General features: G+C 69.3%; 51 protein-coding genes (2 of these 51 running past the window's edge). 18 read left to right on the top strand and 33 right to left on the bottom strand.

The genetic code is table 11. From position 1 onward, the window contains the following. From VAPA_RS16430 to VAPA_RS16415, 4 genes are all read right to left on the bottom strand, one after another. Positions 1–1,272 carry the 5' portion of a UDP-N-acetylglucosamine 1-carboxyvinyltransferase gene (locus tag VAPA_RS16430; RefSeq protein WP_021007889.1) on the bottom strand. 30 nt of this gene lie to the left of the window's left edge, so the window shows 1,272 of its 1,302 coding nt (coding positions 1–1,272); it begins with the start codon at positions 1,270–1,272; its stop codon lies off the left edge, out of view. Between the two features lie 28 nt (positions 1,273–1,300). Then, the gene (locus VAPA_RS16425; RefSeq protein ID WP_021007888.1) at positions 1,301–1,738 is read right to left on the bottom strand and encodes a helix-turn-helix domain-containing protein; all 438 of its coding nucleotides are present in this window, start codon (positions 1,736–1,738) and stop codon (positions 1,301–1,303) included. A gap of 91 nt (positions 1,739–1,829) precedes the next feature. After that, positions 1,830–2,450, bottom strand: a complete 621-nt coding sequence (gene trhA, locus VAPA_RS16420) for a PAQR family membrane homeostasis protein TrhA (protein WP_021007887.1) — start codon at positions 2,448–2,450, stop codon at positions 1,830–1,832. 93 nt (positions 2,451–2,543) lie between these two features. Next, the gene (locus VAPA_RS16415) at positions 2,544–3,455 is read right to left on the bottom strand and encodes a LysR family transcriptional regulator (RefSeq protein WP_021007886.1); all 912 of its coding nucleotides are present in this window, start codon (positions 3,453–3,455) and stop codon (positions 2,544–2,546) included. 143 nt (positions 3,456–3,598) lie between these two features. On the opposite strand from VAPA_RS16415, the gene VAPA_RS16410 reads away from it, so the two are divergent. The 4 genes from VAPA_RS16410 to VAPA_RS16395 are packed head-to-tail and all read left to right on the top strand — an operon-like array spanning position 3,599 to position 7,973. Then, on the top strand, positions 3,599–4,054 hold the full coding sequence (locus VAPA_RS16410) for a DoxX family protein (RefSeq protein WP_021007885.1): 456 nt from the start codon (positions 3,599–3,601) through the stop codon (positions 4,052–4,054). Positions 4,055–4,079: 25 nt separating this feature from the next. After that, complete coding sequence (locus VAPA_RS16405) at positions 4,080–4,742, top strand: (2Fe-2S)-binding protein (protein WP_021007884.1); 663 nt, start codon at positions 4,080–4,082, stop codon at positions 4,740–4,742. Next, positions 4,735–5,730 carry an FAD binding domain-containing protein gene (locus tag VAPA_RS16400; RefSeq protein WP_021007883.1) on the top strand — a complete coding sequence of 332 codons (996 nt, stop codon included), beginning with the start codon at positions 4,735–4,737 and terminating at the stop codon, positions 5,728–5,730. Before VAPA_RS16405 ends, VAPA_RS16400 begins: the two co-directional genes overlap by 8 nt. Before the next feature lie 2 nt (positions 5,731–5,732). Further along, positions 5,733–7,973 carry a xanthine dehydrogenase family protein molybdopterin-binding subunit gene (locus VAPA_RS16395; protein ID WP_021007882.1) on the top strand — a complete coding sequence of 747 codons (2,241 nt, stop codon included), beginning with the start codon at positions 5,733–5,735 and terminating at the stop codon, positions 7,971–7,973. Positions 7,974–7,982: 9 nt separating this feature from the next. Here VAPA_RS16395 and VAPA_RS16390 read toward each other — a convergent pair whose 3' ends face one another. The 5 genes from VAPA_RS16390 to VAPA_RS16370 form a co-directional block, all read right to left on the bottom strand. Continuing rightward, positions 7,983–8,342: a hypothetical protein gene (locus tag VAPA_RS16390; protein ID WP_021007881.1), complete on the bottom strand. Its 360-nt coding sequence runs from the start codon at positions 8,340–8,342 to the stop codon at positions 7,983–7,985. A gap of 144 nt (positions 8,343–8,486) precedes the next feature. Then, entirely contained in the window at positions 8,487–9,908 is a 1,422-nt protein-coding gene (locus tag VAPA_RS16385; RefSeq protein ID WP_021007880.1) for a GTPase/DUF3482 domain-containing protein, read from the bottom strand. Continuing rightward, positions 9,905–11,317, bottom strand: coding sequence for a DUF2868 domain-containing protein (locus tag VAPA_RS16380; RefSeq protein WP_021007879.1), 1,413 nt, complete (start codon positions 11,315–11,317; stop codon positions 9,905–9,907). Before VAPA_RS16380 ends, VAPA_RS16385 begins: the two co-directional genes overlap by 4 nt. Before the next feature lie 143 nt (positions 11,318–11,460). After that, positions 11,461–11,670 carry a hypothetical protein gene (locus tag VAPA_RS16375; RefSeq protein ID WP_041946138.1) on the bottom strand — a complete coding sequence of 70 codons (210 nt, stop codon included), beginning with the start codon at positions 11,668–11,670 and terminating at the stop codon, positions 11,461–11,463. Further along, a complete protein-coding gene (locus VAPA_RS16370) occupies positions 11,667–12,287 on the bottom strand; it encodes a TetR/AcrR family transcriptional regulator (RefSeq protein ID WP_021007878.1) in 621 nt (206 codons plus the stop codon). Before VAPA_RS16370 ends, VAPA_RS16375 begins: the two co-directional genes overlap by 4 nt. Before the next feature lie 74 nt (positions 12,288–12,361). Here VAPA_RS16370 and VAPA_RS16365 point away from each other — a divergent pair, with 74 nt between their 5' ends. Further along, positions 12,362–12,790, top strand: a complete 429-nt coding sequence (locus tag VAPA_RS16365) for a VOC family protein (protein WP_021007877.1) — start codon at positions 12,362–12,364, stop codon at positions 12,788–12,790. A gap of 12 nt (positions 12,791–12,802) precedes the next feature. Here the strand turns inward: VAPA_RS16365 and VAPA_RS16360 are convergent, their stop codons facing one another. Together VAPA_RS16360 and VAPA_RS16355 are read right to left on the bottom strand one after the other, a co-directional pair. Continuing rightward, positions 12,803–14,665 (bottom strand): ABC transporter ATP-binding protein, encoded by a 1,863-nt coding sequence (locus tag VAPA_RS16360; protein ID WP_021007876.1) that lies wholly within the window; start codon positions 14,663–14,665, stop codon positions 12,803–12,805. A 30-nt stretch (positions 14,666–14,695) separates the two neighbouring features. Continuing rightward, positions 14,696–15,640: a LysR family transcriptional regulator gene (locus tag VAPA_RS16355; RefSeq protein ID WP_021007875.1), complete on the bottom strand. Its 945-nt coding sequence runs from the start codon at positions 15,638–15,640 to the stop codon at positions 14,696–14,698. 172 nt (positions 15,641–15,812) lie between these two features. Here VAPA_RS16355 and VAPA_RS16350 point away from each other — a divergent pair, with 172 nt between their 5' ends. Further along, positions 15,813–16,571 (top strand): DODA-type extradiol aromatic ring-opening family dioxygenase, encoded by a 759-nt coding sequence (locus VAPA_RS16350; protein WP_413470483.1) that lies wholly within the window; start codon positions 15,813–15,815, stop codon positions 16,569–16,571. A gap of 28 nt (positions 16,572–16,599) precedes the next feature. Continuing rightward, the gene (locus VAPA_RS16345; protein WP_021007873.1) at positions 16,600–17,484 is read left to right on the top strand and encodes an alpha/beta fold hydrolase; all 885 of its coding nucleotides are present in this window, start codon (positions 16,600–16,602) and stop codon (positions 17,482–17,484) included. Between the two features lie 14 nt (positions 17,485–17,498). Here VAPA_RS16345 and VAPA_RS16340 read toward each other — a convergent pair whose 3' ends face one another. Both VAPA_RS16340 and VAPA_RS16335 read right to left on the bottom strand, forming a co-directional pair. Further along, positions 17,499–18,515 (bottom strand): Bug family tripartite tricarboxylate transporter substrate binding protein, encoded by a 1,017-nt coding sequence (locus VAPA_RS16340; RefSeq protein ID WP_021007872.1) that lies wholly within the window; start codon positions 18,513–18,515, stop codon positions 17,499–17,501. Continuing rightward, a complete protein-coding gene (locus VAPA_RS16335) occupies positions 18,512–19,510 on the bottom strand; it encodes a Bug family tripartite tricarboxylate transporter substrate binding protein (RefSeq protein WP_021007871.1) in 999 nt (332 codons plus the stop codon). The genes VAPA_RS16340 and VAPA_RS16335 overlap by 4 nt, the downstream gene beginning before the upstream one ends. A gap of 165 nt (positions 19,511–19,675) precedes the next feature. Here VAPA_RS16335 and VAPA_RS16330 point away from each other — a divergent pair, with 165 nt between their 5' ends. From VAPA_RS16330 to VAPA_RS16300, 7 genes are all read left to right on the top strand, one after another. Further along, positions 19,676–21,127, top strand: a complete 1,452-nt coding sequence (locus VAPA_RS16330; protein WP_021007870.1) for an FAD-dependent oxidoreductase — start codon at positions 19,676–19,678, stop codon at positions 21,125–21,127. Positions 21,128–21,195: 68 nt separating this feature from the next. Then, the gene (locus VAPA_RS16325; RefSeq protein ID WP_021007869.1) at positions 21,196–22,038 is read left to right on the top strand and encodes an IclR family transcriptional regulator; all 843 of its coding nucleotides are present in this window, start codon (positions 21,196–21,198) and stop codon (positions 22,036–22,038) included. Positions 22,039–22,080: 42 nt separating this feature from the next. Then, positions 22,081–23,376 carry an aconitase X gene (locus VAPA_RS16320; RefSeq protein WP_021007868.1) on the top strand — a complete coding sequence of 432 codons (1,296 nt, stop codon included), beginning with the start codon at positions 22,081–22,083 and terminating at the stop codon, positions 23,374–23,376. Beyond that, positions 23,373–23,828, top strand: coding sequence for an aconitase X swivel domain-containing protein (locus VAPA_RS16315; protein ID WP_021007867.1), 456 nt, complete (start codon positions 23,373–23,375; stop codon positions 23,826–23,828). The genes VAPA_RS16320 and VAPA_RS16315 overlap by 4 nt, the downstream gene beginning before the upstream one ends. Further along, on the top strand, positions 23,825–25,528 hold the full coding sequence (gene ilvD / locus VAPA_RS16310) for a dihydroxy-acid dehydratase (RefSeq protein ID WP_021007866.1): 1,704 nt from the start codon (positions 23,825–23,827) through the stop codon (positions 25,526–25,528). Before VAPA_RS16315 ends, ilvD begins: the two co-directional genes overlap by 4 nt. 117 nt (positions 25,529–25,645) lie before the next feature. Next, the gene (locus tag VAPA_RS16305) at positions 25,646–26,773 is read left to right on the top strand and encodes a porin (RefSeq protein WP_021007865.1); all 1,128 of its coding nucleotides are present in this window, start codon (positions 25,646–25,648) and stop codon (positions 26,771–26,773) included. Between the two features lie 19 nt (positions 26,774–26,792). Next, the gene (locus tag VAPA_RS16300; RefSeq protein WP_021007864.1) at positions 26,793–27,770 is read left to right on the top strand and encodes a Bug family tripartite tricarboxylate transporter substrate binding protein; all 978 of its coding nucleotides are present in this window, start codon (positions 26,793–26,795) and stop codon (positions 27,768–27,770) included. A gap of 13 nt (positions 27,771–27,783) precedes the next feature. Here VAPA_RS16300 and VAPA_RS16295 read toward each other — a convergent pair whose 3' ends face one another. After that, positions 27,784–28,671, bottom strand: coding sequence for an aldo/keto reductase (locus VAPA_RS16295; protein ID WP_329604100.1), 888 nt, complete (start codon positions 28,669–28,671; stop codon positions 27,784–27,786). A 213-nt stretch (positions 28,672–28,884) separates the two neighbouring features. Between VAPA_RS16295 and imuA the strand changes: the two genes are divergently transcribed. From imuA to VAPA_RS16275, 4 genes are all read left to right on the top strand, one after another. Beyond that, on the top strand, positions 28,885–29,691 hold the full coding sequence (imuA, locus tag VAPA_RS16290; protein ID WP_021007862.1) for a translesion DNA synthesis-associated protein ImuA: 807 nt from the start codon (positions 28,885–28,887) through the stop codon (positions 29,689–29,691). Next, the gene (locus tag VAPA_RS16285; protein WP_021007861.1) at positions 29,660–31,009 is read left to right on the top strand and encodes a Y-family DNA polymerase; all 1,350 of its coding nucleotides are present in this window, start codon (positions 29,660–29,662) and stop codon (positions 31,007–31,009) included. Before imuA ends, VAPA_RS16285 begins: the two co-directional genes overlap by 32 nt. Continuing rightward, positions 31,002–34,397: an error-prone DNA polymerase gene (locus VAPA_RS16280; protein WP_021007860.1), complete on the top strand. Its 3,396-nt coding sequence runs from the start codon at positions 31,002–31,004 to the stop codon at positions 34,395–34,397. Before VAPA_RS16285 ends, VAPA_RS16280 begins: the two co-directional genes overlap by 8 nt. 69 nt (positions 34,398–34,466) lie before the next feature. After that, a complete protein-coding gene (locus VAPA_RS16275; RefSeq protein ID WP_021007859.1) occupies positions 34,467–35,405 on the top strand; it encodes a hypothetical protein in 939 nt (312 codons plus the stop codon). A gap of 42 nt (positions 35,406–35,447) precedes the next feature. Here VAPA_RS16275 and VAPA_RS16270 read toward each other — a convergent pair whose 3' ends face one another. The 19 genes from VAPA_RS16270 to VAPA_RS16180 form a co-directional block, all read right to left on the bottom strand. Further along, complete coding sequence (locus VAPA_RS16270) at positions 35,448–35,678, bottom strand: hypothetical protein (protein WP_021007858.1); 231 nt, start codon at positions 35,676–35,678, stop codon at positions 35,448–35,450. A 96-nt stretch (positions 35,679–35,774) separates the two neighbouring features. Then, the gene (locus tag VAPA_RS16265; protein WP_021007857.1) at positions 35,775–36,383 is read right to left on the bottom strand and encodes a hypothetical protein; all 609 of its coding nucleotides are present in this window, start codon (positions 36,381–36,383) and stop codon (positions 35,775–35,777) included. A gap of 20 nt (positions 36,384–36,403) precedes the next feature. Then, entirely contained in the window at positions 36,404–36,688 is a 285-nt protein-coding gene (locus VAPA_RS16260; protein WP_021007856.1) for a hypothetical protein, read from the bottom strand. A gap of 32 nt (positions 36,689–36,720) precedes the next feature. Beyond that, positions 36,721–38,226 (bottom strand): mannose-1-phosphate guanylyltransferase/mannose-6-phosphate isomerase, encoded by a 1,506-nt coding sequence (locus VAPA_RS16255; protein ID WP_021007855.1) that lies wholly within the window; start codon positions 38,224–38,226, stop codon positions 36,721–36,723. A 33-nt stretch (positions 38,227–38,259) separates the two neighbouring features. Further along, on the bottom strand, positions 38,260–39,048 hold the full coding sequence (locus VAPA_RS16250; RefSeq protein WP_021007854.1) for a LuxR C-terminal-related transcriptional regulator: 789 nt from the start codon (positions 39,046–39,048) through the stop codon (positions 38,260–38,262). 60 nt (positions 39,049–39,108) lie between these two features. Further along, a complete protein-coding gene (locus VAPA_RS16245; RefSeq protein WP_021007853.1) occupies positions 39,109–40,344 on the bottom strand; it encodes a glycosyltransferase WbuB in 1,236 nt (411 codons plus the stop codon). Further along, entirely contained in the window at positions 40,341–41,606 is a 1,266-nt protein-coding gene (locus VAPA_RS16240) for a lipopolysaccharide biosynthesis protein (protein WP_021007852.1), read from the bottom strand. Before VAPA_RS16240 ends, VAPA_RS16245 begins: the two co-directional genes overlap by 4 nt. A gap of 31 nt (positions 41,607–41,637) precedes the next feature. Further along, positions 41,638–42,570: a hypothetical protein gene (locus tag VAPA_RS16235; RefSeq protein WP_230558881.1), complete on the bottom strand. Its 933-nt coding sequence runs from the start codon at positions 42,568–42,570 to the stop codon at positions 41,638–41,640. A 10-nt stretch (positions 42,571–42,580) separates the two neighbouring features. Then, positions 42,581–43,510, bottom strand: a complete 930-nt coding sequence (locus tag VAPA_RS16230) for a hypothetical protein (protein ID WP_021007850.1) — start codon at positions 43,508–43,510, stop codon at positions 42,581–42,583. Further along, positions 43,507–44,604 carry a glycosyltransferase gene (locus VAPA_RS16225; RefSeq protein ID WP_021007849.1) on the bottom strand — a complete coding sequence of 366 codons (1,098 nt, stop codon included), beginning with the start codon at positions 44,602–44,604 and terminating at the stop codon, positions 43,507–43,509. The genes VAPA_RS16230 and VAPA_RS16225 overlap by 4 nt, the downstream gene beginning before the upstream one ends. 8 nt (positions 44,605–44,612) lie before the next feature. Next, the gene (locus tag VAPA_RS16220) at positions 44,613–45,935 is read right to left on the bottom strand and encodes a hypothetical protein (protein ID WP_021007848.1); all 1,323 of its coding nucleotides are present in this window, start codon (positions 45,933–45,935) and stop codon (positions 44,613–44,615) included. A gap of 42 nt (positions 45,936–45,977) precedes the next feature. Beyond that, positions 45,978–46,955: a GDP-L-fucose synthase family protein gene (locus tag VAPA_RS16215; protein ID WP_021007847.1), complete on the bottom strand. Its 978-nt coding sequence runs from the start codon at positions 46,953–46,955 to the stop codon at positions 45,978–45,980. Positions 46,956–47,023: 68 nt separating this feature from the next. After that, positions 47,024–47,686 (bottom strand): sugar transferase, encoded by a 663-nt coding sequence (locus VAPA_RS16210; protein WP_021007846.1) that lies wholly within the window; start codon positions 47,684–47,686, stop codon positions 47,024–47,026. Then, a complete protein-coding gene (locus VAPA_RS16205) occupies positions 47,683–49,977 on the bottom strand; it encodes a polysaccharide biosynthesis tyrosine autokinase (RefSeq protein WP_021007845.1) in 2,295 nt (764 codons plus the stop codon). Before VAPA_RS16205 ends, VAPA_RS16210 begins: the two co-directional genes overlap by 4 nt. Positions 49,978–50,019: 42 nt before the next feature. After that, the gene (locus VAPA_RS16200; protein ID WP_021007844.1) at positions 50,020–51,198 is read right to left on the bottom strand and encodes a polysaccharide biosynthesis/export family protein; all 1,179 of its coding nucleotides are present in this window, start codon (positions 51,196–51,198) and stop codon (positions 50,020–50,022) included. A 32-nt stretch (positions 51,199–51,230) separates the two neighbouring features. Further along, on the bottom strand, positions 51,231–52,169 hold the full coding sequence (locus VAPA_RS16195; protein WP_230558880.1) for an alpha/beta hydrolase family protein: 939 nt from the start codon (positions 52,167–52,169) through the stop codon (positions 51,231–51,233). After that, positions 52,162–52,980, bottom strand: a complete 819-nt coding sequence (locus VAPA_RS16190) for a serine aminopeptidase domain-containing protein (protein WP_021007842.1) — start codon at positions 52,978–52,980, stop codon at positions 52,162–52,164. Before VAPA_RS16190 ends, VAPA_RS16195 begins: the two co-directional genes overlap by 8 nt. Next, positions 52,977–53,738: a 4'-phosphopantetheinyl transferase family protein gene (locus VAPA_RS16185; RefSeq protein WP_021007841.1), complete on the bottom strand. Its 762-nt coding sequence runs from the start codon at positions 53,736–53,738 to the stop codon at positions 52,977–52,979. Before VAPA_RS16185 ends, VAPA_RS16190 begins: the two co-directional genes overlap by 4 nt. Before the next feature lie 6 nt (positions 53,739–53,744). Next, positions 53,745–54,882: the 3' portion of a non-ribosomal peptide synthetase gene (locus tag VAPA_RS16180; protein ID WP_021007840.1), read on the bottom strand. Its footprint extends 3,866 nt past the window's final position; the window shows 1,138 of its 5,004 coding nt (coding positions 3,867–5,004); its start codon lies off the right edge, out of view; its stop codon occupies positions 53,745–53,747.

Here is a 54,882-nt window from a genome sequence, read left to right as displayed (position 1 = left end):
GCCCAGGCTGCGCAGGTTCTCGGCGAAGCGCGGGTGGGCCCGGCGGATCGGCGCGGCGTTGCGGATTTCGGAGCGGCCTTCGATGCTTGCCGCCACCATGAAGAGCGCGATCGCCACGCGGATGATGTAGGGGCTCTCGACCACGGCCGGCGTCAGCGGGCTGCCGCCGAAGCTGATGAGCCGGTGCGGGTCCGAGGAGAAGACGTGGGCGCCGAACTTCGACAGCTCGCCGGTCCATCCCAGCGCGCCGTCGTACACCTTGTTCCAGAACATCGCATTGCCCTGGGCGCGCACGCCAAGCGCAATGAAGATCGGAAGCAGGTCGACCGGAAAGTACGGCCACGGCGCCGCTTCCACCTTTGTGAGCACGTTGCTGGTGAAAGGGGTCTGCACCTTGAGCGGGCCGGTGCTGCTGGCGCGCGACCAGCCGTCTGCGTGCGTGACCGTCACCCCGAACTTGTCGAAGGTGCGGTCGATCAGCGGAAAGTTCTCGGGCGCGCTGTTGCGCACGACCACGTCGCCGCCCGTGATGGCGCCCAGCGCAAGGAAGGTGGTGATCTCGTGGAAGTCCTCGTCGAAGCGGAACTCCCCGCCACCCAGCGCGCTGCCGCCGTGCACCGTGAGCCGCGAGGTGCCGATGCCCTCGATGCGCACGCCGAGCATCGCCATGAAGCGGCAGAACTCCTGCACGTGCGGCTCGGAGGCGGCATTGGTGAGCGTGGAGCTGCCATTGGCCGCCGCCGCGCACAGCACGAAGTTCTCGGTGGTCGTGACGGAGGCGTAGTCGAGCCAATGCTGCGCGGGCGTCAGCGGCCCGGCGCAGCGCACGAGCAGCGAGCCGCTGGCACGCTCCACCTTGCCGCCGAAGCGCCGGAACACATCGACGTGCGGATCGATCTCGCGCACGCCCAGCGTGCAGCCCTTGACGTTGTCTTCGAGCCGCGCAATGCCGAAGCGCGCGAGCAGCGGCGGCACCAGCATGATCGACGAGCGCATCTCCTCGGGCAGCCGGTCGCGCGCGGCATCGAACACCGTGTCGCGGTGATGCAGCTCCAGCGTGCCGGTGGCGTGGTCCATGCGCGCCTCGCTGCCCAGGCTGCGGAAGATGTCGAGGATCTTGCGCACGTCGGTGATGTCGGGCACGCCATGCAGGCGCAGCGGCTCCCGCGTGAGCAGCGTGGCGCACAGCACGGGCAGCACGGCATTCTTGTTGGCGGAAGGAGTGATGCGGCCACGAAGCGGCGTACCGCCGTGCACGATGAGACTGGACATGAAGCGATGCGGGGCAGGAGGCTCTGATTTATCCGTTCAACTGCTCGGCCACTTCGCGCCGGCCCAGGCCTCGCACGGCGGCCAGGCCTTCGAGCTGGGCCTTGCGCGGCCTTGCCTTGCCTTGCTCCCATTTGTAGATGGTCTGGCCGGTAACGCCCACCAGCTTGCCGTAGGCGGCCGCCGAGAGGCCGAGCTTGCCGCGGTGCGCGGCCAGCCGGGTTGCGCTGAACCGCCGGTGCGGGCCCGACTCGGCGGCTTCGTCGGCATCGCCCGCGGGAGCGGCGCGCGCCACGGTCTTGGTGGCGCGGCGCAATTCCTTCTCCAGCTTTTCGACCTGCCGGCGCAATGCGGCGATCGAGGCGCGGTGGAGCGCGGAGGCTTTTCTGAGTGTTTCGATCTCCGTGCGAACTTCCTTGCGGGCGACACGGGAAATCTCGGATTTCAGGATGGAAGCGATATTTGGCATGGGGCGCATTGTGCACATCTCACGACGCGAAACCCCGCGAGAGGTGGTAACAGGCGCTTTACAGCGGGGGCTGCTCGACCGCGGCCGCGCATCACAGCACGAACCAGCCCACGGACACGAAGTGGCTCGCGGTCCCTGCAAGCACGAACAGGTGCCAGGTGCCGTGTGCATGCCGGAAGCCCCGCCGGTTGCGATAGAACACCGTGCCCACGGTATAGAGCACGCCGCCGGCCAGCAGCCACGCAAGCCCGCCGCTGTCGAGCCGCGCGGCCAGCGGCACCGCGGCCAGCACGCCGAGCCAGCCCATGGCGATGTAGAGCGCCAGCGGCGGCTTCGAGGCCTCGCTGCTCGCCTGCAGCAGCTCGCGCCCGATGCCGAAGAAGGCCGCGCCCCACACTGCGGCCATCAGCAGCCAGCCCCAGAGCCCGTGCAGCGTGACCAGCGCGAACGGCGTGTAGGTGCCTGCGATCAGCAGGTAGATGGCGCAGTGGTCCACGCGCTCCCAGAAACGCTTCCGCCGCCCACGCGTACTGTGGAACAGCGTGGACGCCGCATACAGCACCACCGCCGAGAGAGAGAACACCAGCGCGCCGGCAATCCGCGCGGCGTCGCCGGTGGGCAGGGTCTTGGCAAGCAGCAGCGCGGTGGCCGCGAGTGCGAGCACCAGGCCCAGCAGATGGCTGTATCCGTTGAGCCGTTCGCCGGGGTACATCGCGTGGGGTGGGGGGCGGTCTGGGGGAGGGCGGCAAGGGCCTGCGGATGCTAGGTGCGCCACGTGACTGCGCGGTGACCACCTCGCCGGTGCCTACGCGGCCGCACTGCCGAAGCGCTCCGCATAGAGCTGCGCGATCCAGTCGATGAACACCCGCACGCGCGGCGAGAGCTGGCGGTGGTGCGGGTACAGCACCGAATAGACCATCGGCGGGCAGGGCGTGTGCGGCAGGATCTCGACCAGCGAGCCCTCGCGCAACTGGCTCTCCACGCTGAAGCGCGGCACCTGGATGATGCCGCAGCCCTGTTCGGCGCAGCTCTTGTAGATATCGGCGTTGTTGACGCTGATCCAGTCCTTCAGCATGCAGGTCTCGAGCTTGCCGTCCACCATGAACTCGTACGGGAACACCTCGGGCCGCGAGGCCGAGAAGAAATTGACCGCCAGGTGCCGGGCCAGGTCCGACGGCTGCGTGGGCGTGCCGTACGCGGCCAGGTAGCCCGGGCTCGCGCAGGTCACTTGCGGCAGCAGCGCCAGGCGGCGCGTGACCAGCGATGAATCCTTGGGCTCGCCCGCGCGCACCACACAGTCGACGCCTTCGCGCACCAGGTCCACCAGCCGGTCGCCGCTGCCCACGGCCAGCTCGATGTGCGGATAGCGCTCATGGAACTCCTGGATGCGCGGCAGCACGATCGCCTGGGCGGGCGCGCCGTGGATGTCGATGCGCAGGCGCCCGCGCGGGTTGACCGCCAGCTCCGCCAGCGAAGACTCGGCGTCCTCGAGCTCGCGCAGCAGATGGCGGCAGCGCTCGTAGAAGGCCTGGCCGTCGACGGTTGTGCGCACCTGGCGCGTCGTGCGCTCCAGCAGCCGCACATGCAGCCTGGCCTCCAGCTCCTTGATGGCGTGCGTGGCCGTGGCACGCGGAATGTCGAGCGCGGCCGCGGCCTGGGTGAAGCTGCCCAGATCGACGATGCGGGTGAACAGCTGCATGGCGTCGAAGCGGTCCATGGGTTCTTCTCGATTGTTGAGTCTCCTTGAATTGTATTGGCGAGATTTGCGCATTTATTCGCACGGGGAGAACAGAGAGACTTTCCCTTGCGCCTTCTTTTCGGCGCTTCCCCGCAACCCTTTCGCGACCCAGGAGCCTCCCCATGCAACTGATCTTTCCACGGCTGCGCAGCCTCTATGACCGGCTGGAGCCGCTGAGCCATGCGCTGCTGCGCATCGCGTTCGGCCTGATGCTCATGACCCACGGCATCCCCAAGCTGCTGGGCCGCAGCCACGGCAGCATGGCCGATCCCATGGCCGGTTCTGTCAACCTGATTGCCAACGTGCTGCAGCTGCCCGCCGCACCGCTGATCGGCTGGTTCATCGCGCTGCTCGAAGGCGTTGGCGGGCTGATGCTGGCACTGGGTTTCCTGACACGCATCGTCGCGCCGATGGTGGTGGTACAGATGCTGGTCATCAGCTACCTGCTGGCACCCACCTTCCCCTGGATCGACCGCGGCTACGAATACCCGCTGATGCTGGTCTTCGTCGCGCTGTGCATCGCGGCGCGCGGCAGCGGCCCTGTGTCGGTCGATGCGCGCCTCGGCCGCGAATTCTGAAGAAGCAAGAAAAAAGGAAAGCCCCATGAGCCACCCACCCCTGCAGAACGCAGCAGGCCCATTGCCTGCCCTCAACCGCCGCATGTTCATGATGACCACGGCGGCCGGTGCCGGCGCCGCGGCTTCGGCCTGCGCCAGTGCGGCCGCGGAAGCCGGCAGCGCGGCACCCAACCCCGGCACGGGCTCCCGGGAAACCCGCGTCACCATCAACGGCAGGCTCCACGAACTGAAGCTGGAGCCGCGCGCCTCGCTGCTCGATGTGCTGCGCGAGCAACTCGGCCTGACCGGCGCCAAGAAGGGCTGCGACCACGGCCAGTGCGGTGCCTGCACGGTGCACGTGGACGGCCGCCGCGTGGCCTCGTGCCTCACGCTGGCCGTGAAGACCGACGGCTGCGTCGTGACCACCATCGAGGGCATCGAGTCGGCCGACGGCACGCTGCATCCGATGCAGCAGGCCTTCGTCGACCATGACGCGCTGCAGTGCGGCTATTGCACGCCCGGCCAGATCATGGCGGCCATTGCCTGCGTGCGCGAAGGCCATGCCAGCAGCGACGCGCAGATCCGCGAATACATGAGCGGCAACATCTGCCGATGCGGCGCGTACACGGGCATCCTCGAAGCGATCCGCGAGGCCGCGCCGCATGTGCACCGCATGGACAGTCGCATGGAGGGCAGCCGCCATGCATGACTTCGCCTACCTGCGTCCGCGCAGCACCGGCGAAGCCGTGCAGCTGCTCGCACAGAACCAGCCCGGCGCGCGCTACTTCGCGGGCGGCACCACGCTGTTCGACCTGATGAAGCTCGGCGTGGAAGCACCGGCCACCGTGATCGACATCACCCGCATCGAAGGCCTGCGCGACGTCGACACCGCGAGCCGCGGCGAGCTGCGCATCGGCGCGCTTGCGGCCATGAGCGACGTGGCGGACAACGCCGTGGTGCAGCGCGAATTCCCGGCCCTGTCGGAATCGCTCTGGAAGGCCGCCTCGCAGCAGCTGCGCAACATGGCAACGGTGGGCGGCAACCTGCTGCAGCGCACGCGCTGCGCCTACTTTCGCGGCGGACCCGAATTCGCCTGCAACAAGCGCGTGCCCGGCAGCGGCTGCTCGGCGGTGGGCGGCCAGAACCGCGGCCATGCGGTGCTGGGCGGCAGCGAAGCCTGCGTGGCCGTCTATCCCGGCGACTGGGCCGTTGCATTGGTGGCCTTCGATGCGCTGGTCGACACCGTCAGCCCGCGCGGCGAGCGCACGCTGCCCGTGCGCGAACTGCACCGCGCACCGGGCGCCACGCCGCACCTGGAAACGGTGCTCGCGGCCGACGAGCTGATCGTGCGCATCCGCGTGCCGCGCGGGGCGATCGGGCGAGGCTCCACGTACCACAAGATCCGCGACCGCGAGTCCTACGCCTTCGCGCTCGCCTCGGCGGCTGTGGCCCTGGAGCTCAGGAGCAACCGCGTGGCCGATGCGCGCATTGCGCTCGGCGGCGTGGCAACGCATCCGTGGCGTGCGGCCGAGGCGGAGCGCAGCCTGGTCGGCCAGCCGTTCACGCGCGCGGCCGCGCGGCGCGCCGCCGAGCTTGCCTTCGAGGGCGCGAAGCCGCTCGGGCACAACGCATTCAAGGTGGCGCTCGGCATCGAGACGGTGACCGATGCGCTGATGCTGGCCAGGGAAAGGAGCTGAAGATGGCAACGAGCCTCAAGACAGTGATGACGAAGCGCACGCCTCGCGCGGGTGCCGAGCGCGTCGACGCGCGCGACAAGGTGCGTGGCGCCACGCGCTATGCGGCGGACGATGTGCGCGCCGGGCTGCTGCATGCCGCGCTGGTGCCGTCGCGTATTGCGCGCGGCACCGTCACCGGCATCGACACCGCGGCGGCGCAGCGCGTGCGCGGCGTTCGCACGGTGTTCACGCACGAGAACATCGGCAGCTTCGACACCGGCGGCTTCCTGATGGGCGGCGGCTTCGGCTTCCAGAGCTTCTATCCGCTGCGCTCGCCGCAGGTCGCCTACCGCGGCCAGACCGTGGCCATGGTGGTGGCCGACACGCCCGAGGCGGCGCGCGAGGCCGCGGCGCTGGTGGCCGTGACCTACGCCGCCATTCCTTTCGTGGCGACCATCGATGCACCCGACGCCCAGCCGCAGGCGCAATCGGCCCTGCTGCCGCAGCCCATGTTCGCCGACCGGCGCGCGGGCGATGCCGAAGCCGCGCTCCAGGGCGCGGCCTTCACGGTGGACGCGGCGTACGAGCTGCCGGTCCAGCACCAGAACCCGATGGAGATCATCGCGACCGTGGCCGAATGGAGCGCCGACGGCGTGCTCACCATCCACGAGCCAACCCAGAATGCCGAAAGCGTGCGCCACGGCCTGGCGAAGCAGCTCGGCATCGAGCCCGCCAAGGTGCGCGTGCTGTCACCCACGGTGGGCGGCGGTTTCGGCCAGAAGAATTCGCTGCAGTCGCACACGGCGCTGGTGGCGATTGCGGCGCGCACGCTGGGCCGGCCGGTCAAGCTCGTGCTGTCGCGCAGCCAGCTGTTCCACAACGCAAGCTTCAGGCCCGCAAGCCGCCATCGCGTGCGGCTGGGCGCCGACCGCGGCGGCAAGCTGGTTGCCGCCATCCACGAGATCGATCAGCAGACCTCGCGCCACGACCTGTTTCCATCGAGCGGCACCGAGATCACTTCGCGGCTCTACGGCATCGGCAATTTCCTCGGCCGCGAGCGGCTCGTGCGCACCGACGTGCAGACGCCCGGCTACATGCGCGCGCCGTTCGAGCATCCGGCCGCCTTCGCATTCGAAAGCGCGGTGGACGAGATGGCCTACGCGCTCGGCCGCGATCCGGTCGCGTTCCGGCTCGCGAACGACGCGGCCGTCGATCCGCTCAGCGGCAAGCCCTTTTCGTCGCGCCACCTGGCCGAGTGCCTTGCCAAGGGCAGCAGCGCCTTCGGCTGGGCGCGCCGCACGATGGCGCCGCGCTCGATGCGCGCGCCCGACGGCAGCTTCATCGGATGGGGCGTGGCGGCCGGTGCCTACAAGGCGGCCATTGCCCCGGCCATTGCCAAGGTGCGGCTCGATGCCAGCGGCACGGTGCGGGTGGCGGTCGGCGGCCACGAGATGGGGCAGGGCATCCGCACCGCCATTGCATTGACGGTGGCACGCGTGCTCGGCGCGCCGGTGGCCGCGGTGGAGATCCTGGTCGGCGACACCACCGCCGCGCCCCAGCACCTGACCGCCGGCTCCTGGGGCACGGCCACCGCGTTGCCGCCGGTGCAGGAAGCCGCGCAGCGGCTCATGGACGACCTGCGGCAGAACGCCGGTGCGCAAGCTGGTGCGAACGGCGCCACGGCCGTGGCGCTGCTGCGGGCTTCCGGCCGTCCCTTTGCCGAGGCCGAGAGCCGGATGCGCGCGCCGGGCCAGCCCGAGCAGGTCTTCGGCCGGCTCACCGGCGGCCTGCCCGCCGCGGCGGGGCCGGTGTATCCGGACTTCGTCGCCTTCAGCTTCATCGCGCACTTCGTCGAGGTGCGCATCGAACCCACCACGCGGCGCATCCGCGTGCCGCGCGTGCTCAGCGTGGCCGACTGCGGCACGGTGGCCAGCCTGCGCACCGCGCGCAGCCAGGTCGAAGGCGGCGTGGTGTGGGGCATTGGCGCCGCCTTGCGCGAGGCGAGCGAGGTGGATGCGCGCTACGGCGGCTTCCTCAATGCGGACCTGGCGGAGTACGTGCTGCCCGTGGCGGCGGACATCGGCCGCATCGATGTCGACTTTGTCGGCAAGCCCGACACGCGGCTCAATGCCATGGGCGTGAAAGGCCTGGGCGAAGTGGCCATGGTGGGCGTGGCGCCCGCCATCGTGAATGCGGTGTTCCATGCCACCGGCAAGCGCTTGCGCAGGCTGCCGCTGCGGCTGGAGGACCTGCTCGAAAGCTAGGCCCCGGGGCTACCTGCCGGTGCCGAACGAATTGACGTGCACCTCGACGATGTCCACGAACTCCGGCAACTCGAGCAGGAACTCGGGGTCGCGTGCCGGCGGCGCCACGCGCAGCGGATCGCCGCGCTGCGCGTGCATCGCATGCATGTGCTCGATCGATTGCCAGTAGGAGACGGTCCTGAATTCGGCGGTGCCGCCGTTCAGCTTGCGAAAGTACTGCACGCCCAGGCATTCCGGTTTCTTCGCGATCTCCTGGATGCCATGCTCGAAGCTGTAGCGCAGGTATTCGTCGGCCCGCGCAATGGGCGTGCGGCCTTGCCACACGCGTCCGATCAAGGGGGTGGCGAGCAGTTTGCATTCGACGGCCATGGATGCTCCTTTTTCGATGAAGACAAAAGGACGAACGGCACCCCGCGTGCCGTCGATGTCTTCGAAAAAAAGAGTGGTGCGCTCGGCAGCTCCGGCGCGTGGGAATCCGTCGCCTCCGCCTGCAAGCGAAGGCTGGAGCGGTGCTCAGGGCTCGAAGGCGCCCTGCAGCGTGCGCGCGAGATCGGCCGCGAGCGCGTCGCGCTGCGGCGCGGGGCGCCAGAAGCTGCGCGTGGCCACGCCCGCCGATTCCCATTCGGGATGGCTGCGCGCGGGCCGCACCGCGCGTACGGCGGCTGCCGTGGCGCGCGTCGGCGCGTCCTGCGTCGCGCTCGTTTCGGCCGCGATGCGCCCTGTGGCCGCATGCCCGCGCTGCTCCAGTGCGCGCGTGAGCTTCAGCTGCCATGCCACCAGCGCAAACAGCACGCCGTCCTCGACCGTGAGCTCGTGCACGTTGCGCAGCCTGTTCGCCAGCTTGCGCCCGAATGGCCCCCAGCCTTGCGAGACGGCTCCGCCGATGGCGCCGCCCACCGCGGCGCCCGTGCCGAGCGAAATGCCGGCCACGGCCAGGTCCGCGACCACGCCCACGGCGGCGCCGATGGCGGCGCCCTTACCGAGCCGCAGGCCCGCGTCCTTCATGGCTTCGGGGCTGAAGAAGTCCAGCGTCCAGCGGCCTTCGATGAGCGGCAGCGGCGCCTCGCCCGCATCGTCCTGGCGGAAGCCGTAGAGCGCGAGCAGGTCGTCGGTGCAGCGCTGCGCCTTGTCGAACACGTCCTTTTGCAATGCCGCGACGAATGTCCTGCGTCGCGCCGTGTCGGCGAACTCCCCGGCCGGCACCGTGCGGCGCAGCGCCGCGGCATCGACCAGCAGTTCCGCGATGCGCGCGCAGGCCGCGTGGCGGCGCTCGGCGGCTTCGGCGGCGAGCGAATCCACCACGGCGCGCAGCAGCTCGCGCCGGTCGCGCAGCAGCGTCGACAGGTCGCTGTAGAGCTCGCGCTCGGCCCCCACGAAGGGCGCTGCGGCATCGAAGCGCACCTGCACGTGCAGGCCGTAGGCCGACAGCAGTTCCTTCCAGTCGGGCTCGCGGCTGGCCGCATCGCGCACGAAGTTCAGCACCGGCAGCACAGGCCGGGCGCAGGAGTTGAGCAGCTCGATCTCGTCGCGGAACTTGGGCAGCACCGGCTCGCGCACGTCGATGACGAGGAACGCCGCATCGATGTCGAGCATGGTTCGCAGAACCTTGGCCTCCTGCTCGAACACGCCGTGCGCCTCGGGGCCCTGCAGGAACAGGCGGATGCGCTCGGGCGGCGTGGCTTGCGCATCATCAAGGCCGGCCAGGTGCTCGCGCAGCGCCACCGCATCCTCCAGGCCCGGCGTGTCGAAGAAGCGCACCGCGGCCTGGCCGTTCACGTCCAGATCTACCGATTCGACATGGCGCGTGGTGCCGGGCCGCTGCGACACCTCGCCGAAATTGGCGCGCCGTGTCAGCGTGCGCAGCAGCGAGGTCTTGCCCGCGTTGGTGTGGCCGACCACGGCGATGCGGATGGCTTGATGCTGCTGCTGCGTCATGGCGGGGTGCCCAGGCCTTGCAATGCGTCTTCGAGCCGGGGCGTGGCCGCGACGCGCGCAAGGCCGGTGCCCTGCAGCCAGTCGATCCAGCGCTGCGGTGCGTCCGCGCCGGACGCGTCCCTGGCGGCCGGTGCCAGCCAGAGCCGGCATTCGCCGCAATGGGCCAGCACTTCGCGCAGGAAGCGTTCGGTGCCCCGGTCGGGGCTCGATGCGGCGTGGCACACCAGCAGCACGGCACGCGGACGGGCCTCTGCCAGCCGGTCGAGCAGCGCGCGGCGCGCGGGGGCGCTGCCGTCGATGCGCTGCACCTGGGCCGGAGTGATGGCGGCGGGCAGGCCCTCGGGCGGCCACGGCGTATCCGCAGGCAGCTCGAAGCCGATGACGAAAACGGCATCCCGCAACTGCGATGGCGAAAGGCCCGCAGGCGCCGAGCCCGGCGCGCGCCCCGGATCGGCATCGACGATGGCGGGCGGCGCGAGCGCGGCGAAGCGCGCCATCAGCTTGCGGTAATACGGCTCGCTCCAGTCAGGCCGCAGCGCTGCGCGGCGCCGATGCCACACCGCCGCGCTCAGCAGCACCAGCGCCAAGCGCGGCAGCAGCCCGTACACCACGATGCAGCCGGTCAGCCACAGCGCCCACGTGCGCTGGCCCGCGGCGCCGGGAGAAGGGGAGAGCACGGTCGCGGCATCGGGAACCGGAAAGCCGATCTGCGACGGTGCCCAGCCCAGCACCTGCACGGCGTGCACGAAGAAGGCCGGGTCCAGGATCGTCGTCTCCCAGCTCAGCGTGTAGCTGCGGAACGCCAGCGCGAACAGCAGCGCGGCCAGCACCACGGCGAACGAGAGCGACCAGATGCCGTGGCTCACCAGCCCCAGCGCCCAGGGCAGCAGCCGCGCGCGCGCGAGCAGCCTGGTGGCCGCCCGCACCAGCACCGGTGCCTGGCCGCGCTTGCCGCCGGCCACGCGCGCGGTGAGCGAGAGCCAGATCCAGCCGAGCGAACTGGTGGAGAACGCGCCGAGCGGCAGCCACAGGCCGGCCAGCCAGAGCAGCAGCGTGAGCGCATGCAGGCCGAGCAGGCTCGCGAGCGCGACGATCACGTTGATGTGCCGTTCGCCGCCGCCGACCACGTTGCCCGCGAGGCCCAGGCCGGCCATGACGATGAGCGCCACCAGCCCGAGCAGCACCCATGGCGCCCATTGGCGGGCGCGTGCCAGTTCGGATTGCAGCCCGATGCGTTCACCGAGCAAAAGCGCGCGTGCGGTGATCCGTGCCGGTGCGTCGGAAGTGCGGGCGAGGGCGGCGCGCAGAACCTCTGCATCGTCGAGCGGACCTTTCTCCTCGGTCCATCGGATCGCCTCGGTGATGACCGCGTCCGGAAAGACAGATTCGCGCAACGCGGTGTTGGTCAACAGGGTCCCTTCGCAAGTGAAGCCCCGCAAGTGCCGGGGCGCGCGAATTATGCCCGGCGCGCTCCGGGCAACCCATGAGAAACGGGGCCACGCGGACGGCCCCGTTCTTGTTCAGCAGGCGAGTCGAAAACGCGTGCCCGGTTTCAGCGCAGGCCGAAGAACGAAAGCACGGCCACGACCACGACGACCAGACCGACGATGTAAATGATGGAATTCACGCGAGGACTCCTCGTTGTTGACGACAGCTTCAGCATCGCGCCCGGGGTGTCCGGCTGCTGTCGGCGGGCAGCGGCCTGTGCTGTAGGACTTGCGAAGACCCCTTCGACCGCATGCGCCGTGCCGGCGCGCCTCATGCGGCAGGCTTGCGGCGGGGTTCGGGGCCCAGCGCCTGCTGCAGCAGCCAGAGCATCGCCGCGCGGATGTCGTCCGCATCGGCACCGGCGTCGATCTCCAGCGCGGCCCGGTCGAACGCGGCCGAGAGCAGCCGGGCGAGCGCATCGAGCGGCACCTCTGCCTTGCCCACCTTGGCTCTTTCCAGTCCCCGGCGCAGCGAGTTCGCCGATGTGGCTTCGTCTATGGCCATGATTTCCGCGAGGCCCAGCACGGCGGGGCCCTCGATCAGCAGCAGCCGCGTGCGGCCCGGCACGGTCATGGTGTCCAGGTAGGCCTTGCTGCCCTCGATCAGCGCCTCGCGCGGCGTGAGCTGCCGGGGCGTGGCCGCCTCGATGCCGGCCGCCACGGCTTCGGCCTCGCGCACCAGCACCTGCCTGAACAGGTCGCGCTTGTCCACGAAGTGGTGATAGAGCGCGCCACGCGTGATGCCGGCGGCCACGGCAATCTCGGGCGTCGACGTGTCGCCGTAGCCCTTGCTGACAAAGAGGCCCCGCGCCGCCTCGATCAAGGCGAGCCGGGTGGTTTCCGTGCGTTCACGGTTGGTCCTGGACGGGGGAGTGGCGGTTGTCCTGGGCATTTACATACAGGCTGTCTGTAGATTAATATGGGGATTTACATGCAACCTGTATGTTAATTGAAAGGACCGACGCCATGAAAGTGACGAGCTACTACCCGGTGATCATGACCAACGACGTGGCCGCAACGGCCCGCTTCTACCAGTCGCACTTCGGCTTTGTGCCGCTGTTCGCGAGCGACTGGTATGTGCATCTGCAGCTCGAAGGCGAGCCCTCGGTCAACCTGGCGGTGCTGGATGGCCGGCACGAGACGATTCCCGCCGCCGCGCGCGGACAGGTGGCGGGCGGCCTGCTGCTCAATTTCGAGGTGGACGACCCCGACGCGGTGCACGACCAGCTGGCCGCGGCCGGGCTGCCGATTCTTCTGCCGCTGCGCGACGAAGACTTCGGCCAGCGCCACTTCATCACCAGCGATCCGAACGGCGTGCTGATCGACATCGTCAAGCCGATCCCGCCGAGCGCGGAGTTCGCCGGGCTCTACGAGGCCGGCGCACTTCCGGCCTGAACCCTGCGCGGCTCAGGCCCGCAGCGCTTCTTCGTCGTCTTCTTCGAGCGAGTCGCCGAGAAAGCCGCCGCTCTGGTGCGCCCACAGCCGCGCATAGAGTCCGCCTTGCGCCATCAGCGTGCGGTGGTCGCCTTCTTCCACCACGCGGCCTTCGTCGAGCACGATGAGCCGGTCCATCGCCGCGATGGTCGACAGGCGGTGCGCGATCGCGATCACGGTCTTGCCTTCCATCAGCCGGTAGAGGCTCTGCTGGATGGCGGCCTCCACCTCGGAGTCGAGCGCGCTGGTGGCCTCGTCGAGCAGCAGGATCGGCGCGTCCTTGAGCATCACGCGCGCAATGGCCACGCGCTGGCGCTGGCCGCCCGAGAGCTTCACGCCGCGCTCGCCCACATGCGCCTCGTAGCCGCGCCGGCCGCTGGCGTCGCCGAGCATCTGGATGAAGTCGTGCGCTTCGGCGCGCCGTGCGGCGGCTTCGATCTGGGCCGGGGTGGCGTCGGGCCGGCCGTAGGCGATGTTGTCGGCCACCGAGCGGTGCATCAGCGAGGTGTCCTGCGTGACCATGCCGATGTGGCTGCGCAGCGAATCCTGCGTCACGTGCGCGATGTCGCGGCCGTCGATCAGGATGCGGCCGCTCTCCAGGTCATGGAAGCGCAGCAGCAGGTTGACCAGCGTCGACTTGCCCGCGCCCGAGCGGCCGACCAAGCCGATCTTCTCGCCCGGGCGCACCACCAGGTTCAGGTCGTCGATGACGCGGCGGCCTGCATCCGCATAGCGGAAGCTCGCGTGCTCGAAGCGCACCTCGCCGTGCGGCACCTCGAGCACGCCGGCATCGGGCGCATCGAGCACGGTGCGCGGGCGCGACAGCGTCTTCATGCCGTCCTGCACGGTGCCGATGTTCTCGAACAGGCTGGTCATCTCCCACATGATCCAGTGCGACATGCCCTGCAGGCGCAGCGCCATCGCGGTGGCCGCCGCCACCGCGCCCACGCCCACCGTGCCGTTCGACCAGAGCCACAGCGCGGTGCCGGCCATGCCCGCGGTCAGGCCCATGCTGAGCGTGTGGTTGACGATCTCGAACGCGCTCACCAGCCGCATCTGGCCGTAGCCCGTGTACATGAACTCGCGCATCGCCTCGCGCGCGAAACCGGCCTCGCGCTGCGTGTGGGAGAACAGCTTGACGGTGGCGATGTTGGTGTAGGCATCGGTCACGCGCCCGGTCATCAGCGCACGCGCGTCGGCCTGCGCCTTGCCCACCTTGCCCAGTCTCGGCACGAAGTACATCAGCGCACCCGCATAGAGCACCAGCCAGACGATGAAGGGCAGCACCAGCTGCACGTCGAGCACGGTCACGAGCACGATGATGGTCACCACGTACACGCCCATGGCCACCACCACGTCGGCCAGCACGAACAGGGTGTCGCGCACCGCCAGGGCGGTCTGCATGACCTTGGCCGTGATGCGGCCCGCGAACTCGTCCTGGTAGAAGGCCATGCTCTGGCCCAGCATCACCCGGTGAAAGTTCCAGCGCAGGCGCATCGGCAGGTTCACTGCCAGCGTCTGGTGCTTGACGATGGTCTGCAGCGCGACCACGCCGATGCTGATCACCAGCAGCGCGGCCAGCCACGCCAGCGTGTCGCCGCGCTCGGCCCACAGCCGCGATGGCACCTGGCCGCCGAGCCAGTCGACGATGCGCCCGAGGATCGCGAACAGCAGCGCCTCGAAGCCCGAGATGGCCGCGGTGAGTGCCGCCATGACGGCCATCTTGAGGCGCAGGCCCTGGGTGCAGGCCCACAGGAACGCAAAGAAGCCCGTTGGGGGGAGCGCCGGTTCGGCCGCGGGATAGGGGGGAAGCAGTTTTTCGAAGAAACGGAACAAGGCAGGCAGTCTCCTGGGGAAGCCGCGACTTTAGCCCCGGGTGGCATGTCCTTGCCCCGAAAGGGTGCGTTTTGCCGCCGCGGGCGGTTGGCCGCCCAGCCGTTCGCCGAGAAAGTCGATGAAGCTGCGCAGCTTGGGCGCCATGTACTGGCGGCTGGTGTACACGGCAAACAGCGTGACCGGCGGCGAGGCGTGGTCGGGCAGCAGCCGCACCAGCCGGCCCGCTGCCAGGTCGTCGTCGACCAGCCATTCGGGCAGGAAGGCAATGCCCATGTCCGCGCGCACCGCATGCAGCGTGAGCGTGGTGTCGTCCGACCGCAGCGCCGGCGTGAGGCGCAGCGGAAACATCCGCCCGCCCGGCCCCTTGAGCGAGAGGTTCTCGAGGTTCACGTAGCTCGGCACGATGGCGCCGAGCCGGCCCACGTCGGCCGGCAGCATGGGGTTGCCGCCCATGCGGCGCAGGTAGGCGGGCGTGCCCGCCAGGTGGAAGGGCACGCGGCACAGCGGCCGCGCAATCAGCGCCGGGGAGGGCTCCTGGGTGGCGCGCAGCGCCAGGTCGTAGCCATCGGCCGCGAGATCGACCTTGCGGTTCTCCAGGTGGATGTCGACCAGCACTTCCGGAAAGCGCTCGCGGTAGTCGGCCAGCACGCGCGCGAAGCGCGGCGTGGCACACCACACCGGCGCGCTCACCTTGAGCTGGCCGCGCGGCGCCTCGCTCTTCTGGCCGATGGCGGCCTCGGCGGCATCGAGCAGGTCGAGCGCGCGCCGGCTCTGCTCGTACCAGGCGGTGCCGGCCTCGGTCAGGCTCAGGTGGCGGCTCGAGCGGTGCAGGAGCCGCGCGCCCAGGGATTTTTCGAGCTGCGCCACGTGCTTGCTGGCCATTGGCGGAGACATCGACAGGCGCTCGGCCGCGGCCACGAAGCTGCCCGATTCGACGACCTCCCGAAATACGCGCAGGCTGGTCAGGCGGTCCATGGATGGTTTCCTCAGAGGAAATGAATCGATGCATCGTAGCCTGTCGATTTCCTGATGGGAAATGTCTACAGTCGATGCAACGCTTTCAAGGAGCATCGACTTGACCCACGCTGACGACACCTCGCGCCTGCCCACGTATTTCATCTCGCATGGCGGCGGCCCCTGGCCCTGGATGAGGAAGGAAATGGGCCCCACCTACGACCAGCTGGCCGCCGCGCTGGCCGACATGCCGCGCCAGATCGGCCGCACGCCGGACGCCATCCTCATGGTGTCGGCCCATTGGGAAGCGCCGGTCTTCACGGTGCAGGGCAACCCGCGCCCGCCCATGATCTACGACTACGGCGGCTTTCCCGCCCACACTTATGAAGTGCGCTACGACGCACCGGGTTCGCCCGAGCTGGCGCGGCGCGTGCAGTCGCTGCTTGCGGCGGCCGGGCTGCCCGCGGCCATCGACCCCGAGCGCGGCTTCGACCACGGCATGTTCTCGCCCATGAAGGCGATGTACCCCGATGCCGGCGTGCCGGTGGTGCAGCTGTCGCTGCGTCGCGGGCTCGATCCGGCGGAGCACCTGGCGCTCGGCCGCGCGCTCGCGCCCTTGCGGGATGAGAACGTGCTCATCGTGGGCAGCGGCCTGAGCTATCACAACCTGCGCAACTTCGGCCCGCAGGCGCACGGCGTTTCCAAGGCCTTCGGCGACTGGCTCGACGACACCGCCGTGCAGTCGGCACCGCAGGAACGCGTGCAGCGGCTGCAGGACTGGGCTGCCGCCCCTTCGGCACGCATGGCGCATCCGCGCGAGGAGCACCTGATCCCGCTGATGGTGGTGGTCGGCGCGGCCGAGCAGGAGCCCGGCGAACGCATCTATCACGAAGACGCCTTCATGGGCGGGCTCGTGGTGTCGAGCTACCGCTTCGGCGCAGCCGCCAGCTGAAAAGGCGGCGTGTTGGCAGAATCGGGCGATGCCTTCCATTCCCGATCCAGATTTCACTTCAGATTCAGACCGCGAAGCCCGCCTGCCGATCGAACGCATCGCCGCGAGCGGCACGCGCCATGACGTGATGCATGGCGGCGTTCGCGTCTGCTGGCGCCGCTTCGGCGGTGAAAACGCCCACGCACCGCTGGTGCTGCTGCATGGCGGCCACGGCAGCTGGATGCACTGGCTGCGCAACGTCGAGGCGCTTTCGGCCGGGCGCACGCTGTGGCTGCCCGACATGCCCGGCTTCAACGACTCCGACGCGCCGCCGCGCGCCGCGCCTGGCGAAGATCCACTCGGACCGCTGCTCGATGCGCTGGGCGGATCGCTCGACCAGCTGATCGGCGCGGGCACGCCCATCGACCTGGGCGGCTTCTCCTTCGGCGGGCTCACCGCCGCGCGCTTCGCGGTGCGGCGCGGTGCCATCCGGCGCCTGGCGCTCGTGGGCAGCGGCGGTCACGGCACGATGCGGCGCATGGCGGTGGAGATGATCAACTGGCGTGCCGCGCCCAGCCGCGAGGAAGAACGCGCTGCGTTGCTGCACAACCTGGCCGCGCTGATGCTGCACGACAAGGCCGCGATCGACCCGGTTGCGTTCGAGATCCACGACATCTCCTGCCACGGCACGCGCTTTCGCAGCAAGGACGTGTCGCAGGCGGGCGGTCTGCAGGCCGCGCTCGACGCGCTCGGCGGGCCGCAGTTGCTGCTCTGGGGCGAGTACGACGTCACCGCCGATCCGCGGCCGCTGGTGGCGCAGCTCACGGCCGGCCATCCGCAGCGCGAAGGCGTGGTGATCGACGGGGCAGGGCATTGGGCGCAGTACGAGCGCGCCGATGAATTCAACCGGCTGCTGCTGCGCTTCCTGGGCTGAGCCTCGCAGCCTCGCTATTGCTTCGCGAGCCCGAGCTTGCGGATGATGTCGCCCCACTGCTCGTAGGTTGCGCGCGTGAGTTCGGCCAGTTGCGCGGGGCTCGAAGACTCCGCCTCGTAGGCGCCCTGGCGGAAGAAGTCGCGCGTGGCGGGCATCGCCAGCACCTGCGCGAGCGCGCCGTTGAGCCTGGCGACCACGGGCGCGGGCATGCGAGCGGGCCCGTAGAAGCCCAGCCAGCTCGCCATGTCGACGCCGGCGACGCCCTGTTCGGTCATCGTGGGCACGTCGGGCAGCATCGCGCTGCGCTTGGGCGCCGCCACCGCCAGCATGCGGACCTTGCCGGTGGCCGTGTTCTGGATCGCGTTGGGCGCCGCATCGAAGTAGTACTGCACGCGGCCCGCGAGAAAGTCCTTCGCGGCATCGGCACCGCCCTTGTAGGGCACGTGCACCACATCCAGCCCCGCCTGCTTCGCAAAGGCCTCGCCGTAGATGTGCGACGAGGTGCCGGTGCCGAAGGAGGCGTAGCTCATCTTCCCCGGATTGGCCTTGATGTAGGCAACCAGCTCCTGCACCGTGCGCGCGGGCACGCTCGCATGCACCGTGAGCACCAGCGGGCCGCGCGCGCCGAGCGAGATGGGCGTCAGGTCCTTGAAGGGGTCGTAGCGGACTTGCGCCAGCGTCTGCGGGTTCTGCGCCACCACGGAAGAGGGCGCGTACATCATCGTGTAGCCGTCGGGCGCGGCGCGAATCACTTCCTCAGTGGCCAGGATGAAGCTCGCACCCGGCCGGTTCTCCACGATGATCGGCGTCTGCAGCACCTCGCCGAGCTTGTTGGCGACGAAGCGCGCCTGCGCATCCGAGGCGCCGCCCGCCGCGAGGCCAAGCACGATGCGGATGCTGCGCCCCTTCTCGGGGAAGGGCGCGGGCTCGGCCGCGAGCGCGGCACACGGCAGTGCGGCCGCGCCGAGTGCGAACCCGAGCCATGCGGCAACGCGCCGGCGGCCGATGAAGGAGTGCGGCCAGGCTTTCATTGCTTGGCCAACCCGACCTGCTGCACCATCGCGCCCCAGCGCTCGTAGGTCGAACGCGTGACGCCGGCAAACTCCTCGGGCGTGCTTGCCCCGGCCTCATAGCCGCCGCTGCGGTAGAACTCGCGCACCTGCGGCATCGCCAGCACCTGCGTGAGCGCCGCGTTGAGCCGGGCGACCACCGGCGCAGGCATGTGCGCCGGCCCGTAGAAGCCGAGCCAGCTCGGCAGGTCGAGGCCGGTCAGGCCTTGCTCGGCGAAGGTCGGCACCTCGGGCAGCGCAGCAATGCGCGCGTTCGCGGCAATCGCCAGGATCTTCACCTTGCCGGTGCCCGAGGTGATGATGGCCGAGGAGGCCGAATCGAACATGTACTGCACGCGGCCGCCGATCAGGTCCTTGGCCGCGTCCGAGCCGCCCTTGTAGGGAATGTGCACCGCGTCGATGCCGGCCTTCTTCACGAAGGCCTCGCCGTAGATGTGCGAAGAGGTGCCCGCGCCGAACGAGGCATAGCTCACCTTGCCGGGGTTGGCCTTCACGTAGGCGATGAGTTCCTTCACGTTGCGGGCCGGCACGGTGGTGCTCACCGACAGCACCAGCGGCCCGCGGCCGCCCATCGAAATGGCGGTGAAGTCCTTGAATGGGTCGTAGGGCACCTGCGAGAAGGTGTGCGGGTTCTGCGCCATGGTCGATGAGGGCGCATAGAGCAGGGTGTAGCCGTCGGGCAGCGCGCGCGCCACCTCGCTCGCGGCCAGCATGGTGCTGGCGCCGGGCTTGTTGTCGACGATCACGCCGGTGCCCAGCATCTCGCCGAGCTTCTGCGCCACGATGCGCGCCTGCGCATCGGTGCCGCCGCCGGCCGTGAAGCCCACCACGATGCGGATCGGCTTGCCGCCGCGCACGGGAAAGTCTTGCGCCAGCGCCAGGGGCGCCACGCCCAGGAGGGCCGCCGCGCTGAGCGCCGCGCCGAATGCGCGGCGGGTGCCGCAGGGTTTCTTCATCGATGTCTCCGTTGGAATGTTCTTCTTATATTGGTTCAGAAAACCATAAAAATCCATATTAGCTAGGGAATACCCCGAAGAAATGCCTTTTTCAGACTTTTATATTTGACAAAATGAACATTGAAATCAAAATACGACGAAACAGCCCATCCAAGACATTCATCCATGAAAACTGTCGTCCGCACCGACGAGCGCATCCTGTCCTCCGACATCTTCGACCGCGACAGCCGCGTCAAGCGGCCTGACCACGGCACCTGGGCCGAGCCCGGCAAAGACATTCCGGTCTACCACCGCTGCGGCGTGCTGGTGGTGGGCGGCGGGCCGTCGGGCACCGCGGCCGCCGCAGCCGCCGCGCGCGCCGGCGCCGACGTGGCGCTGCTCGAGCGCTACAACCACCTGGGCGGGCTTTCCACCGGCGGCCTCGTGATCTGGATCGACCGCATGACCGACTGGGAAGGCCAGCTGGTGATCCGCGGCTTTGCCGAAGAGCTGTTCGACCGCCTGCCGGCCGACGCCATTGCCGGCCCCGCGCGCGAAGACTGGGGCTCGCAGGACGCGGCCAAGGCCGCCCACTGGTCGCAGCGCACGGCCGCCTACCACGGCGTGGTCACGTGGTCGCCCACCATCGACCCGGAGCGCCTCAAGCTGCTGTCGCAGGAGATCGTGCTGGAGCGCAAGGTCAAGCTCATCTACCACTCGTGGGCCGCGATTCCGATCGTGCAGGACGGCGCGGTGAAGGGCGTGGTGTTCGAGAGCAAGGAAGGCCGCATGGCGATCATGGCCGACGTGGTGGTCGACGCCACCGGCGACGGCGACCTGTTCGCGCGCGCCGGCGCGGCTTTCGTGAACGACATCGAGGAGGCCGACGTGCACCACTGCATGAACACCTCGTGGCTGTTCGGCGGCGTGGACATGAACCGCTGGATCGAATTCAAGGCCGGCCAGCCCGAGGCGTTCAGCGCCTTCATGGCGCGCGGGCGCGAAGTGTGCGGCCTGTTCGAGCGGCCCTTCGTCTCGTGGCGCAACGACGTGGCGCTGTTCATGGGGCCGCGGCAGTCGGGCTATTCCGCGCTCGACGTGGACGACCTCACCGCCGTGGAGGTGCGCTCGCACCGCGCGATGGCCGCGCACCTGGACTACTTCAAGGCGCATGCGCCGGGCTTCGAGGAGGCCTACCTGATGCTGAGCGCACCGCAGATCGGCGTGCGCCATGCGCGGCGCCTCTCCGGCGTGGGCGCGGTGCTGCGCAGCCAGTGGCCCGACGGCGTGGCGCTGGCCGACGAGGTGGGCGTGACGCCCGCGGTGTCGCCGAAGTTTCCGAACATCTCCATTCCCTACGGCGCGCTGGTGCCGCAGCAGCTCGACGGCCTCCTGGCCTGCGGGCGCCACATCTCGTGCGACCGCAACTCGCACGGCTTCATGCGCGAGATTCCGCAATGCTGGATCACCGGCCAGGCCGCGGGCGTGGCGGCGGCGCTGGCGTCGCGGGGCTGCATCGAACCGCGCTTCATCGACGTGGGCGCGCTGCAGTCGGCGCTGCTCGCGCAGGGCGTGTACCTGCGCGCCGGCGCCGGGCAGGGCGCGCAGGCGCGGGCCGCGGCCGAAGCCGGTATCTGAATCGCATGAACCCGGCCGACGCGCTTTCGCCAGCCTCTACATTGCAGAGTCTTGCAAAGGGTTCCTCCATGTCCACTGACAAAAACGACACCTCTTTTCCCGCCGCCGATTCCGCCGACGCGCGCGGCGACCGCGCCGACACCGTGAGCGCACTCGAGCGCGGCATTTCGGTGCTGCGCTGCTTCAGCGAGGCGCGCCCCGTGCTGGGCCATGCCGACATCGCGCGCATGACCGGCATCCCGCGGCCGACCGTCAACCGGCTCGTCGCCACGCTGCTCTCGCTGGGCATGCTCAAGGCCGCGCAGGTGGCCGACCGCTTCATGCTCGGGCCGGGCGTGGTGTCGCTGTCGCGCGTGTTCCTCGGCAGCCTCGACGTGCGCGCCGCCGCGCGGCCCAGCATGCAGGCGATGGCCGAGGAGGTGGGCGCCTCGGTCTACCTGGCGATACGCGACGGCATGGAGATGGTGCTGATCGAGGCCTGCCGGCCGCGCTCGTCGATGCTGTCGGCGCGGCTCGACGTGGGCTCGCGCGCGCCGCTGGCCAACTCGGCGCTGGGCCGCGCCTATCTTTCGGCGCTGCCCGAGGTGCAGCGCAACCAGCTGGTCGATTCGATGCGCCTCCTGCGCGGCCCCGAGTGGGACAGCATCGCGCCCGGCATGACGCGCGCCATCGGCGAAGCCCGGCGGCTCGGCTACTGCCTTTCGCTCGGCGAGTTCCACCGCGAGATCAACTCGGTGTCGGTGCCCCTCATTGGCCCGGACGGCGAAGTGATGGCGCTCAACGGCGGCGGCGCGGCCTTCGTGTTCACCGAGGAGCGCCTGCGCAACGAACTGGCACCGCGCTTGCACGACATCGCGCTCACCATCGCGCGCGACATCGGCGGCCACGTGCCCACGCCCTTGCCGGGCTAGCCCGGCCGACCCCACGACAGCACAAGAACGGAGACACAGGCCATGCACCTGAGCGATGAAGAAAAAGCCATGATGGACGGCCGCGACGGACCGGCCGTGCAGAAGGCGATGGACCTGCTGATGCGCTACGGCGAAGCGCTGGGCGCCGAGCGGCTGGTGGAGACGCGCAACGTCTGCGCCACCATCACCTCGACCACGCCGTTCCAGCGCGACTTCGCGCTGGCCAAGGGCGGCGGCATGGACGCGGTGTTCTCCGAGTTCAGCCTCGACAGCCAGGAGACCGTCGAGATCCCGAAGTTCAAGGTCTTCACGAGCCACCTGCAGCTGGGCTTCGACCCCGGTCAGCCCGAGCGCATGGGCGTGAGCGAGGAGATCGTGCAGTTCTACAACAAGAGCGAGCGCCATGCGGCGGGCCTGGGCGCGCAGATCATGAACACCTGCACGCCCTACCAGGTCGGCAACATCCCGACGCGCGGCGAGCACTGCGCGTGGATGGAATCGTCGGCCGTGGTGTATTGCAACTCGGTGCTCGGCGCACGCACGAACACGGAAGGCCGCGAGAGCACTGGCGCCGCCATGCTCACGGGCCGCATTCCCTACTGGGGCTATCACCTCGACGAGAACCGCCATGCCACGCACGTGGTCGAGCTCGATGTCGAGGTCGAATCGGTGCAGGACTGGGGCCTGCTCGGCTACTACATCGGCGAGCATGTGCAGGAGCGCGTGCCGGTGGTGCACAGCCGGCGCGGCATCGGCCGCGTGCCCAACCTGCCGCGGCTCAAGCACTTCGGTGCGGCGGCTTCGTCCTCGGGCGGCGTGGAGATGTACCACATCGCCGGCATCACGCCCGAGGCGCTCACGCTCGAGCAGGCGCTCGGCGGCCGTGCGCCGGTGGAGGTGCTGCGCTTTGGCGAAGCCGAGCGCCGCGCCACCTACGAGAAGATCAACGCGACGGGCAAGGACGCCGAGGTGCAGTACGTGATGCTCGGCTGTCCGCACTACACCATCGAGCAGATCTGGGAGGCCGCGCAACTCATCGAGGGCCGCAAGGTGCACCCGGATTGCGAGCTGTGGATCTTCACGCCGCGCGCCATCAAGTCGCTGGCCGACCGCAACGGCTACACGAAGATCATCGAGGACGCAGGCGGCATCCTCATGACCGACAGCTGCTCCGCCATGAGCCGCGCCGTGCCCAAGGGCACGAAGACCGTGGCGCTCGATTCGGCCAAGCAGGCGCACTACCTGCCCGCGATCCTCGGCGTGCAGGCGTGGTTTGGCAGCACGGCGGAATGCGTCGATGCGGCGTGCACCGGCCGCTGGAACGGAGGCAACGCATGAACGACGCAGTCACGGCTGAAGAGACCATCGTGATTCGCGGCCGCAAGGTGGTCGGCGGCGTGGCCGAAGGCGAGGCACTCGTCACGCGCGACCGCATCTCGGGCTGGGGCGGCATCGATCCGCGCACCGGCACCGTCATCGAGACGCGGCACGAGCTGCGCGGCCAGAGCTTCGCGGGCAAGGTGCTGGTGTTTCCGGGTGCCAAGGGCTCGTCGGGCTGGTCCGCGATGTTCCACATGACGCGGCTCATGAACTCGGCGCCCGCGGCGTTCCTGTTCAACGAGATGACCACCAAGATGGCGCTCGGCGCCGTGGTCACGCATTCGCCCTCGATGACCGACTTCGAGCGCGACCCGCTCGAATGCATAGCCACCGGCGACTGGGTGCGCGTGGACGCCGACCGCGGCGTGATCGAGATCACGAGGAAGAACAAGTCCGGAGACCGCCCATGACCACCCGCCCCCTGCGCAGCAACTTCCCGCGCGGTTCCTATCTCTGGTCGGTGCGCAACGCCCACTGGCGCGCGCTCGGCATCCCCGAGGAAGACTGCGAGAAGCCCAAGATCGCCATCGTCAACAGTTCGTCGGAACTCGCGGCGTGCTTCAGCCACCTCGACCGCGTGGCGGTGGAAGTGAAGGCCGCGATCCGCGCCGCGGGCGGCGTGCCGTTCGAGATCCGCACCGCCGCGCCCAGCGACTTCATCACCGGCGCCGGCGCGCGCGGCGCCTACATGCTCGGCGCGCGCGACCTCGTGACCAACGACATCGAGGTGGCCGTCGAAGGCGCGCAGCTCGACGGCATGGTGTGCCTCACCTCGTGCGACAAGACCGTGCCGGGCCAGCTCATGGCGGCCGCGCGCCTCAACATCCCGACGCTGCTGGTGCCCTGCGGCTACCAGCCCAGCGGCGAGTACCAGGGCCGGCACATGGACATCGAGGAAGTGTTCATCGGCGCGATGCATGCGGTCACGGGCCACCTGCCGGTGGAAGAACTCGTGGGCATGAGCCGCGAGGCGATCCGCGGGCCGGGCGTGTGCTCGGGCCTGGGCACGGCCAACTCGATGCACATCGTCTGCGAGGCGCTCGGCATGGCCTTGCCGGGCAGTGCGCCGGTGGCCGCGCTGAGCCAAAAGATGATGGCCGACGTGCGCGCCGCCGGCACGCGCATCGTGCAGATGGTGTGGAACGACCTCAAGCCGCGCGACATCCTCACGCCCGGCGCCTTTGCCAACGCGGTGCGCGCGGTGCTGGCCATCGGCGGTTCGCTCAACACGGCCAAGCACCTGCAGGCCGTGTCGACCGAAGGGGAGTGCGGCGTCGACGTGTACGGCCTGTTCGAAAGCCTCGGCCCGACGACGCCGGTGCTGGCCGGCGTGCGGCCGATCGGCGAGCACAGCATCGAGGCCTTCGAGGCAGCGGGCGGTTGCCGCGCTCTGATGAAGCAGCTCGCGCCGCTGCTCGACACCGGCGCGCTCACCGTCACGGGCGGCACCGTGGCCGACAACCTGCGCGATGCCGAGGTGACGCAGCCCGAGGTGATCCGCCCCATCGACCGCCCGGTCGCGCCGCATCCCGCCATCGTGCTGCTGCGCGGCAACCTCGCGCCCGAGTCGGGCCTCATCAAGACCGGCATCATGGAGCGCAAGGTGCGCAGCTTCACGGGACCGGCCGTGTGCTTCTGGACCTCGGACGCGGCCATCGCGGCGCTCAAGGGCGGTGAGATCTTGCCGGGCCAGGTGGTCGTGATGCGCGGCGCCGGCGCCTGCGGCGGTCCGGCCATGGGCGGCGGCGCCTCGCGCGTGGTCTTCGCGATCGACGGCGCGGGCCTGGGCGACCAGGTCGCGATCCTGACCGACGGGCATCTCTCGGGCCTGGTCTGCAAGGGGCTGGTGGTGGCCGAGGTGTCGCCCGAAGCCGCGCTCGGCGGGCCGCTCGGGCTGGTGCGCGATGGCGACGTGATCACCATCGACCTCGATGCACGCCGTCTCGACATCGCATTGACCGATGCGGAACTCGCTGCGCGCCGTGCCGACTGGCAGGCGCCCCCGCCGGCCTTCGATACCGGCTGGCTGCAGCAGTACCGGCGCAACGTGAGCCCGCTGTCGAAGGGCGCCGTGCTCGTGCGCACCGAACGACCCGAGCCCTCGGGCTAGACCTTTTTCACCCCGGCCTTCGCCAACCGGTGCGCACCCCCGCGCGCACCCGGTGGCGCAGCCCTGCGCGCGTTCACGAGTTTTTCAACCAAGAGAAGAAGCAGGAGACAAGAAAACATGAAGAGATTCTTGATGGGGTCGGCACTGGCGCTGGCCGGCGGCGGCGCGGCGCACGCGCAGTCCAGCGTCACCGTGTTCGGCGTGGTGGACCTTGGCGTGCAGTACACGAAAGGCGAGGGCGGCGGCTCGGTCAAGGCGCTGTCGAACGGCGGCCTTTCGACCAGCCGGCTCGGATTCCGCGGCACCGAAGACCTGGGCGGCGGCCTGCGCGCGGGCTTCTGGCTCGAAGGTAGCCTGAACCCCGACATCGGCACGGGCAGGCCGAGCAACAGCAACAACCAGGCGAGCGGCGCGGGCACGGCGGGGCCGATTGCCTTCGACCGCATGTCCTTCGTCAGCCTGTCGCACCAGAAGTTCGGCGAGCTGCGCCTGGGCCGCGACTTCATCCCCACGCACTACAACAGCATCTACTTCGATCCCTTCAACGCCAACGGCGTGGCGCGCGCAGGCAACCTCACGTTTGCGGGCGCTGGCACCGGGCCGCTGCCCACCGGCATCACGGGCAGCAACACGGCGAGCTACTGGCTGCCGGCCGGGCTCGGCGGCTTCTACGGCATGGCGATGATCGGCACCGGGGAGAACGACTCCACCGCGCCGAACCGCGACGACGGCAACTTTGCCGGTGCGCGCTTCGGCTTTGCCTCGGGCGCGTTCGACATCGCGGCGGCCGTCACGCGCACGCACTTCAATGCCACCGCCGCCATCGGCAACTACACGCATGCCAACATCGGCGGCTCGTGGGACGCGGGCTTTGCGAAGTTCTTCGCGCTCTACAACAAGGTGACGGTGAAGCTTGCCGCCGGCACGGTGCGCAAGAACACCGCCGAGATCGGTGCGCACATTCCGGCCTTCGAGGTCGGCCGCATCCGCGTGAGCTATGCCTACCTGGACGACCGCAGCGACGAGAGCCTGCGCAACGCCAACGGCATGCCGCGCAACCGCGACGACGCGCGCCAGTTCGGTATCGGCTACGTGCACAACCTCTCGAAGCGCACCGCGCTCTACGGCACCTATGCGCGGCTCATGAACGGCGGCCAGGCGCGCTATGTGGTGAGCGGCGGCGTGGCACCGGCGGGCGGGCGCCGCTCGTCGGGTTGGGAGTTCGGTGTGCGGCATCTCTTTTGACTGAAGAAGGAGCAACGACATGCGACGCAGAAACCTGACGCTGGCGGCCCTCGCGGCCGGCGGCACGCTGGCCATGCTGCCGGGCGCGGCAGCCTGGAGCGCCGAGGGCAGCTATCCGGACAAGCCGCTGCGCCTGATCGTCGGCTTTGCGCCCGGCGGCGGCGCCGACGCGCTCACGCGCATCATCGCGGAGGGGCTCTCCAAGCAGCTCGGCCAGCAGGTGATCGTGGAGAACCGCCCCGGCGCCGACGGCGTGCTGGCGGCGCAGGCCACCTCGTCCGCCAAGCCCGACGGCTACACCTTGCTGATGGGCACCAACACCGCGATGGTGGCGGCGCCCACGCTGCGGCCCACGCCGCCCTACGACCCGTTCAAGGCCTTCACGCCGATCAGCTCGGCCGGCCAGTTCTCGATGTTCCTGGTGGTGCCGGCCAGCCTGCCGGCGAAGAGCGTGAACGAGTTGCTGGCCATGGTGGCGGCCAAGCCCGGTGCCTACAACTCGGCATCGAGCAACAGCGCTTCGGAGCTGGCCATGCTGCAGCTCCTGGGCGAGCGCAAGGTGGTCAACGCGCGCTACAAGGGCGACATGCAGGCCATGACCGACCTGCTGGGCGGGCAGATCCACATGATGTTCACCACCGGCACGCTGGCGCCCGGCTTCGTGAAGGAAGGACGCATCCGCGCGCTGGCCACGCTGCTGCCGCAGCGCAGCGCCTTGCTGCCCGACGTGCCCACGGGCGGCGAGCTCGGGCTGGGCAAGCTCACCATCACGCCCTGGGCCGGCTTCTTCGGGCCGCCGGGGCTGCCGCAGGCCATCACCGACAAGCTGTCGCAGGAACTGCAGAACACGCTCAAGCGGCCCGACGTGCATGCGCAGCTGGTGCAGCAGGGCTTCGAGGGCTATGGCATGAGCCCCGTGAAGTTCGCCGAATTCTTCCGCGCGCAGTACGAGGCCTTCGGCGCCACCGTGCGGCAGCACAACGTGAAGTTCGAATAGCCGCGGCGGCGGGTCAGAGTCCGATCGATGGCGCTTTGCTGCGCCAGAACGCCGCATCGGGGAACGCGCCGGCGCCGGCCGCGGCGTTGTCGGCCATGTGCCCGGCGCGGCTGGTGCCGGGAATGGTGCAGGTCACGGCCGGGTGGCTCAGCACGAACTTCAGCAGCACCTGCGCCCAGCTCGCGCAGCCGATCTCGCCGGCCCAGGCGGGCAGCGGCTTGTCGCGCAGACGCCGCAAGAGCCCACCGCCGCCGAAGGGCATGTTGACGATCACCGCCACGCCGCGCTCGGCCGCGAGCGGCAGCAGGCGCTCCTCGGCCTCGCGCGCGTCGAGCGAATAGTTGATCTGCAGGAAGTCGAGCTTCTCGGCGCGCAGCACGGCCTCAACTTCGCCGTAGGCCGAGGCCGTGTAGTGCGTGATGCCGATGTAGCGGACGCGGCCCTTGTCTTTCCAATTACGCAGGGTGGGGAGGTGGGTCTTCCAGTCCATCAGGTTGTGCACCTGCATCAGGTCCATGCGCTGGGTGCGCAGCCGCGTGAACGACTGCTCCATCTGCGCAATGCCGGCCTCGCGGCCCGAGGTCCAGACCTTGGTGGCGAGAAAGGCCTTGTTCTCGCGCTGCTTCGCTGCGGCGGCCAGCAGTTCGCCGGTGGTTTCTTCGGAGCGGCCGTACATCGGCGAGCTGTCGATCACCGTGCCGCCGGCCGCGAACAGCGCGTCGAGCACGCCGGGCAGGCGCTGGTATTCGTCGCTGCCGGGCCGCTGGTCGAAGCCGATCCAGGTGCCGCAGCCGACCACCGGCAGGGCTTCTTGCGTGGAGGGGATGGGGCGGGTGTTCATCTTCAGGCTGCCTTGCTGCGCGGATGCGGGGGGAAGCGCTGCGCCGGCGCACAGCGCCATGCCCAGCCGCAGCAGCCGGGCGCGCGTGAGGGAAAGACCGTTTACCGGCAGGGTCACGGGAGAAAAAGTCCTTCGGGGGTGGCTTTGCCGTTACAGCTTTCAGTATCGGCCGGGACGGCGCAGAGGGCCACCGCGCAAGGAAAGCCCCTCCAGCGGGCTTTGCCGGTTGCGATGCATGGAATACTGTATAAAAATACAGTTAACAGTTGCATCATGGGCCTCCCTTTCCTCGACTCCTTTTCCGCTGCCGCGGGCCGTGGCGTCTGGCATGCCGACGAACTCGGCCTGGCCGACGCGCAGGTCGTCGCCACCGGCCACGCCGCGCTCGACGCGGAGTTGCCGGGGGGCGGCTGGCCGGTCGGCGCCATGACGGAACTGCTGCAGACCGCGCCCGAAGCCCATGTCTGGCGGCTGCTGCTGCCCGCGCTGGCGCAGGCGGTGCAGGCGCACGGCGGGCCGGTGGTGCTGATCGGCGCGCCCTACGAGCCCTGCGCGGCGGCGCTCGCGGCGCAGGGGCTGCCGGTGGAGGCGCTGATGTGGGTCCGCAGCGATGCGCCGCCCGCGCGGCTGTGGGCCTGCGAGCAGGCGCTGCGCTGCGCCGACGTGGCCGCGGTGCTGGCCTGGCTGCCGCAGGCCCGGGTGGGCGAGCTGCGCCGGCTGCAGCTGGCGGCCGCCCAGCACGACGTGCTGCTTTTCGTGTGCCGGCCCGCATCGGCCGCGCAGGGCGCATCGCCGGCACGGCTGCGCCTTCAGGTGGAAAGCTGCGAGGCCGATGCGTCGCAGATCGAACTGCGCATCCTGAAGCGCCGCGGCCCGCCGCTGGCCGCGCCCGTGATGCTGCCCGCGCGCAACGAGCGCATGAGCGCGCTGCTGGCCGCCGCCCGGCTGCGCCGCAAGCTGCGGCTGCAGCAGCAGGGCACGGTGCCCGCCGGCGAAGCGGCAACGTCCGCGACCGTGGTGCGCATCGACGCGTGGAAAGGGAACGGGAATGCACTGGATCGCATTGCAGTGGTTGCCTGAAACCGATGCATCCGAAGCGCCGACCCTGCCCACGCCCGAGGCGCTGGGCTGGTGGGCACTGCACTACACACCGCACGTCGCCTGGCAGGAGGAGGCGCTGATGCTCGAGGTCTCGGCCTGCGAGCGGCTGTGGGGCGGGCGGCTTCAGTTGATGCGGCAGCTGGTCGCCTCCAACCCCGCGCCCGACGTGCGCATGCTGGGCGCGCAGGGCGCCACGAGCCTGATCGCGCTGGCGCGGCTGCGCCTGTTCGAGCGCGACGAGCCACGGCCCCAGGACGTGCCGGCCGGCCTGCCGCTGGACACCCTGAGCGCCGCGCGCGAACACCTCGACCTGCTCGCGCGCCTGGGCTGCCGCACCTGGGGCGAGGTGGCGGCCCTGCCGCGCGGCGGCCTCACGCGGCGCTTCGGCGCGGCGCTGCGCGAAGCGCTCGACATCGCCTGGGGCCTGCGCCCCGAAAGCCACGGCTGGCTCACGCTGCCCGATGTGTTCGAGCAGAAGCTGGAGCTGCCCGCGCTGGCCGAGACGGCGCCCGAGCTGATGTGGTCGGCCAACCGCCTGCTCACGGCGCTGCAGATCTGGCTGCGCGCGCGCCAGCGCGGCGCGCGCGCGCTCGAACTGCAGTGGACGCTCGACCTCAAGCGCTTCAACGGCGTGAACCTGCCGCCGCGCCAGCAGGTCACCGTACGCACGGCCGAGCCCACGCAGGACATGGCGCACCTGCGCCGACTGCTGTCCGAAAAGCTGGCTCTCACCACGCTCGCGGCGCCCGCGAGCTGGCTCGCGCTGCGCACGCTCGAAACCGATCCATGGGCCGGCGCCAGCACCAGCTTCCTGCCCGAGGACAACCGCAAGGGCGACAAGCTGCACGAGATGGTCGAGCGGCTCAGCGTGCGGCTCGGAGCGCACCAGGTGGTGGTGCCCGCGGCGCAGGCCGACCACCGGCCCGAGCGCAAGCAGGCCTGGCGCCCCGCGCTGCAGCAGGACAAGGCCCCGCCCGACAAGGCCCGCAGGGAAGCGAAGGCCGCGGCTTCGCAGCCCGATGCCATCTACCCGCCGTGGCTGCTGCCCGAACCCCTGCTGCTCGAGATGGATGGCGAGCGCCCGTGCTATCGGGGTCCGCTGCGCAAGCTGGTCGGGCCGCAGCGCATCGAGGCGGGCTGGTGGGGCGGCAAGGAGGACGGCGGCCAGCCCGCGATGCGCGACTACTACGTGGCGGAAAGCCCCGAGGCCGGCCTGGTGTGGGTCTTTCGCGAGCGGCCCTCGGCGCGCTTTTCTCCGGGCGAGGTGCGCTGGTACCTGCAGGGGTTCTATGCCTGACCTGAGCGACAAGCAGCTGCGCGGGCGCAACTCGGCCAAGGTGCATGCACTGCCGCAGCGGGCGCGGTCCAGCCAGGAGCTGCCAGGGCTGCCGCGCCTGCCGGACTATGCCGAGCTGCATTGCCTCACCAACTTCAGCTTCCAGCGCGGCGCCTCGACGCCCGAGGAGATGGTCGAGCGTGCCTACCAGCTCGGCTACACGGCCCTGGCCATCACCGACGAGTGCTCGGTGGCGGGCATCGTGCGCGCGCACGTCTGCCTGCGCGAACTGCCGGCCAAGCTCGACGAATACGAGCGCGAGCATCCCGACGAAGCGCAGATCCCGCGCAACCCCGGTTTCCGGCTGCTGTTCGGCAGCGAGTTCCGCTTCGAGCGCTTCAGGCTGGTGGTGATCGCGAACGGCACCGAGGGCTGGGGCAACCTGTGCGAGTTCATCACCGCCGCGCGCAACACCGAGTTGCCCAAGGGCGAATACCGCGTGAGCTGGGAGGACAGCGACGTGGCCTCGCTGCAGGACTGCCAGGTTCTTTTCGTGCCGCACCGGGAGCCGGGCGGCGCCGTGGACGCGGCCACGCTGCATGAAGACCTGATGGCCGCCAAGGCGCTCTACGCAGGGAACCTGTGGCTGGCCGTGGAAATGCTCAACGAGCTCGACGACGACCTCTGGTTCGTCGCGCTGATGCAGGCGGGCGAGCAGGCGGGCGTGCCGCTGGTGGCGGCCGGCGACGTGCACATGCATGCGCGTTCGAGCAAGCCGCTGCACGACGTGCTGACGGCCGTGCGCGAAGGCAAGACGGTGGCCGCGTGCGGCTTTGCGCTGCAGTCGAATGCCGAGCGGCATCTGCGGCAGCGGCTGCGGCTGGCCGAGCTCTATCTGCCCCGGATGCTCGCGAACACGCTGGTGGTGGCCGCACGCTGCCGGTTCGATCCGGAGGTGATCCGCGAGAACTACAAGTACCCGCTCGAAACCGTGGGAACCAGCGAGACGCCGGCCGAGACGCTGGTGCGCAAGACGTGGGAGGGCGCGCTCAAAAAGTACCCGCTTGAAAGATATGCCTCGGGCATTCCCGCGAACGTTTGCATGCAGGTGCATAAAGAGCTGCAATTAATCATTGATCTCAAATACGAGATGTTCTTCCTGACCGTGGAGGACATCGTGCGTTTTGCCAAGTCGAAGGAGATCCTTTGCCAAGGCCGCGGCTCCTCGGCCAATTCAGCGGTCTGCTATTGCCTCGGAATTACCGCGATCGACCCTGAAAAAGGCCACCTGCTGTTCGAGCGCTTCCTGAGCCGCCATCGCCACGAGCCGCCCGACATCGACGTCGACTTCGAGCACCAGCGGCGCGAAGAAGTCATCCAGTACATCTACGAGAAATACGGCCGCGATCGCGCGGCCATCGCGGCCGTCGTCATCTGCTACCGCTCACGCAGCGCCTTGCGCGACGTGGGCAAGGCCATGGGCATCGACGAACGGTTGATCGACGAATTCGCCAAGGACCACTACTGGTTCGACGACACCGTGCTGGGCGAGCAGTTGTTCAAGGCGGCCGCGCGCGTCGACGTGGAGGAAGACGAGCTCAAGCTGGTGCAATGGATCGAGATGACGCAGCGGCTCAAGGGCTTTCCGCGCCACCTGAGCCAGCATGTGGGTGGCTTCGTGCTCACGCACACCAGGCTCACGCGGCTGGTGCCGGTCGAGAAGGCGTCCATGAAAGATCGCTCCGTCATCCAGTGGGAGAAAGACGACCTCGAAGCCATGGGCATGCTCAAGGTCGACGTGCTCGCGCTCGGCATGCTCAGCGCGATACGGCGCGGGCTCGACCATATGAACCGCTGGCGCGGCGGGAGGGTGCAGATGCACCACATCCCCAACGACGACCAGAAGGTGTTCGACATGATCTGCGACGCCGACACCATCGGCGTGTTCCAGATCGAGAGCCGGGCGCAGATGTCGATGCTGCCCCGCCTGAAGCCGCGCAGCTACGAAGACCTGGTGATCGAGGTCGCGATCGTGCGGCCCGGGCCCATCCAGGGCGGCATGGTGCATCCCTATCTCAAGCAGCGCGAGCGGGTGGCCAAGGGCCTGGCGATCCATTACGAGAAGGAAGAACTGAAGCCCGCGCTGGAGCGCACGCTGGGCATTCCGATCTTCCAGGAGCAGGTGATGCAGATCGCGATGATCGCGGCCAGGTTCACGGCCGACGAGGCCGACCAGCTGCGACGCGCCATGGCGGCATGGAAGCGCAAGGGCGGCCTCGAGAAGTTCCACCACAAGCTCGTGAAGGGCATGACCGACAACGGCTACAAGGCCGAGTTCGCCGAGGCCATCTTCAAGCAGATCCTCGGCTTCGGCGACTACGGCTTTCCCGAAAGCCACGCCGCGAGCTTTGCCTTGCTGGTTACCGTGAGCAGCTGGCTCAAGAACTACGAGCCGGCCTGCTTCCTTGCGGCGCTGCTCGACTCGCAGCCCATGGGCTTCTACAGCCCCTCGCAGCTGGTGCAGGATGCGCGGCGGCATGGCGTCGAGGTGCGGCCGGTCGATGTCGCGTGCAGCGACATGGACACCACGCTCGAAGCACGCGCCCCCGATGCGCCACGCATGCCTGCGGGCACCGATGCGCGCTACGCCGATCGCCTCGGCAACGAGGACCAGCCCGCGGTGCGGCTCGGCCTGAACCGCATTTCAAGCCTCAGCAAGGAGGGCGCCAGGCGCCTGCTCGAAGCGCGCGCGCAAGCACCCTTCACCGGCACCGAAGACCTCGCGCTGCGCGCCGAGCTCGACGGCAAGGACATGGCGGCGCTGGCCGCGGCCGATGCGCTGATGTCGCTCTCGGGCCACCGTCGCCAGCAGGTGTGGGACGCCACCGCCACCCGCGGCATGGGTGACCACTCGCCGGCCTTGCTCAAGGGCGTGCCGATCAATGAGCAGGTCCTGCTGCTGCCCGCGGCGCCCGAGGGCGAGGAGATCGTCGGCGACTACGCAGCGCTCGGCCTCACGCTGCGCCGCCATCCGCTTGCGCTGCTGCGCTCGCGCCTGGCGCGCATGAAGCTCATGAGCGCGGAGCAGCTGCGCGCGCTGCCCAGCGGCCAGACCGCGCGTGCCTGCGGCATCGTCAAGGGCCGCCAGCGCCCGGGAACCGCCAACGGCACCATCTTCGTCACGCTCGAGGACGAGACCGGCAACGTCAACGTCATCGTCTGGAACCATGTCATCGAGGCCTGGCGCGAGCCGCTCCTGAAGTCGCACCTGCTCGCGGTGCAGGGCACCTGGCAGCGCGACGACGACAGCGGCGGCAAGGTGCAGCACCTGATCGCCACCGGCTTCAAGGACCTGACGCCGCTCATGGGCCGGCTGGCGCTGAGCAACACCAGCCGCGACTTCCATTGATGGCATCGAATGCAACCGATCGTTCAATGTCTCGCGCACACCACGACTTTTCGCTAACCTGTTTCCCCCATGTCCGCACTCGCCCTTGTTCCCGCCGTTGTCGCGCATATCGGGCCGCCGCCGCCCGCACCGGACGTGCCGATTCCCATGCCGCCGCCACCGCCGCCCGGGCCTCCGCCCGAGGGCGATCCACCACCCGTGGAGCCACCGTTCACCGATCCGGGTTTTCCGCCGCCCGTGGTGGAGCCACCCATGCAGAGGGCCGGCGAGGTGCCGTTCGGAAAACTGCATGCGCGGCGGCTGCGCGAGATTTACCGTTCGGCGGGCTGGCCCTGCTGCGACGCCATCGAGGTCGAGCTGCTGGCGGGCGGTTTCCTCGAACGCGTGCGCACGCCGCACGGCCACGAGACCTTGCGCGTGACCGACGCCGGCATTGCACGCATCGCCACCACGCTCACCATCAACCGCGCGGTGCTCTCGCCGCACGAGGCACTGGTCGAGCGCGTGGCGCGCGAGATGACGCGCGGCGGCCGCATTGCCTGGCGCGGCCTCGGCCTGCGGGCGCGCCTGCCGCCGCTCGAGGAAGGCGGCAAGCCGCGCTGGTGCATTGCGCGGCCCGATGTGTTCTCGATCCGCAATACCAGCGTCGAGGCCTATGCGCATCCCGTCGTGCACGAGGTGAAGGTGAGCCGCGGCGATCTGCTGGGCGACCTGCGCAAGCCCGACAAGCGCGCGGCCTACCTCGATCTGGGGGGCGAGTGCTGGTATGTGCTGGGCAACGATGCACGCGGCCGCTGCATTGCATCGCCCGACGAAATTCCGCCGGAGTGCGGCGTGCTGGTGCTCGAAGGCGAACGGCTGGTGGTGGCGCGCGCCGCCGTGCATCGCGCCTTCGACCGCATTCCGTTCGGCGTGTGGCTCGCGCTTGCCAAGGCCCAGCCCATTGCGGGCTTCGACGACGACGCGCAGGACCTGCTCGGCGAACCCGGCGCGCACGAGGGCGCGTAGGTTCCCATTCGCCATTCGCCATTCGCCATTCGCCATTCGCGCTCAGCCGGCCGGTGGCCACCAGTGCTCGGCCGTGGTGCGCAGCACGCGCGCCGCATGCAGGCGCACGTCATTGCCGTCGAAAGGGATGCTGCCGCCGTCGCGGTCTTTTTCCGTGGCCACGCGAAAGGGCCAGGTCGAGATCCGGCCCACAGGCTGGCGCGGCTGCGAGCGCCGCAGCGGCGAGAAAAACAGGATTCGCGCAGAGGGCGCCGGCGGGCTGGCGGGGGTCATGGTGTCGCCTTGAATGTTTGCTCTTGGAGACGAGTAATTCTAGAGGAAACACTGTATAAAAAAACAGTATTTTCGCAAGGCCGTGGCGCACCGGGCTCAGGTGTCGAAGAGCGGCTGCGCGGCCCTCGGCATGTCCGGCCCGCTGCGCAGGTCGTGCTCGATGAATTCGCGGGCAATGGCATCCACGTCGGCCGGTGCCGGCGCGTCGAACGACATGCGGTACTTCAGCAGCCGGCCGTTGCGCGCCGTGAGAAAGGTGAACGACTCGTAGGCCTTGCGCGTGACGGCGTGCACGATGCGAAAGCTCACGCGGCGAAAGTCCTGCCCCTCGATCCGCACGTCGCTGACGGGGCCGACCTCCACTTCGGCGTAGAGGCCCCTCGCGCTCGCGAGCCGGACCTCTTCCACGGAAGACTTGAATTGCGCGTCGAAGCGCGGATCGTCGACGCCCGCCTGCCAGTGGCCCTGCTTCAGGTCGTACAGGTAGACGTCGATCCAGCCCACGCGGCTCTGGTAGCGGTGGCTGATGCCCAGGCCCGGCTGCCGCGCCTCGTGCCAGGTCGAGCGCACGTACTGCCACGTCACCGCGCCGGCAGCCGGCACCGCCGGCACCGCCGGCACGGGCGTGGGTGCGGGCGTGACGGAAGGCGCGGCGCAGCCCGAGAGCAGGGCGGCGGTCAGCAGGGCAGGCCAGAGCTTCGTCATGGAGGCCCTGCTCGCGCCCGTCAGTCGAGCCGAACTTCGAAATAGGCTTCGTCGGCCTCGCCCAGCGCGCGAAAGCCCGCCGTCTTGGCGGCGGCGTAGGCCTTGGCCCAGCTTGCCGCCAACGCGACGTCGTCCTTGGTGAACTCGTCGGCGCTCGACTCGCTGGCGTTCTCGAAAGCCTTCAGCGCCGGCCCCACGCCGTCGCCCAGCAGCTTGTCGAGTTCGCGGCGGAAGCGCGCCTCGGCCGCAGAAATGACGTCGGCCGGTGCATCGGGGAAATCGATCAGGTTCACTGTGTAGCTCATGGGGGCGGATGCTACGTGATGGCTGCGTCAGGCTACGGGATCGGGGCCATTTGCGGCACGGCATCGGCCTCGGCGGGCATGGCGGAATCGGGCAGCGGCAGCTCCGCCGCATCGCCGCGCGTCTTGATCGAAGGGCAGCGGCCGTAGGTGTCGTCGAAGCGCACGATGTCGTCCTCGCCCAGGTAGCCGCCGGTCTGCACCTCGATCACTTCCAGCATCGTCTTGCCCGGGTTCTCCAGCCGGTGGATGGCGCCCAGCGGAAGGTAGATGGATTCGTTCTCGCGCACCAGGCTGACCTGCCCGTCGCAGGTGGCCCTGGCCGTGCCCTGGACCACGATCCAGTGCTCGGCGCGGTGGTGGTGCATCTGCAGCGACAGCTTGGCACCGGGCTTCACGGTGAGCCGCTTCACCTGGAAGCGCTCGCCGAAGTCGAGCTTGTCGTAGGCGCCCCAGGGCCGCACCACGCGCCGGTGTTCGGTGGCCTCGGCCTGGCCTTCGGTGGCGAGCATCCGCACCACGTCGCCGACCTGCTCGGCGCAGTCCGCGCCCGCCACCAGCACGGCGTCGGGGGTGTCCACGATGATCAGGCGGCTGGTGCCCAGCGCCACCACGCGGCGATGCGGCGCATGGATGAAGGTGTCGCTCGAGCGCAGGGCGCTGGCCTTGCCGCTCAGGCGGTTGCCGGTGCCGTCCGCCGGATGCAGCGTGGCCACCGCGTTCCAGCTGCCGACATCGCTCCAGTTGCCGTTGAACTTCACGACCGAGATGCCCGGGTGCTTTTCGAGCACCGCGTAGTCGATGCTGTCGCTGCGGCAGGCCTCGAAGGCCTCGCGGTCCAGCCGGTCGAAACTGCCGTCGGCCGAGATGGCGGCGGTGGCGCGTTCGCAGGCCTGCAGGATGTCGGGCGCGTGCATGCGCAGCGCCGCAACGAGGATGTCGGCGCGCGCCAGGAAGATGCCGGCGTTCCAGCAATAGCCGCCGTGCAGGATGAGCGACTCGGCCACGGCCGCCGTCGGCTTTTCCACGAAGCGCACCACCGCGTGGCTGTGGCCGTCGGCCGAGGGCGCGCCGGCCTCGATGTAGCCATAGGCCGTGCTGGCGAAGCTGGGCGCCACGCCGAAGGTCACGATCTGCCCGGCCAGCGCGGCCTCGACGCCGCTGCGCACCGTCTGCGCGAAAAGCGCCGTGTCGGGAATGTGATGGTCGGCCGGCGCGAACAGCAGCAGGTCGTCCCTGCCGGCGCGCAGCGCCGCCGCGGCCATGGCAGCCGCCGTGTTGCGCGCCACCGGCTCGAGGATCTGGCGGCCCGTGGCGCCGGCCTCGTCGACCGCTTCGCGCACCAGGAAGCGATGGTCTTCCGATGCCACGCAGGTGATGTTGCTGTTCAGGCTGCACAGGCGCTCCAGCGTCAGCTGCAGCAGGCTCTTGTCGCCGATCAGCGGCGCGAACTGCTTGGGCAGGGTCTTGCGCGAAAGAGGCCACAGGCGCGTGCCGCTGCCGCCACACAGCACGACGGGATGGATGGTGGGGGTGGTCATGGCGTCATCCTGGTGAAGTGGTGGGCGCTTTGCTCAGAGCTGGCCGGTGTGGGTGGCCAGGCTCACCGCCTGCGCGCGCGAATGCACGTGCAGCTTCTTGTAGATGTTCTTGATGTGGGCGTTGACGGTCTGCCCCGAGATCCCGAGCCTCATGCTGATCTCCTTGGAAACGCAGCCGCGCGCCACGAAGCGCAGGACCTCACGTTCGCGCGCGGTCAACGTCGCCTCGCGCAGCGGCGCCTCCGTTGCGGGCCGTTCGCCGCTGCCGTGCAGGTTCATGCGCGTCAGCAGCCGGCGCGTCAGCTTGGGCGTGATGGCCGCGCCGCCGTTGACCACCTGCAGCACGGCCTCGGCAAAGCTCTGCAGCCAGGCGTGCTTGAGCAGGTAGCCGGTGGCGCCGAGCTCGAACGCGTGCATCACGTGGGCATCGTCCTCCAGCGCGGAGATCACGATGATTTCGCAGTAGCGGTGCAGCTTGCGCGCCTCGCGGATCAGATCGAAGCCCGATCCGTCGCCAAGCCGCAGGTCGACCATCAGCACGTCGAACTCATGGGTCGCCAGCAGGCGGCGGCCATCGCGCACGCTGCTGCCTTGCCCTTCGAGCTGGATGCGCATGTCCGACAGCAATTCCTGGGCGATCACGCGCCGCATGAATTCGTCGTCGTCGATGAGCAGTACGCGCACCGGTGCGTCTTCCTGCCCGGTGAGGAAGTGCGGCCACAGCGGTTCGGGCGGTGGACAGAGGCCCGGCGGATTGGTTTTCCGGCGCTCCGGCATGCGGCCGGGATCCGGCGTGTCGGAAGGAGGAATGGTGTCGGACATGTGGATCCCCAGGTTGGAGTTGGAGGGAGTGAAGGTGCGTGGTGGCCGTGGCGTGCGGTGTCAGTCGGCGAGGCAGCGCAGCAACTCGCGCTCCAGGCGCTGCAGGATGGCGTTCTGGTCCAGCTGCGTTTCGGCGAACGAACGGCCGGCCGCGCCCATGGCTTCGCGCTGCGGGCGCGACGTGGCGAGCTGCGCGATGGCCTCGGCCAGCGCATCGGCGTCGCCGGGCGCAACCACCAGGCCGCGGCCCGACACCACGTTGCTCAGCTCGGTGCCCGCATGGGCCGTGACGATCACGGCCTTGCCGCTCGCGAGCATGCCGCCCAGCTTCGACGGCATCACCAGGTCCGCGGCGTCAGCGCGCTGCGGCAGCACGTGGATGTCGGCCATTCCCAGCAGCTCGTTGAGCCGCTCGGCCGGCTGCAGGTCGAGAAAGTGCACGTGGTCCAGGCCGGCGCATGCGGCTTTCAGCGGTTCGCGGCTCGGCCCGTTGCCGCAGAGCACGAAGTGGATGTGCCTGGCGGCCGCCAGCCGGCCCGCCGCATCGGCCAGCAGTTCGATGCCCTGCTTGCTGCCCAGGCTGCCCGCATAGAGCACCACGACCGCATCGTCCGGAATGCCGAGCATGGCCCGGTAGCCGTTCGCGCCCGATGCGGCGCCCGGGTGCGGGAAGATCGAGCGCACGTCCACCCAATTGGGAAGAAGCACCAGCCGGGTTTCGTCGATGCCCTTGTTCCTGGCCTTGTCGAGCATCGCGGCGGAGATGGTCGACACCCGGCTGAAGCGGCTCAGGAGCCAGCGCTCCGCGGAGAGCGCGAAGCGCCGCACCCGCGCGCCGCGCACCAGGCCCAGGTCGAAGGCGGCATCCACCTCGTAGTCCTGGATGTGCAGCCACGACTTGATGCCGAGCATCCGCGAGAAGAAGAGCACAGCCGGCGCGCAGAAAAGGGGCGGCTCCACGACGAAGACCAGATCCGGCTTCCAGCGGATCTGCCCGAAGAGCAGCGGCATGCTCGACAGCATGAAGGAGAACAGATGCGCCATGCGCGCCAGCGCCCGCGGCCGCGCGGGCACCCAGGTGGGCGCGCGCCAGACCGTGATGCCGTTCCAGTCCGTCTTGCGGTACGCCCAGGCCGAGTGCCCTTCGAACGGCGCCCAGTGCGGAAAGAACGGCGGCGAGGCAATCACCCGGACCTCGTGGCCCTTGGCATGCAGCCACTGGGCCATCTCGCCCGAGTACTTGCCGATGCCGACGAGCTCGGGTGTGAAGTTCATCGAATAGAGCAAGATTTTCATGAAGGCCTCGGGAAGGAACCGCGAACCAGCCGCGCGAGCGGAAAGAAGCCGAACAGCGCACGCATCCGCACCTCGTAGAGGAGCAGGTCGGAAACGGCGGCAATGAAGAACACGTAGTGCGGCTTGCCGGGAAAGATTGAAACCACGGCGCCGTACGACAGGAGCCGCAGCAGCACCTCGGCGAGCGCCCACCATCCCAGCGAGCCCATCGGCACCTTGAGCGCGAGCAGCATCTCGTGGTGGACCGTGTAGGTGCGCAGCAGGAAGTAGGGCGTCATGCACAGGAAGATCTCGAGCGACTCGCGCCCGACCTTCAGCAGCGGCGCGGCGGCCGTGATCACCACGGCGAGCCCGGCGAAGAGCGCGCAGCCCAGCAGGAACGAGTGCTTCGCCAGCCGCAGCTCCGAGCCGTCTGAGCTCGCGGCATCGGTGCCCAGCATGGGACGCGTCTTGGTGTAGAGAAAGGCCTGCACGAACTGCGACGGAGCCTCCGCCAGCAGGAAGGCGATCTTGAAGGCGCCCACATACCCGAGCGGCATGAAGAAGGCCACCACCAGCAGGTCCGACTTGCGAAGCAGGAACATCAGCAGCGAATAGACGGTGGCGCTGCCCTGCGACGCCAGCTCGAGGGCGGCGCGTCCGGGCGGCGGGCCCACGACCCAGCGGGTCTGCATGCAGGCCGCGCCCACCAGCAGGAAGGCCAGCAGGTTGATGAGCAGCAGTTGCGTCGCGCGCAGCTCGGCGCCCCACGCGACGAAAGCCGCCACGCCGATGACCAGGATGGTCGAGCGGATGCCTCCCTCCAGGTTGAGCAGGCCGGCACGGCCCAGACCCCGGCTGTACGACAGGCGCAGGCTCATGAACGAGAACACCGCGAGCGCCGCCATCAGCAGCGCGAAAGGCGCGCCCGCCACCGGCAGGTGCTGGATGCGCAGGACGGCGGCGCTCAGAAGCGCGGCCAGCGGAAGCCCGACGGCCAGCGTGCGGACCACGTCGCCGCGGCGCACGCCCGGCGGCACGGTGGCGGCATGGCGCGCGAAGAGCAGCGGACTGCCCAGCATGGCCACCACCAGCGCCACTTCCATCACCGACTGGTAGATCGAGTATTCGCCGAAGTCCGAAGGCGAGACGTGCGCGGCCATCAGGAACAGCGCCGCGAAACCCGCGAGGTACACATAGAGCCGCGAAGCCAGCGCCCCCACGCCGTGAAGCCGCACCGCGTGCATGCCGGTGAGTTCGACGGTGCGGTGCAGGATGTTCATGGCCGTGACTGGTTGCGTGCGGGAGGCGGTGTCATTTCGGCTCGGCCGCACCGGCGAAGCGCGCGCCGCCCGCGGGGCGCTGCGCCAGCCGGCGCACGCCGAAGGCCCAGTTCTTGGCCCGGCGCGCCAGCCGCAGCGCGGCCGTGAGCAGGGCGACCGTGCGCACCCGGCCGTGCAGCACGTGCGACATCGCAATCTTGGCGCTGCCCTGGAAGTGCAGGGCCAGCACGTTCACCAGGTCGCCCGCGGGCGTGACCAGGCAGGGCTGGCCGTCGACGAACACGAGGCGCTTGGCGCCGCCCCGGCCCTGGAATTCGTTCGCGAGCAGGTTGTGCCCGCCGTTGATGTTGTGGTCGATCACGCGCCCGCCGAACACCCGGTTGATGGGCGCCGCATTGCCGCTCGCATGGGCCCAGAGGTGCAGCAGGGTCATGTCCGATACCCCGCCGCGCAGGCCCCTGGCGGCAAACCGGGCCGCGATGGCGCGCAGCTTCCTGCGGCCGGAGGGCGTTGCGTAGGTGTTGAGCAGGAACGCGATGAACTGCTGCAGGCCCGCTGCGGTCCAGTAGCTGACGTGCGGCGAGATCTGGCAGGGGTCCCAGCCATCGTCGGGGCGCCTGTACGAGCCGGAGAAATCCGCCTTTCCGGCCACGCGCCGGATGTGCGCGCCGACGCCCCGGAACAGCAGCACGTCGCTGTCGATCAGCACGAACTCGCGGTGCTCGGGATGGGCACGCAGATATTCCGACAGCAGGAAGTAGCGCCGGAAGCAGATCTTCTCGAACTCCGGCGGATTGCTCGACAGGTGCACATAGGTGCGGCACAGGCGCTCGTAGCCGGGCCCGGCGTCGGTGGCCGACAGCACGATCAGCGGTTCCTGCGCACGCGCCGCCGATTCGCGGCACAGCAGCAGGGACTTGTTCTGGCGGTCTTCCACCACGATGAAGGGAAGGTCGTTGTTCATGGTCATGCAGTCAGGGACGGGGCGCCGTGGCGCTGCGGACCAGCGCGACGTGGGAGGGGAGAAACCGGAAGTCGGCATCCAGCGGCAGGTCGAGCGTGAACAGCCCGCCGTGGGCGTTCGCCTGCGCGATCCAGCCGCGCACCTGGGCGGCCGTGAAGCGCGGCGGCGTCGGCTGGCCCCACGAGGCGCCGAGCGGCGTCAGCAGGTGGAACTTCAGCTCCGACCGCAGCGCGCCGAATTGCGTGGGAGGCTGCATGTACTCGCCGGCCATCAGGTTCTGGCACGGCGCGGCCTTGGCGCTGAAGCGCGCCGCGCCTTCGCCGGCATTGAAGGCCAGCCACCGGTCGGGGGCGCCGCTGCGTGCCGCGGCGCAGAGCGAATCCCAGCCGACCGGCGAGATGCCCCGGGTGTTGTAGACGCCGTCGAACCACCAGCCCCTGGCGAGCGCACCGTAGTGCTGCGACCAGTCGCGGATCACCGCGGCCCATGCGGCGACGAAGTGCGCCGGCGGCGGCTCCTGCTCGGAGATGTCGCCCAGGCAGTGCATCAGCTCGGGGTCGGCCTGGGGCGCGCGAAACGGCAGGTAGAGCACCAGGGCAATGTCGTGGTTGCGCAGCGCGCGGCCGATCTCCAGCGGCAGGTCGCGCGGCGGCCGGTTCGCGGCACTGCGCGGGCACAGCGCTTCGAGCGCTGCATTCGGCGCAATGTACTGGCCGTTGTTCTGCCCGAGCGTCAGGATGAGGTGGGACGCACGCATCTGCGCGAGCGATGCCGCAAAGGCATCGACGTCGAAGCGGGCAGCATCGGCGATCGACTGCCTGTCGGGCAGGTAGTGCACCATCACGCCGAAGCCGGTAGCCGCCGTTGCCGGCGCCGCGCAGGCCGCGCCGAGCAGCCATGCCGCGAGCAGCCATCGAAGAGCGCATGCGGTTCGTGTCATTGCATGGCCCCGGCAAGCCAGACGGCCTCGCGCTTGAGCATGAGATAGCGCCTGGCCACTGCCCCGGGCGCGCAGGCTTCGGCATGCAGCCAGGCCGGTTGCGTGTCCCGGTGTTCGTCCAGGTACCGCGACAGCTGGCCCAGGTCGCACGGCTCGCTGCCGATGAAGAAGGCGTAGCCGCCGAACAGCTCCCGGTGCACCGGGATGTCCGAGAGCAGCAGCGGCACGCCCAGCGTGGCGGCTTCGGCGGCCGAGAGGTTGAAGCCTTCGAAGGCGGACAGCGAGATGAAGGCCGTCGCCCCGCAATAAAGCCGCGTCAATTCCTGGCGCGAGACCAGCCCGCGGTGCCGCACACAGCTGCCGAGGTCGGGCGCCATGCCGGCGACCATTCTCTGGACATCGGCCGCGCCGTTGCCCGTGATGTCGAGCCAGTCGACCAGGCCCTCGCGCTTCATGCGCTCGAACAGCTTCAGCGTGCCGCCGAAATTCTTGTGCGGGTAGTAGTGGTAGGACGCGATCAGGTAGCGCTTGCCGACGGGCGGCTCGCGGGACGGTGCGGCCGGTTCGGCCGGGCCTGCTGCGCGCGTGGCCTCCACCGGATTGAAGATGACTGTCGCATGCTCGCAGCGCCCGAAGTGCCGCTCGAAATCCTGCTGGCTGCTCCTGCTGATGAAGACCACGTCGGCCGCGCTGTGCGCGACGCGCCTGAGGCTCCAGTCGAGCCACAGGCGCTTGGTGCGGCTGAAATACGCCGGGTAGTACCGGTACTGCAGATCGTGGACGATCACGATCGAATCCCGGTGGCGCCCGAAAAGCGTGAACGGGAGGAAGTAGTTCGGGAACAGCGAGAACACCTGCTCGCCCGATACCAGTGCCCGCAGCCGGTGGTAGTTGTAGAGCAGTATCTCGACCAGGAACCGGCTGAGGCGCAGGCGCCGCGCGGCGGCGAAGAGGCGCGGATGCAGTTCGCTCACCGGCTGGATGTGGTCGCCCTTGCACAGGCGCATCCTGCGCAGCAGGAGGTCGGACACGTTCAGCACGCCGCCCGCGCCGCGGTTGAGGCGGATCGTGTCGTAGAACAGGTACTTGTACATGGTGAACCTCACACCGCGCCGGAGGCATACGGTGCCGCGCGGCGGCGTACCGGGCGGAAGCGCGAACTCAACAGCCCGGCGAGCAGCGCCGCAATCAGCCCCGATGCCGCGAACGGTCCCCAGCCGAGGATCGGACCGCGCAGGAACGGCACGTAGGCGGCCAGCAGCACCAGCGCGCACAGGTAGCTGCCGGACAGCGCGGCGCGCGGATCCACCATCCTGTCCAGCACCCGGAAGCCGGCCGAGATCGCGAGGCCGAACATCACGGGACCGGCCAGTCCGAAGTCGAAGTACGCGGTCGTGAAAGGCGGAAGCGACAGGTTGGCTTGCGAGAAGTTGCCCAGGATGGCGGGCCACCCCAGCGGATCGAAGTCCGGAAACAGCTTCAGGTCCCGCGGCAGGATGAACGAGAAAGCCGACAGCAGGTAGCGCCCCCATCCGAGCTCGGGCTCGGATGCGCGCTCGATGATTCCGGCCACGACGTACATCGCGTCGAAGTCCTGGCTGTAGGGAAAGGTGGTGAGCGATTCGCCCCAGAACGTGCCGCGCGACACCAGGTTGAGCACCGGGCCGAGGCCCGCGATGGCACCGAAGATCAGCAAGGCCAGCGTCCAGCGCCACCCTCGGCCCAGTGCGTGGATGAAGAGCGGCAGCAGCCCGATCAGCAAGACCTGCCGCGCCGTGTTGACCGGGTTCGCGGCGAAGGCGGCCATCGCCAGCGCAAGGCCTGCGGCGCACCATGACCAGACCGTGCGGCGGCGCACGGCATGGATCGTCAGTGCCACGAAGCAGATCAGCACGATGAGCTTGGGCAGCGTCGAATAGACGATGTAGTCGACCGGAAGACTTTCGTCGGCTCCCGGAATGCCGCGCGCGATGAAGTTCAGGTCGGGGCGGATGAACAGCGAGGCAAACGCCGAGATCGCACCGCTCAGGAGCAGCAGCGCGGGGTGGGCCACGCCGGCCGACTGCATCTGGTGGCCCGCATCGGCCGGCGCCAGCGCAGGCGTATCGCGCATGCCGAACCGGGCGGCCTCCACACCCGCCATGTACAGCAGCAGCAGTGTCAGCGCCTGCATGTGCGCGACCGGACCGATCACGCCCGTGTCCCAGAACGAAACGTCGGCGGCGATCTGCATCGCCGGCGCCAGCGAGAAGTAGGTCAGGATCGTGGCGTAGTGGATCAGCAGGAAGACGCTGGCCCCCGGAGCGCCGAGCATCGACAGCTGTACCAGCGACAGCGCGCACACCGCCGCATAGCCCCAGGCCGGCTCGATCGAGCCGCACAGGAACGCAATGGCGATGCCTGACCAGAAGGAAAGCGCTCTCATGGAAGGCCTTGTGCTTGTTCTTGCGTGGGGGGCGGTGCGGGCTCAGGCGTGCGCCAGCTCCTGGACGGGCTGCAGCGACTTCTGGTAGTCCGCATAGGTGCGGCGCAGGCCTTCGGACAGCGGCACCGTGGGGTGCCATCCGAGGGCGGCTGCGCACGACACGTCGAGCAGCTTTCTCGGCGCGCCGTCCGGCCGCGAGGGGTCGAACCGGATCCGGCCCCGGTAGCCCACGACCTCGCCGACCAGTTGCGCCAGCTCGGCGATCGACTGGTCCTCGCCCATGCCCAGGTTGATGTGGGCGCACATCGGGGTGGTGTGCTGCTCGTAGCCGGAGCGGCTCAGGCCCATCACGGTGGTGCAGCCCTCGGCCATGTCGTCGACGTAGAGGAACTCGCGCCTGGCCTGGCCCGTGCCCCAGATCAGCACCTCCGGCGCATTGCTGGTCTTGGCAAGATGGAAGCGGCGGATCAGCGCCGGCACCACATGGCTGTTCTCGATGTGGTAGTTGTCCCCGGGGCCGTACAGGTTGCACGGCATCACGCTGCGGTAGTCGATGCCGTGCGAGGCGCCGTACTGGCGGTTGTAGCTCTCGCACAGCTTGATGCCCGCGATCTTGGCGATGGCGTAGGGCTCGTTGGTCGGTTCGAGCTGGCCGCCGAGCAGCGCATCTTCGCGGATCGGCTGCTCGGTCAGCCGCGGATAGATGCAGCTCGAGCCGAGGAACAGCAGGCGCTTGACGTTCGCAAGGAACGCCTGGTGCGTGACATTGGCGGCAATCAGCAGGTTCTGGTAGATGAACTCCGCCGGATAGGTCATGTTGGCGTGGATGCCGCCGACCTTCGCTGCCGCCAGGTACACCTGGTCGACGCGCTCGGTGGCGAAGAAGCGACGAACGGCATCCTGGTCGAGAAGATCGAGTTCCTCGTGGCTGCGCGTGACGACCTCGTGCCCGAGGCTGCTCAGGCGCTTCACGAGAGACTGCCCCACCATTCCGCGATGACCAGCAACGTAGATACGCATATGTTCTTTCGGTTAAGGGTTGAGGGTTGATAGGACGAAAAGCAAATGCGGATGCCGGCCGACGGCCCCTAGCGGGAGCCGCGCGCTCCGGCCACCACGAGAAAGGTCTTCAGCAGGATCGCGATGTCCTGGCGGATCGAAAGGGTGGCGACATAGTCCGCATCCATCGCCGCGCGGCGCCGGTAGCTGACCTCGTTGCGCCCGCTCACCTGCCACAGTCCGGTGATGCCGGGCCGCACGGCGCAGTAGCTGCTCCAATAGACGCCGTACAGCTCCTTCTGGGCAAACATGCAGGGCCTCGGGCCGACCACGCTCATGTCGCCCTTGAGCACGTTCCAGAACTGGGGCAGTTCGTCCAGGCTGTACTTGCGCAGCACCGCGCCGAAGCGCGTGATGCGCGGATCGCGGTCGAGCTTCTGGTACATCTCCCACTGCCGCCGGGCTGCTTCGTTGCCGCGCAGGTAGCGCTCCAGCACGGCGTCGGCATCGGGCACCATCGTGCGGAACTTGTAGAAGCTGAAGACGCGCCCGTCCCGGCCGTAGCGCGGCTGCTTGTAGATGCCCGGCTTGCCGGAAGTCAGCAGCACGCCGATCCATACCAGCGCGAACGCCCATCCGAGCAGAAGGAAGAAGCCGCCCGCCAGCAGCACGTCCACGACCCGCTTGGAGCCCATCAGCAGCCGTGAATTGCCGGGCGAATGGACAGCGGCGCTCGATCGCAGCGTGTTCATGATGCGGCGCTCGCATGGGCAGGTTGGGGAAGCTCGGCAACCGCCCTCGGGTATTCGTGCACCCGCGGCTGGTAGCCGCCGTAGCGGTAGGCCAGCTTGCCGTAGTAGCGCTGGCGCGTGTCCATCGCATTCAGGACGACGCCCTGGAACTGCGCGCCGGCATGCCGCAGCTGGTGTGCGCTTTCCGACAGGTCGCCCAGCTCGTTGTCCCCGGCGCGCGCGACCATCAGCAGCGTGCCCATGCAGGCCGCCATCTCGGCGGTCTCCGAGGCCAGCAGCATCGGCGGCGTGTCCACGATCACCACGTCATAGCGTGCCGATGCCTTCTCGAGCACCCTGGCAAAGGCGTCGCTCGTCAGGAGCGCGCTCGGGTCCGTGGGCAGCGCGCCCGTGGTCATCACGTCCAGGTGCGCCATGACGCCCGTGTGGACGGCGTTCTGGAATTCGATGGAGCCCTGGATCAGTTCCGACAGGCCGCCGCGGCGCTTCAGCCCGAACACGGCTGCCAGGCTGCTGCGCCGCAGATCGGCGTCGATCAGCAGCACGCGCCGACCGGTCGAGGCGAGCACGGCCGCGAGGTTGGCCGACACGAAGGTCTTGCCCGCGCCCGGCGTGGCGCTCGAAATCATGAGCCGGTTGTCCGATGCCTTGGGCATGGCGAACTTCAGCGCGGTGCGCAGCCGCCGCAATCCCTCGAGCGCCGGGTCGTCCGGATGCTGCGCCGCCAGCAGGTGCACGCCGGGCTTGCCGTTGCGAATGGCGCGATCGAGCAGGTACTGGTGCGCGCTGAGCGTCACGGTGCTGTAGACGTCGAGGCCGGTGTGGGTCTCGATCTCGGCCGGGCTGGCGATGGTCTTGCGCCACGACCTGCGCAGGAACGCCGAACCTGCCCCGAAGGAAAGGCCCGCGATCAGCGCGATCCCCATGACGATCGAGGCCTTGGGCCGGATCGGCTTTTCCGCAAGCAGCGCCTGGTCGAGCACGCGCACGTTGCCGATGCGCCCCTCCTTCGCGAGCCGCATCTGCAGCGAGCTGTTCAGCAGCGACACGTACAGGTCGGTATTGACCTTGATGTCCCGCTGCATGCGCAGCGAGTCCTGCTGCAGCATCGGCATGCGGCGAATGCGCTGCTCCACGCCCCCGAGGGCCTTCCTGAGCGACGCGATCTGTGCGTCGATGGTCATCACGCTCGGGTCCCTGGCCGTGAAGCGCTCGGTAAGCTCGATGCGCTTTTGCGTGGCGTCGAACAGCTTCGTCTGCAGTTCCAGGTTCTGCGACAGCGCGTTGCGCGCCTCGTCGTCCAAGCTGATGGTTCCGTTCTGGTTGCGGTACTGGTTGTAGGTTTGCTCGGACTGCTCCAGCTGCTGCTTCAGCTTGGGCAGCTCGGAGCCCAGGAAGTTGAGGGCGCGCTGTGCCTGGGCCGTCTTCTGGTCGATGTTCACGCGCACGTAGAGCTGCGCCACTTCATTGAGCAGGTTGGCCAGCTGCATCCGGTTGCCGTCGCGCCAGCTCACTTCCATCACCGACGATTGCTTGCCCTTCTCGATCACGCGCAGCTCGCGCTGCAGCTCGAGCAGCACGAGCTGCTTCGACTGGCGCACCAGCTCGAAGGCCGCGCCGGGCCGGCCCGCGATCGAGCCCACCAGCAGATGGATCGGGCCGAGCGGGGTCTGCGCATCGAGCGGCACGCCGACGGAGCCGGCCATCGGCTTGTCCAGCTTGGGGTGCGTCAGCGTGTAGCTGCCGTTGGCGCCCGCGGTCAGCAGGAAGCGCTTGCCTTCGAGATCCGTCGGCACGTCCATTTGCGCAACCACGATCTGCTCGTTGCCGCTCACGTAGCCCGACAGGCCCGCGAAGCCCGGTTCGGAAAGCGTCTTGGCGCGGCGCGCCAGCCAGGCGCCGACCACCGGCACGTACAGCGGCTGCGCCTCGATGTAGAGCTTGGTGTTCTCGATCGCCTGGTCGAGCACCAGGCGCGACTTGAGGATCTCGGCCTCGCCCGCGGTCGGTGTCTTGGCGTTGAGCGCGTTGCTCGCGGAGTCGCCGACCAGCGTGCCGCCCGAGCGGTCCGGGTCCTCGACCTGGATCAGCACGTTGGCCTCGTACACGCGCGGCCCGAACATGGCGTAGCCCGCGCCCAGCAGCAGGGCGACGGCGGTGATGCCCGCGATCTTCCATCGGCTGTCCAGCAGCAGGTCGACATGCTCCCTGAGCCTGGAAGGAGGGGTGTCGGAAGCCGCGACCTCCGGGGCCGAGGGAGCGGGAAGTGCAGGTTGCCAGTGCGCATTCATGAGGATCACCTTTGTGTGTTGCCTGGACGGGATGGCGGAGCGTCAGCGGCGGCTCATGGTGCCGCCGAGGTTCACGACCTGCGCGGCGGGGAGGATCAGGCTGATCACCCGGTTCCAGCGCGCCAGCGGCACGGGGTCGATGTAGACCACGTCGCGCGGCTGCAGCTCGAAGCGGTCGGCAAGCGCCAGCGCCACCGGGTTCTTCGCGTCCAGGTGGTACACCTCGGGAACGTCGCCGCTCGAATTGCGCACCACGTAGATCTGGTCGGTCGACGCGGTCTGCAGCGCCGGGCCGCCCGCGTCGCCCAGCGCCTCGTTCAGGCTCAGCCGGCCGTCGCGCATCGGCAGGGCGGAGGGGCGCAGGATCTCGCCCATCACGTAGATGCGGCTGTCGTCCCGGGTGCCCACGTTCACGATGTCGCCGTTCTGCAGCGGGATGCGCGTCGGGTCGAGGCCCAGGCGCCGAAGCAGCGGCAGGTCGATCACCATCGTGCGTTCCGCGCGCGTCAGGGTCACGCGCGAACGGTCGCCGGCCGGTGTGATGCTGCCGGCGCGGTTGATGGCCTCGGCGAGCGTCATCGGCACGTCGGTGAAGATCTGCAGGCCCGGCGTGCGGACCTCGCCTTCCACATAGACGCGCCGGCTGCGGAACGACTGGATCCTGACGCTCACGAGCGGATCCTTGACGAAGGGCGCGATCTTGCGCGAGATCATCTCGGCGGCGGACCTTTCCGTCATGCCTTCGATCTTGGTGCGGCCGATGTAGGGAAAGCTGATCTCGCCATCGCCATCGACAATGAAGCCGGGTGCGACGCTCACCCCGGTGGGGTCCGACTGCTGCGAGATGACCGCGCCCGCATTGGGCATCAGCTCGGGATGGCGATAGACCACGATGCCGATCACGTCGCCCGGGGCGATCGTGTAGGCCGGCGCCTTGCCGAACAGCTGCCGCACCTCGGGCGGCAGCGCGGCGGGGTTGCGCGCCGCCATCGTGCGGATCAGTTCGGGCGTGATGGAGACGATCTTCGGTTCGCCCCGCGCGTCGCTGCCGCCCGAGCGGTAGGCGCCCCAGTTCCCGCTGTCGGGTGGACCGAAACCCGGAACCCCGCAGCCGGCCAGGCACAGCGGCAGCAGCAGCACCGCCGATCGGATGCGGGTTCGGGCGCGGGCGGGGACGGCGCGGGCGGTGCGCAAGGAACTGGCCGGATCGAGGTGTGCCATGGGGTTTCCTTTCTTCCTTGGGGGGAATCGGTTCACTGCGGGACGTAGGCGCCGTGCTTGGGGCGCTCCACGACGGGGGCGAGCGGGTTCGGGCTGGGGCTGGTGCTGCGGCGCTCCGGGCCGGCGCCGACGGCGCAGGCAGCCACCCAGCCGCCGACGGAGCGCAGGAACAGCTGCTGTCCCCGCATCGTGCAAAGCGTGTGGTCGGCATCGCGCATGAATTCGTACTGCACGGCCAGCGCGAAGGGTTCGCTGCGGAACGGGCCGAGCTGGTCGCGGTCGTGGTCGCAGACATGCAGCGAGCCCGAATAGAGCAGCTGCACCGCCACCTTGCGTTCGACCAGGCGCCTCATGGTGGCGCCGAACCAGACCGCGTTGACCTCGGGCGGCTTGCGTTCCGCGAAGAAACCGGGCAGCGGCTTCGTCGAATGGCTGGGGAGCAGGTGGCGCTGGAGCCAGCGCTTGGCCTTGCCCGCGAACGACGGGTGCGCGGGCGCCGCCAGGGCGCGCCGCAGCATGCGTTCCCAGCGCGCGCGCCGGTCCGGAAAGGCGAAGCCGTCGAACAGCGAGAGCGCCACCACGCGCGTGTCCGTCGCGGCCGCGGTCATGGCGTGCTCCACGCCCGAGCACATGCCCACGATCGCGAACCTGCGGATGCCCAGCATGCTTTCGAGAAGGTCCATGCCGGCGCGCAGGTCGCGCACCGCGCGGGTCTGCAGGTCGGACGACGCGTCGGACGCGTCGCTGTCCCCCAGGCCGCCGAGGTCGAAGCGCAGGCTGCTAACGCCGCGTGCGGCCAGGACGTGCGCCAGCTTCACGTTGATGCGGCGCGGCCCGACCCGGTGGTTGGCGCCCATGTTGAGCATCAGGCAGGCGACGTCGGCCGGCGTCCGGTACGTGGGAATGGTGACCATGCCCATCAGTGCGTTTCCCGGTCCGAACCGGACGGGGCATTGCGTCATGTCATTCATGGAGGGCACCCTGCAAGCGGTTGAGCGCGTCGGCCGGAACCATGGCGCTGTTGGGATAGGGGTCGGAGGTCCAGTCGAGGCGGTGCTGGAAATAGGCGAGACGCACCGGCATGTGGCGCGACTGCTGTTCGGCCGCCCATTGCGCGGTGTCCGCGTCGTCGGGTGCAGTCAGCACCAGCGTGTCGTGCAGGGCCGTGAGCGGCAGCGATTCGGGCGCCAGTGCGCCAAGCTGGGTACGCAGCGCGGGCGACAGCATGGTGCCCAGCGCTTCTTCGGGCAGCGCGTCGGGATCCTGCGCAAGGTTGCGGCGCCAGACCAGGTCCGGAATGCAGAAGGTCGTGTCGATGGCCGCGACATGCTGCTCGCGCAGCAGGCGCGCATAGCGCCGGCCGTCGATCACCGGCTCCCACAGCACGAGCCGCGACGGGTCGCAGCGTCCGTTGCGCGCAGCCAGCACGGCCAGGGTCGCGCCGAGCCGCGCGCCGACCCAGACGATGCGGCTTCCCGGAACCCTGCGGCGCAGCTCTTCGTGGGCCGAGCACAGGTCGCGGCGCCAGCCGTCGAGCTCCCCTTCGCTTTCATCGCCGGGCGAGTCGCCCGCGCCGTGGAAGTCGAAGCGCAGGGTGGCAATGCCCGAGCGCGCGAGGCGCTCGGCCAGCACCTTGAAGAAGCGGTGGGTCCGCAGGCCCTCCTGGCCGAAGGGCGGGCACACGAGCACCGCGGTACTTCCGGGCCGGCCATCGCCAGCCGCATGGAACACGCCGAAGATCTGGCGCGACGCCGGTCCGAACATGAACGGGAGCGCGGTCATTGCGGCACCCTCGGCGCTGCGCGCCTTTCCGCCGAGCGGGAGCGGGCGCAGGTCTGCGCCGCGAAGCTCGGCACGCTGGCGCGCACGTGCGTCTGGCGCCATTCGGCGATCGCTCCCACGCTGTCCACGCGCAGCGGCGCGGGCTGCAGCACGAGCCACAGGATCCGGCCGGCCACCGGCACTTCCACGCTCCGGCAGTCGGGCTCCAGCCCCACCTCGAAGCGCTCCGTCGGCACGATCAGCCCGAGGCCGATGGCCTTGAGGCAGGCTTCCTTGCGCGTCCAGCAGGTCAGAAAGGCATGCTCGCGCTCGCCGGCGGGCAAGGCCGCGAGCGCTTCGTTCTCGCTGTCGGTGAAATGCTGCGCGGCAAGCGCGAGCGCATCGGGCACCGGGCGCAGCTGCTCGACGTCGGCCCCCAGCGGACCGCGTTCGCCGATGGCGAGCAGTCCCAGCGCCTGGCTGTGACTCAGCGAGAACCGCACCCGCGGCCAGCCCGACAGCGAAGGCTTGCCGAATGCGCTGCGGGTGAAGCGCAGCGCCTCGGGGCTCTCGCCGGTGTGCGCAGCCAGCGCGTACCGCAGCGCGACATGCGCCGCCACGAAGCGCTGCCGGTCGGCCTCGAACCGGAACTGTGCGGCGCGCTCATGCTCCTCGTCGCTGAGGAGCCGCTGCGCCTCGGGGCCGGGGCCGACGTCCAGTTCGAGATACCGGCAGACCGGCGCCTCGACGGAGCTCAGGGAGAAAGCTGCGGGGCCCATGATGGATCACTCCTTGCGCAGCCAGCTGCCGAAGGCGCGACTCAGCAGGCCGTCGCCGCGCGCCGGGCCCTTGAGGTTGCCGAGCGGCAGCTTGCCGAGATCCGCGAGCTCGGCATCCTCCGCGGCCCGGTGCGCGGACGAGGCGATCTGCCCGAGGTTCTCGAACAGGTAGCGGCGCGAATTCACGTGGTAGCCCAGCGTCTTCTCGGCCTGCTGGATCGCGCGCAGCACGAGCAGCGAATCTCCGCCGAGATCGAAGAAGTTGTCGCTCGAGCGGATGTCGTTGACATCGATCCCGATCACGGAGGCCCAGATCTGCGCGAGCCGCGCATGCTCGGGGTTCAGGATGGTGTCTTGCGCCTTGGCCGCACCGGCCGGCGCATCCACCGGCGCCGCAGCCCTGAGCGGATCGACGGCCGCGAGCTTGCGCAGATAGACGGCGCTCGCGGAGCCTTCCTCGCTGGCAAGGTCGGCCAGCGACGCCTCGGGATGATCGGCCACCCTCTGCAGCAGTTCGAGATAGCGGTCGCGCAGCTGCGCCCCGGTCTCGCGCAGGTAGATGTCCGCGTTGTAGATCAGCGCGCCTTCCAGCCCGTGCGGCTTGTCCATCAGCCACACGCCGATGTCGTCGGTGGCGCCGCGCTGCATCAGGTGTAGCTGCCGCGTCTGCAGGCTGCCGAGCCGGCGCGCACGGTCGCGCGCGTCCTGGAACGAGAACATCGACTGGTAGGGCCCGACCGCCCTGATGCGTGCGCCGAGCGAGGGCTCCGCCATCAGGCGCTCGAACGGCACCTGCTGGTAGTTCATCAGCGACAGCAGCTCGCGCTTCACGTAGCGCATGAACTCCGCGAGCGGCTGTTCCAGGCCGACCTGCAGCGACACCGGCAGCACGTTGGTGAAGAAGCCCATCACGTCTTCGGTCTCGGGCTGCTGCCGGCCGCGCACGGGGTTCGCGATGACGATGGCCTCGGAGCCGACGATGCGGCTCATGGCGAACGCGTACACGCCGAAGGTCAGCATGCTGAGCGTCACGTCCATGTCGCGCGCGACCTTGCGCAGCTGCTGGGTGGTGGCGAGATCGACGCGGATCCAGTGGGCGCCGCCCTGGCCGCTCTTGCCCGCGCGGCGCGGCATGTCGGTGTTG

This window comes from Variovorax paradoxus B4, from assembly GCF_000463015.1.
Classification (GTDB): Bacteria; Pseudomonadota; Gammaproteobacteria; order Burkholderiales; family Burkholderiaceae_C; genus Variovorax; species Variovorax paradoxus_E.
Note: the sequence above shows the minus strand (reverse complement) of the source record. Positions and strands in the feature narration are given on the sequence as shown.

What these genes read in the sequence shown, in the direction of transcription:
- VAPA_RS16425 (WP_021007888.1), bottom strand. Translation starts at nt 1,738, where the DNA reads ATGCCAAATATCGCTTCCATCCTGAAATCCGAGATTTCCCGTGTCGCC.
- trhA (WP_021007887.1), bottom strand. Translation starts at nt 2,450, where the DNA reads ATGTACCCCGGCGAACGGCTCAACGGATACAGCCATCTGCTGGGCCTG.
- VAPA_RS16415 (WP_021007886.1), bottom strand. Translation starts at nt 3,455, where the DNA reads ATGGACCGCTTCGACGCCATGCAGCTGTTCACCCGCATCGTCGATCTG.
- VAPA_RS16410 (WP_021007885.1), top strand. Translation starts at nt 3,599, where the DNA reads ATGCAACTGATCTTTCCACGGCTGCGCAGCCTCTATGACCGGCTGGAG.
- VAPA_RS16405 (WP_021007884.1), top strand. Translation starts at nt 4,080, where the DNA reads ATGAGCCACCCACCCCTGCAGAACGCAGCAGGCCCATTGCCTGCCCTC.
- VAPA_RS16400 (WP_021007883.1), top strand. Translation starts at nt 4,735, where the DNA reads ATGCATGACTTCGCCTACCTGCGTCCGCGCAGCACCGGCGAAGCCGTG.
- VAPA_RS16395 (WP_021007882.1), top strand. Translation starts at nt 5,733, where the DNA reads ATGGCAACGAGCCTCAAGACAGTGATGACGAAGCGCACGCCTCGCGCG.
- VAPA_RS16390 (WP_021007881.1), bottom strand. Translation starts at nt 8,342, where the DNA reads ATGGCCGTCGAATGCAAACTGCTCGCCACCCCCTTGATCGGACGCGTG.
- VAPA_RS16385 (WP_021007880.1), bottom strand. Translation starts at nt 9,908, where the DNA reads ATGACGCAGCAGCAGCATCAAGCCATCCGCATCGCCGTGGTCGGCCAC.
- VAPA_RS16375 (WP_041946138.1), bottom strand. Translation starts at nt 11,670, where the DNA reads ATGAGGCGCGCCGGCACGGCGCATGCGGTCGAAGGGGTCTTCGCAAGT.
- VAPA_RS16370 (WP_021007878.1), bottom strand. Translation starts at nt 12,287, where the DNA reads ATGCCCAGGACAACCGCCACTCCCCCGTCCAGGACCAACCGTGAACGC.
- VAPA_RS16365 (WP_021007877.1), top strand. Translation starts at nt 12,362, where the DNA reads ATGAAAGTGACGAGCTACTACCCGGTGATCATGACCAACGACGTGGCC.
- VAPA_RS16355 (WP_021007875.1), bottom strand. Translation starts at nt 15,640, where the DNA reads ATGGACCGCCTGACCAGCCTGCGCGTATTTCGGGAGGTCGTCGAATCG.
- VAPA_RS16350 (WP_413470483.1), top strand. Translation starts at nt 15,813, where the DNA reads ATGAGGAAGGAAATGGGCCCCACCTACGACCAGCTGGCCGCCGCGCTG.
- VAPA_RS16345 (WP_021007873.1), top strand. Translation starts at nt 16,600, where the DNA reads ATGCCTTCCATTCCCGATCCAGATTTCACTTCAGATTCAGACCGCGAA.
- VAPA_RS16340 (WP_021007872.1), bottom strand. Translation starts at nt 18,515, where the DNA reads ATGAAAGCCTGGCCGCACTCCTTCATCGGCCGCCGGCGCGTTGCCGCA.
- VAPA_RS16335 (WP_021007871.1), bottom strand. Translation starts at nt 19,510, where the DNA reads ATGAAGAAACCCTGCGGCACCCGCCGCGCATTCGGCGCGGCGCTCAGC.
- VAPA_RS16330 (WP_021007870.1), top strand. Translation starts at nt 19,676, where the DNA reads ATGAAAACTGTCGTCCGCACCGACGAGCGCATCCTGTCCTCCGACATC.
- VAPA_RS16325 (WP_021007869.1), top strand. Translation starts at nt 21,196, where the DNA reads ATGTCCACTGACAAAAACGACACCTCTTTTCCCGCCGCCGATTCCGCC.
- VAPA_RS16320 (WP_021007868.1), top strand. Translation starts at nt 22,081, where the DNA reads ATGCACCTGAGCGATGAAGAAAAAGCCATGATGGACGGCCGCGACGGA.
- VAPA_RS16315 (WP_021007867.1), top strand. Translation starts at nt 23,373, where the DNA reads ATGAACGACGCAGTCACGGCTGAAGAGACCATCGTGATTCGCGGCCGC.
- ilvD (WP_021007866.1), top strand. Translation starts at nt 23,825, where the DNA reads ATGACCACCCGCCCCCTGCGCAGCAACTTCCCGCGCGGTTCCTATCTC.
- VAPA_RS16305 (WP_021007865.1), top strand. Translation starts at nt 25,646, where the DNA reads ATGAAGAGATTCTTGATGGGGTCGGCACTGGCGCTGGCCGGCGGCGGC.
- VAPA_RS16300 (WP_021007864.1), top strand. Translation starts at nt 26,793, where the DNA reads ATGCGACGCAGAAACCTGACGCTGGCGGCCCTCGCGGCCGGCGGCACG.
- VAPA_RS16295 (WP_329604100.1), bottom strand. Translation starts at nt 28,671, where the DNA reads ATGGCGCTGTGCGCCGGCGCAGCGCTTCCCCCCGCATCCGCGCAGCAA.
- imuA (WP_021007862.1), top strand. Translation starts at nt 28,885, where the DNA reads ATGGGCCTCCCTTTCCTCGACTCCTTTTCCGCTGCCGCGGGCCGTGGC.
- VAPA_RS16285 (WP_021007861.1), top strand. Translation starts at nt 29,660, where the DNA reads ATGCACTGGATCGCATTGCAGTGGTTGCCTGAAACCGATGCATCCGAA.
- VAPA_RS16280 (WP_021007860.1), top strand. Translation starts at nt 31,002, where the DNA reads ATGCCTGACCTGAGCGACAAGCAGCTGCGCGGGCGCAACTCGGCCAAG.
- VAPA_RS16275 (WP_021007859.1), top strand. Translation starts at nt 34,467, where the DNA reads ATGTCCGCACTCGCCCTTGTTCCCGCCGTTGTCGCGCATATCGGGCCG.
- VAPA_RS16270 (WP_021007858.1), bottom strand. Translation starts at nt 35,678, where the DNA reads ATGACCCCCGCCAGCCCGCCGGCGCCCTCTGCGCGAATCCTGTTTTTC.
- VAPA_RS16265 (WP_021007857.1), bottom strand. Translation starts at nt 36,383, where the DNA reads ATGACGAAGCTCTGGCCTGCCCTGCTGACCGCCGCCCTGCTCTCGGGC.
- VAPA_RS16260 (WP_021007856.1), bottom strand. Translation starts at nt 36,688, where the DNA reads ATGAGCTACACAGTGAACCTGATCGATTTCCCCGATGCACCGGCCGAC.
- VAPA_RS16255 (WP_021007855.1), bottom strand. Translation starts at nt 38,226, where the DNA reads ATGACCACCCCCACCATCCATCCCGTCGTGCTGTGTGGCGGCAGCGGC.
- VAPA_RS16250 (WP_021007854.1), bottom strand. Translation starts at nt 39,048, where the DNA reads ATGTCCGACACCATTCCTCCTTCCGACACGCCGGATCCCGGCCGCATG.
- VAPA_RS16245 (WP_021007853.1), bottom strand. Translation starts at nt 40,344, where the DNA reads ATGAAAATCTTGCTCTATTCGATGAACTTCACACCCGAGCTCGTCGGC.
- VAPA_RS16240 (WP_021007852.1), bottom strand. Translation starts at nt 41,606, where the DNA reads ATGAACATCCTGCACCGCACCGTCGAACTCACCGGCATGCACGCGGTG.
- VAPA_RS16235 (WP_230558881.1), bottom strand. Translation starts at nt 42,570, where the DNA reads ATGAACAACGACCTTCCCTTCATCGTGGTGGAAGACCGCCAGAACAAG.
- VAPA_RS16230 (WP_021007850.1), bottom strand. Translation starts at nt 43,510, where the DNA reads ATGACACGAACCGCATGCGCTCTTCGATGGCTGCTCGCGGCATGGCTG.
- VAPA_RS16225 (WP_021007849.1), bottom strand. Translation starts at nt 44,604, where the DNA reads ATGTACAAGTACCTGTTCTACGACACGATCCGCCTCAACCGCGGCGCG.
- VAPA_RS16220 (WP_021007848.1), bottom strand. Translation starts at nt 45,935, where the DNA reads ATGAGAGCGCTTTCCTTCTGGTCAGGCATCGCCATTGCGTTCCTGTGC.
- VAPA_RS16215 (WP_021007847.1), bottom strand. Translation starts at nt 46,955, where the DNA reads ATGCGTATCTACGTTGCTGGTCATCGCGGAATGGTGGGGCAGTCTCTC.
- VAPA_RS16210 (WP_021007846.1), bottom strand. Translation starts at nt 47,686, where the DNA reads ATGAACACGCTGCGATCGAGCGCCGCTGTCCATTCGCCCGGCAATTCA.
- VAPA_RS16205 (WP_021007845.1), bottom strand. Translation starts at nt 49,977, where the DNA reads ATGAATGCGCACTGGCAACCTGCACTTCCCGCTCCCTCGGCCCCGGAG.
- VAPA_RS16200 (WP_021007844.1), bottom strand. Translation starts at nt 51,198, where the DNA reads ATGGCACACCTCGATCCGGCCAGTTCCTTGCGCACCGCCCGCGCCGTC.
- VAPA_RS16195 (WP_230558880.1), bottom strand. Translation starts at nt 52,169, where the DNA reads ATGAATGACATGACGCAATGCCCCGTCCGGTTCGGACCGGGAAACGCA.
- VAPA_RS16190 (WP_021007842.1), bottom strand. Translation starts at nt 52,980, where the DNA reads ATGACCGCGCTCCCGTTCATGTTCGGACCGGCGTCGCGCCAGATCTTC.
- VAPA_RS16185 (WP_021007841.1), bottom strand. Translation starts at nt 53,738, where the DNA reads ATGGGCCCCGCAGCTTTCTCCCTGAGCTCCGTCGAGGCGCCGGTCTGC.